Source organism: Sorangium sp. So ce381 (assembly GCF_051473845.1).
Classification (GTDB): domain Bacteria; phylum Myxococcota_A; class Polyangia; order Polyangiales; family Polyangiaceae; genus Sorangium; species Sorangium atrum.
Genome location: NZ_CP150336.1, coordinates 10,723,187 through 10,780,857 on the forward strand (window position 1 = coordinate 10,723,187; position 57,671 = coordinate 10,780,857).

The following is a 57,671-nucleotide window of genomic DNA, read 5'->3' on the forward strand; positions in this document are numbered from 1 at the left end:
GGGGCCCTGGTACACCACGAGGTCCGCGCCCGGCGCGAGGCCGCCCGACCACGCCACGTCGAGCGTCGACTCCACGTAGCGCGTCGAGGCCGGCTCCATGGTCTGGACGACCTCCGGGTTCGACCGCTCCACGCCGAGCGCCCGCCAGAACGACTGCAGGTCCTTGTACTTGAAGGCCGCGCCGATCGTGACCCCGAGCTTCACGCCCTCGCCGGTGAACCCGAGCTCGTAGAGGTCGTCGACGTCGTACGCCCCCGCGATCTGCGCGGGGGTCAGCCCCCTCTCGACCTCGGCCGGCGGATCCGGCTCGATCTCCCCGCCCTCGCCCGGGAGCGGCCTGGTGCTCGCCGCGAGATCCGCGGTGAGGATGCCGGTCGTGCGTTCCGACACCCACGTCGGCACGGTGAGCTGGCCGAGGGTGCCGTAGACGTCGAAGGGCGGATTCCCCGCCTGAGGGTTCTCGCGCTCGAAGACCCGGAGCTCCGTGCCGAAGGTCTCGTTGAACTGGCTCACCGTGCCGGTGAACTGGATCAGCAGCCGGTTCGTGGCCGTGAAGTTCACCTGCATCCCCTGCTCCTCGAGCCAGAGCTTCACGAGGTGCACGTCGCGCTCCCGCGGCGCGTACGCCGCGATCCACTCCTCCCGGGTGAGGTACTGGCGGAACCGCGGGCCCGTCGGGTCGTAGATCTCCGCGATCCTCTGCTCGAGCAGCCCCGAGTTGCGGATGGGGAAGCCCATCAGCGCGCGGACCACCTCGTCGCCCCCGGCCACGCCCTTGTCGGTGTACACGCCCGGCAGCGGGCTCGGGATGCCGTCCGTGGCCTCGGTGGGCTCACGCTCCTCCTCGGTGAAGTCGGGCAGCTCGTCCGGCAGCTCCTCCCCGCCGACGCCGCCAGCGCCACCGCCGCCGGCCTCGGCCGCGCCACCGCCGCCGCTCCCGGCCGCGCCGCCGCCGCTCCCGGTCTCGCCGCCGGCGCCCCCGCCGCCTGAGCCGCCGCCCGCGCCTCCGCTGCCCGAAGAGTCTGCGATCTGCACATCCGACTCGCAGCCACAGCTCGAGGCCGAGAAGGCCACGCTGCTGACCAAGCTGAGCAGGCCGAGGATGGGCGCGGCACGAAAGACAGGTGAAGCACGGCGCATACGCAGCAAGGATTCAAACCCCTTCCGACAGGCCGATCCAGCCGAATCGTCACAGGGCGCTGACGTCGCATCACACGTGCGCCGCCCGCAACACAACGCGCCTCGGCGGAGCGTTGGGAGCACCACGTCGCACCCTGGTGAACAGATTCGCCGCGGCGCCGTGGCCCGGGATTCACCGCGGCGCCGCGGCCCGGTCGGAGATCGCGGCGCACCGGAGGACGATAGAGGCGGGCGCAACGGCTGCGCCTGCGGCCCTAGGGAGCGGCCTTCTCGTCGCACAGCCGATGTTTTTGGCGCGGCGGCCCCGGGTGGACAATTGTATTGATTCGATCACGATGCGACGCTCAGGCTGCCCGGGGCGTCCCGCGCCCCCCTCGAGGGCCGCGGCCTTCAGCGACTATGGCGAAGACTTACCGTCCGCGGATCCCCAAGCCCTTTCGCATCCCGCGCCCGATGGGCGCGCAGGCGGATGCGGCGCGCTTCGGGTGGCTCAGGCCCGAGGTGCTCTCGATCGTCGCGGGGGCGCTGATCGCCGCCGTGGCGCCGCTCGATCGGCTCGACTACGTGGCGCGCGGCCTCACCGCGTCCGCGCTCGCCGACGCCGCGCCGTCCGCGCAGGTGCTGCTCGTCACGGCCTCGCCCGAGTCGCTGCGCGAAGGGCTCTGCGAGCGCTCGCTCCCCGGGCTGCTCGAGCGAGGGCGCGCGCGCGGCGCGCTGCTGATCCCCCCGGCGGACGCGTTCTGCGGCGGCGACGCCGCGAGCCACGCGGCCGCCACGAGCGCCACGAACGCCACGCGCGCCGCGGGCGCCGCGCCGGTCGTCCGGATGCCGCCCGAGCTGCTCCGCCTCAGCGCCGGCGATGTCGTCGGCTTCTTCCCGCTGGCGGCGGGGGAGCGGGCGCCGGAGCTCGGCGCGCTCGGCGTCTCGGCGGCGCCCTGGGTGCTCAAGAAGGCGCCGCAGAGCGTCCCGGCGGTCAGCCTGCGCGATCTCGCGGACGGCCAGGTCCCCGCGAGCGCGCTCGAGGGCCGCGTCGCCGTTGTCGCGGTGGGCGCCGGCGGCGTGGCGCCCCAGGCGGTCGCGACGTCGGCCCTGCCGCCGGCGAGGGGCGTCGCCGCGGTGCTCGGCGGGCTGCTCGACGGCGGCCGGCGCGCCTCGGCGCCGGCGTGGGTGCCGGCGCTGTTCGTGCTGCTCGCGGGCGGGCTCGTGTGGATCGCGCGCCGCCGCTACGGGAGCCTTGTCGCCACGGTCGCGCTGTTCCTCACCGTCTTCGCGCTCGCGGCGGGGCAGGGCGTGCTCGCCGCGCGGGCCGAGGCGAGCCTCATCGCGCTGCCGAGCGCGCTGTTCGGCCTCGCTGTCGCGTTCACGGGGGTCATGATCGTGCGCGGGCTCGTCGTCCAGCGCTCCGTCGATCGCGCCGCGGAGCTCATCCAGCGCGCCGCGCTGTTCCGCATGCAGGGGGTCCACACGCTGCCGGACGAGGAGTTCTGGCCGCGCGTGGCGCGCCTCGCGGAGCAGGCGCACCCGGCCGATCTCGTGCTCGTCGCGGAGCTGCCCGCGGGGAGCTGGCACCTCCGGTTCTGGAACGACAAGCAGGGCGGCGAGAGCTTCGTCGCCGAGCTCCGCCGCGACGTCCGCCGCCCCCCGTACAGCAGCGAGCAGGGCGTGCCGGCGATCCGCCTCTCGCGCCGGTTCCTGACGAAGCAGGACATGCCGGCGGTCGTGGTCCCGCTCATCGCGTTCGGCGAGATCGAGGGGTACGTGTTCTTCTGCGGCCCGGTCGCCGAGCAGACGTTCTCGCGCGAGCCGGAGCGGGCCGAGCACGTCGGCCGCGAGCTCGCGCTGCTCCTGCGCAGGAAGCGCCTCGCGCGCACGGCGCAGGCCGGCGCGGGCGAGGCGCGCGGCGGCGGCTCGCCGGAGGACGATCTTGTCGAGGGCGCGCGCGTCGCGCTCGACGACCTCCAGCTCTTCGGCTCGATGCTGCGCAGCGCGCCGGTCGGGCTGCTGTACGCCGACGCCTTCGGCGACGTCCGCTTCGTCGCGCCGGAGTTCGCGAAGTGGCTGCGGGCGCGCGACGTCACGGTGCCCGCGGAGAGCGCGAGCGCGGCGCTCCCACCGGGCTCGCTCACGCTGGGCGACGTCCTCGGCGCCACGTCCGCGAGCGACGCCGCCGTGTCGCTCTCCAGCGTGATGGCGAGCGACGACGGCATCGAGCTGAGCGTCAGCGCGCCCGAGCCGGCCGTGCTCTCGGTGCGCCCGCTGCGGCGCGAGTCCGACGGCTCCTCGTGGATCGCGGGCTACGTCGCCGCGCTCATCCCCGTCCAGCAGGCCGCCCCGGTGTCCGACAACGTGCGACCGCTCGCGGTGCGCGACGCCGCCGATCCGCTCTGCGCCTTCCAGCTCGGCGACGTCGTGGCCGATGCCGTCGCGAGCGCCGCCCGCGCGACGGGCCGGGCCGTGCGGCTCGAGCCCATCCGCGGCGCGACGCACGCCCTCGGGCACCGCGGCGAGCTCGAGCAGGTGCTCGAGGCGTTCCTGACCGACGTCGCGGGCCGCGGGCTCCCTGGCCACGGCCCGGTCGTGTCGGTGCGCGAGGCGCCCCAGGGCGTGCAGCTGTCGATCCTGGACGTCGGATTCGGCCTGGGGCTGCCCGAGTCGGCGCTCCAGCGCGTGCTCACCGCGCCTGGCTCCGCCCCGGCGGGTCTGGAGCCGCTCGGCCGGCTGATCGTGGCGGTCGAGGACAGCCACGGTCACGCGGAGCTCAAGACCAACGACGGCTGGGGCATCACGCTCACCGTGACGCTCCTCAGGGCGCACCCGCGCGCGTTCGTGTCCGCGAACGAGGGCGGCAAGCCGGCCGCGCAGCAGAACGTCATCGCGATCGGCAGGGCGGGACCGAAGTAGGGGCGTGCGCCGGGATGCGAGCGCACCGGGGCGGCTCGGCTGCACGCCGCCGGAGGCGGTGGAGCCGAGCCGACGCGATCGCTTGTCGCCTGGGACAACGCCGCCGTGGCGCCGGTCCGGCCGCGAGGAGAGGGCGTGAGGGCCCGGCGTGGCGTGCTCAGATCGCGGGCACGACGGTGATCTCGCCGGTGGTGTAGAGCGCCGAGGTGTCCCAGGCGAGGCCTGAGGCGAGCGGCACGGCGATGTTCACGGCGGCGAACGTCCCCTCGAGGTCACCGCCCCAGCCCAGCAGGGCGATGGTGTCCCCGACCTGAAACGACACGGAGCTGTCGGCCGGCACGACCTCCAGCCCCCCATCGACGAGGAGGTCCCCGTCGACCTGGAGGAGCGGCGAGGGGCTCGATCCCCCGACGACGATCCTCAGGGTGGCCCCCGGCCCCTGGCTGTAGCTGCCGACGATGTCCGTCGCCGGATGAGCCTCTCCGACCGAGAGCTCGCCGGACTGCACGTTGGCGAGATCTCCCACGAAGCTGCCGGTTTCGAGGCGCCCGCCGGCGAAGTCGAAGTCTCCCGCCTCGATCTCCATGGCGCCCGCGATGAGGTCGCCGTCCTCGATGCGCACGGAGGGCCCCAGGTAGGGATAGAGGCCGACGGCCTTCGGCGCGGTCCGGAGGAGGCCGTCGATGCTCACGAAGGCGTCCTTGCCGACCACCACCGACGGAGACCGATTGCCGCTGGCAAAGACGGTGACGTCGCCGCTGTTGAGCCATGACGCGTAGACGTCATTCACCTTGATGAAGGCCCCGCCAAGCTCGGAATGGATCTCGGTATCTTCCGTCACGAGGGTCCCGTACGCCCCGATGGTGAGCTCGCCATTCCCTTGCACCGTCCCCACGCGAAAGAGCCCCTCGTTGGTCCACGTACCACCCCAACCATGCACGCTGGCCTTGCTTATCAACAGGGTCTCCCTGCGACCGATCCTCGCATTGTTCGTGAAGACCTCGGCCCGGTCGATGTCCAGCGTGCCCTGGCTGTTCACGCCCAAGATGAACTCTCCCGTGCTCACCCACCTCGTCGCGGAGCCGGTCACGGTCACGTGGCCATTGCAGATCGAGCAGCCCGACGCGCCGCTGCCGCCGCCGATGTAGACATTGTTCGAGAAGAAGCTCCCCCCTTGCTTGATATCGACCTGACCGCGCGCTCTGAGGCCGATGTACGTATTCGCCTGGCTCGTCAGAGTGGCGTCATACCCTTCGATGAGCACGTTGCCACCATTGCTCTCGGAGCTTCGATTACCCACCACAAGATCATCGGTGAGCACCTCGGCGCCGTTCCGGACGACGAGCAGCCCCTGACCATTATAGCCCTTGACGCAGAGCTGGATGGATCCGCTGTTGGTCCACTTCGAGCCGTACCCGATGACCTGAACCGTGCCGCTGCGATCATTTCCTAACAATGCGCCCGCGCTGAACAGCTGCCCGCCGCTCGCGACGATCACCTCCCCGCTATTGAAGGTGGGCTCCCAGGGGTTGCTCGCGCCGCCCACGCGGAGGGTGCCCGACCCCAGATCCCACGGGTCGCTCGGGTTCCCGGGCGACACATCCCCCGTGATGGTCACGTAGGCATGCGCTGTTTCCGCCACGCCCAGCGACGTAGCCACGAGCAGGGTCGATAGAGCATATTGAATGTGCTTGTCCATGAATCGTACCCTCCGCCAATGGTTCAATGGTCATGAGAGCCCACCGTCGCCCTGATACCCCCGCGACGCGGGAGCGCCATGCGCGCGCAGTCCCCCACGATTGGATCTATAGATGAATCAGTCGACCACGACAACACAATTTAGTAAGTTAGCGCGACTTGGTCCGGCGCATTCTGGTCCGGACGAGATGGTCCAGGCCGCAGAGATCAGGCCGTGAGCCCCCGCGGTCCCCGTGGCCGGGAACCGCAGGATCCTGCGCGGTCGGACCGAGAGCGACTGGTCCAATGGTCATGAGAGTCCGCCGACGCCCTGATACCCCTGCGACGCGGGGGCGTCAGGGACGCGCGATCTCCCACGATCAACTCTGTACATGGGTCAGTCGACCATGGCAACACAATTTAGTAAATGAGTTGCATCTGGCGCATTTTGGTCCGGACGAGATGAGCCAGGCCGCAGAGATCAGGCCGTGAGCCCCCGCGGTCCCCATGGCCGGGCACCGCAGGGTCAAGCGCGGTCGGACTCCGAGCGACTGGTCCACTGGTCATGAGAGTCCGCCGTCGCCCTGATACCCCCGCGACGCGGGAGCGTCATGCACGCGCGGTCTCCCACGATTAACTCTGTAGTTGGGTCAGTCGACTATGGCAACACAATTTAGTAAGTCGACGGATTTTAGTCGGGACGGGATGGTCCAGGCCGCAGAGATCAGGCCGTGAGCCCCCGCGGTCCCCGTGGCCGGGCACCGCGGGATCGCCGGAATGAGGGAGCCGCCAAGGCGCCATAAGACGCCAAGATTTTTGTGTCTTTCTTGGCGTGCTTGGCGCGCTTGGCGGTTCCAAAGACCCCACCATCGGCCAAAGCCCCCACCACCCATCGCCGCGCAGCCGGGGCGAAGCCCCCCGGATGTCGCACCGCGCGCCGCGCGCGCCCCCGCCCTGCTCCTGTCTATCAACAGCGCTTCCAGCGCGAACCGGCCGGCCCGATCGATCGCGCTCCCAGCGGAATCGGCTGCGACCCATCGCGATCTCCTCGAACCCAGGCGATGCCCGAGGGTCCCCGCCGGGCACCACGAATCGATACGGTGCGTGTCCCTCCGATGCCGCGCGCAGCCGAGACATTCACGCCCTCGGGCACCGCGGCGAGCTCGGCCAGGTGCTCGAGGCGTTCCTGACCGACGTCGCGGGCCGCGGGCTCCCTGGCCACGGCCCGTGGTGGTGTCGGTGCGCGAGACGCCCCGGGGCGTGCAGCTGTCGATCCTGGACGTCGGCTTCGGCCTGGGGTTGCCCGAGTCGGCGCTCCAGCGCGTGCTCACCGCCCCTGGCTCCGCGCCGGCCGGCCTGGAGCTGCTCGGCCGGCTGATCCTGGCGGTCGAGGCGACCGCGCCTGAACCTGGTTCGCTAGGATGTTGGCGGGCCGGGGGGCGTCGGCAGCGCCAACCCCCTGGCGGCACCGCTCGGTGCAGACCTCCCCCGCGGAGATATACCTGGTTGAATGCACCACCTCTCACAGACAGGCGAGCGAGGTTAGGCTATCGATGTTCGTCGAAAGAGGCTACGCGCTCCTCGAGAAGATCGAGGAACACGCCGATTTCAGCTTGATCCGCGCGTACCGCGAGGGCGACGGTGTCCCCGTCTTGCTGAAAGTCCTGCGCGCGGAGCGAGCGACCCGCGCCGACATCGCGCGCTTCAAGCACCAGTGCGAGCGCATCGCGCAGCTCGCCTCACCCCGCCTCGTCGCCCTGCACGCCGTCGAGGAGCTCGCCGGCGCCCTGATTGTCGTCCTCGAGGACTTCCCGGGCCGCGCTCTCGCGCGGCTCCTCGCCGCGCGCCCGTCGCGCACAATGCCGCTCTGCGAGGCGCTCGATCTCACGGCCGCGCTCGCCGAAGGCCTCGCCGCCGTCCACGCCGCAGGGCTCATCCACCGCGATCTGCGCCCGCACAACGTGCTCGTCGGCGCAGGGGGCGCGGTCAAGATCACGAGCTTCGGCGTCGACGCCGAGATCACCCGCGCCCACGAGCGGCTCTACGCGCCGGCGGTGATCGCCGACGTGCTGCCCTATGTCTCCCCCGAGCAGACGGGCCGCATGAACCGCGGCGTCGACTACCGGACGGACCTCTACGCGCTCGGCGTCATCCTTTACCAGTTGCTCGCGGGGCAGCGCCCCTTCGAGGCCCTGGACCCGATGGAGCTCATCCACGCGCACCTCGCCCTCGCCCCCGCGCCGCCGTCCCGCGTCGATCCGACGATCCCCGACGCCGTCTCCGGCGTCGTGCTCAAGCTGCTCGCGAAGAACGCCGAGGACCGCTATCAGAGCGCCGAGGGCCTGCTCGCCGACCTCGAACGCTGCCGCGAGGCCCTGCGCGGCACGGGGACGATCGAGCCCTTCGTCGCGGGCCAGCACGATCGCCAGGACCTGTTCCGGATCCACCAGAAGCTCTACGGCCGCGAGCAGGACATCGAGGCGCTGACCGCCGCCTTCGAGCGCGCGCTCGAGGGCAGCCGCGAGAGCGTCCTCGTCTCCGGCTACTCGGGCATCGGAAAGTCCTCGCTCGTGCAGGAGATCTTGAAGCCCCTCGCGCGCCAGAAGGGCTATTTCACGAGCGGCAAGTACGACCAGTACAACCGCGACGCGCCCTACAGCGCGGTGATCCAGGCCTTCGACGGCCTCGTGCGGCAGCTCCTCACCGAGAGCGAGGCGCGCATCGAGCGCTGGCGCAGCGCGATCCTCGAGGCGCTCGGGCCGAACGCGCAGGTCGTCTGCGACGTCATCCCCTCGCTCTGCCATGTGATCGGCGCGCAGCCGCCCGTGCCGGCGCTCGGCCCGCTCGAGGCCCAGAGCCGCATGAGCCGGTGTTTCTTGCTGTTCGTCTCGGTGTTCGCGCGCGGTGCGCACCCGCTCGTCCTGTTCCTCGACGATCTTCAGTGGATCGACCCCGCGAGCCTGGGGCTGCTCCGCACGCTCCTCGCCGACGACTCGCTCGAAGCGCTCTTCTTCTGCGGCGCCTACCGCGACAACGAGGTGTCGCCCGGGCACCCGTTCGTCCGTGCCATCGAGGAGCTCAAGCACGCCGGGCTCGTCGTGCACGACATCGTCCTCGCCCCGCTCGCGCGCCCCCACCTGCTCCAGATGCTCTCGGACAGCCTCGCGTGCGACGACTGCGGGCCGCTCGCCGACGCGGTGCAGAAGAAGACGGGCGGCAACCCGTTCTTCGTCAAAGAGTTCGTCCGGTCGCTGCACGTTCACGACGTGCTCACGTTCGCTGCCGGGTCAGGCTGGCGCTGGGATCTCGCCAGGATCGATGCGCTCGCGTACACGGACAATGTCGTCGACCTCATGGTGCGCGCCATCGCGCGCCTGCCGCCGGAGGCGGTGGAGGCGCTCAAGCTCGCCGCGGCGATCGGCAGCCGGTTCGAGCTCGACATGCTCGCCACGGTGAGCGAGTGCTCGCCGGAAGAGGCGTACGGCCGCATCGATCCCGCCGTCGGCGAGGGGCTCGTGCTGGCCGTGCGCGACGGCTATCGCTTCGCCCATGACAAGGTCCAGGAGGGCGCCTACGCCATGATCCCGGAGGCGGACCGGCCCGCCTTCCACCTCCGGATCGGCCGGCTGCTCGCGGGCAAGCTCGACCTCTCCGAGAGCCAGAGCCTCTTCGATGTCGTCGGCCACCTGAACAGCGCGGGCGACCTCGTGTCGGACCCCGCGGAGCGCCTTTCCCTCGCCCGCATGAGCCTCGATGCCGCCCGCCGCGCCGAGGACGCGTCCGCCTTCGGCGCGGCCTTGCGCTACCTGAAGCTCGGTCTTCTGCGCCTTCCGGAGGACGCCTGGACGTCGCAGTACCCGCTTCGCCTCGAGTACGGGATGAAGACGGGCCTCATGCTCTCGCTCTGTGGTCGGCACGACGACGCCCTCGCGCTCCTGTCCGATTGCCTGGAGCGTGCCGTGGATCGGCTCGATCGCACCGAGGTGCTGCGGCATAAGATGAACGTGCAGGTGCTGAAGAGCGACCTGCCCGCCGCGCTCGCGGAAGGGCTCGCGGCCCTGCGCCCGTTCGGGCTCGACTTGCCCCCCTTCCCTGACGAAACCATGGTCGACGCCCAGATCCGTGCGACGATGGCCCTCGTCCGGGAAAAGACGCTGGAAGCGCTGCCCGACCTGCCGCCGCTCGCGGACCCGGAGTTCCGCGCCATGCAGGACGTGCTCCAGGAGCTCTCTTGTCCGTGCTGGTTCTTGAGCCCCAACAACCTCGTCATCACGGTCGCGAAGCTCGTCGAGAACACGCTCCGCCACGGGCGATCGGCGCACGCGATCTACGGCTGCATCACCTTCGGGGTGTTTCTCTGCGGTCGTGGCGACATCGAGCTCGGCTACCGCTTCGGCCGCGCCGCCATCGACCTTTCGGCGCGCTACCCGGACAAGAAGTCCGATGCGATGCTCTGGAACCAGTGGGGCGCCTGGTTGCAGCACTGGAAAGAGGGCTACCCTGTCTGCAGGGAGTCGCTGCTCGTCGCCATACACGCCGGGCTCGAGACGGGCCAGTACATCTGGGCGTTCTACAGCGCGAAGAACGGCATCACGAACAGCCTCCTGCGCGGCCTGCCGCTCTCCGAGCTCCTCGCCGAGGCGCAGAGCTATCAGTCGATACGGAAGCTCGACAGGTGCAACACCATCACCTGGATCGTCGCCGCGGCCGGACAGCTCGCGCACCAGCTCTCGGTCGAGACCGCGCACCCGGCCAGGCTCAAGGGCGCGTGGGTCGACATCGACGAGGTGCTCGAGGAGTGCCGCCGGATCGACAACCAGGGCTCGCTCTTCTTCGGCTACTTCTACGTCGTTCTCCTCGGCGTCTTTCAGGGCGCGTTCGAGGAAGCGGCGCGCAGCGCGCTCGCGCTGGATATCGAGATCCCGAACGTGGCGGCCTGGCACGGCATCCCCGCGTTCCATGGCTACGCCGGCGTCGCGCTCACGCAGGCGGCGGACGTGGTCTCCCCGGACGAGCGCGCGCTCTTCCTCGCCCGCGCGGAGATCTTCGCTGAAAAACTCTCCCGCTGGGCGGACCTCTGCCCGGAGAACCTGGCGCACCGCAGCGCCCTGCTCAGCGCCGAGCTCGAGCGCGTCCGCGGCGACGCGCGCGCCGCGGCCGGGGATCGCTACGACGAGGCGATCGCCCTCGCGCAGCGCGGCGGCTACCTCCACGACGAGGCGCTCGCCAACGAGCTCGCCGGCCTCTCCTTCCGCGCGCTCGGCAAGACCACCATCGCCCGCGCCTACCTCACCGAGGCGCACAGGGCCTACGGCCGATGGGGCGCGACCGAGGCGATGCGCCGCCTCGAGCGCGCGTACCCCGACCTCGTTCCGAGCGAGATCCTCCGCGGCGCGACGCCTCCGGAGGCCGCCGCGCCCGCCTCCACCGCCCTCGACCTCGGCTCGGTGCTCAAGGCCTCCCAGGCCATCTCGGGCGAGATCGTCCTCGACCGCCTGCTCGACGCACTCATGCGCATCCTGGTCGAGAACGCCGGCGCGAGGCGGGGTTGCCTTCTCCTCGCCCGCGGCGAGACCCTGTTCTTGACGGCCGAGGCGAGGGCGGAGGGCACCCGGATCGAGGTGCGTATTCCTCGTGAGCCCGAAGCCTCCCCATCGGATCTTCCGGTCCCCCTCCTCAACTACGTCCGGCGCAGTCGGGAGAAGGTGATCCTGGACGACGGGACGGCACGAAATACCCTCGTCGCCTACGACGACCTCTATCGGTACCCCAAATCTGCCCTCTGCCTGCCCATCCTGCGGCAGGCGGAGCTCGTGGGGCTGCTCTACATGGAAAACGACCTCATCGCCGGCGCGTTCACCCAGGAGCGGCTTTCGGTGCTGGAGATGCTCTCGGCCCAGGCCGCCATCTCCATCGCCAATGCCACGCTCTACGCCGACCTCCTCCAGGAGAACAGCGAACGTCGGCGAGCCGAGCAGGCCGTGCGCGACAGCAAAGAGCTGCTGCAGTCGATCATCGACAACTCGACAGCGGTCATCTCCCTCAAGGATCTTGAGGGTCGCTACCTGATGATCAACCGGCGCTACGCCGAGCTGTTCCACGTCAGTGAGCAAGCGATCGTCGGCCGGACCGACTACGATGTCTTTCCCACGGAGCGGGCCGATGCCTACCGCGCCGTCGACCAAGACGTGCTGGCCACCGGAGCGGCGCTGCAGGCCGAGGAAGAGGCCTCCCAGGACGATGGGCTGCACACCTACCTCTCTCTCAAGTATCCCCTGTGCAACGCGGCGGGCCAGCCTTATGCCGTCTGCGGCATCTCCACCGACATCACCGAGCGCAAGCAGGCCGAGGCGGAGCGCCAGGCCCGCAAGACGGCCGAAGCTAGAAGCCAAGCGAAGACCGAGTTTCTGAGGAACATGAGCCACGAGCTCCGCACGCCGCTCAACGCCATCCTCGGCTACGCCCAGCTCCTCAAGCGCTCACCGGATCTCGAAGACCGTCAGGCGGTGGGACTGAATACCATCCAGCAGAGCGGCCAGCACCTCTTGACCCTCATCAACGACCTTCTGGACCTCGCCAAGATCGAGGCGGGCAAGATCGAGCTCTACCCAGGACAGCTCGATCTCTCGGCCTTCCTGACGGCCGCCGCCGACATCATCCGCGTCAGGGCGGAGCAGAAGAGCCTTTACTTCGTTTACGAGGTCACGCCCCACCTGCCCCAGGCGGTGCTGGCCGACGAGAAGCGCCTGCGCCAGGTGCTGCTCAACCTCCTGGGCAACGCGGTGACATTCACCGATCGGGGGCGGGTGCGCTTCGGGGTGCAGGTGCTGGCCCAGGACGAGACCGGGGCGCGCCTGCGCTTCGAGGTGGAGGATACCGGCGTCGGAATGACGCCGGAGCAGCTGGGAAAGCTCTTCCAGCCTTTCGGGCGGGTGGGGAATGTGCGGCGCCGCCCGGGCACCGGCCTCGGGCTCATGATCAGCCGCCAGCTGGTGCACCTCATGGGCAGCGAGATCCAGGTGGAGAGCCGGCCCGATGAAGGCAGCCGGTTCTGGTTCGACGCGACCTTGCCGGTGGCCGAGCTCGCGAGACCCCTCCGGCCTTCCGAGCGGGTCACCGTCGGCTACGAGGGGCCGCGCCGGAAGGTGCTGGTCGCCGACGATGCGGCGGGCAATCGGGCGGTGCTTCTGGGCCTGATGAGCGGCCTGGGCTTCGAGGTCTACGAGGCGGCCAATGGCCAGGAGGCCATCGAGCAGGCGATCGCGGCGTCGCCGGATCTGGTGCTGATGGATCTGGTCATGCCGGTGATGGGCGGCCTGGAAGCCATCCATTGCATTCGTCGCGATCGCCACGCTCGGGGGCTCGCGCGGCTGCCGTTCATCGTCATCTCCGCGATCGCCAACGAGGGAGACCAGGCGGAGAGCGTCGCAGCCGGCGCCGACGCCTTCCTCACCAAGCCCATCGACCAGGAAAGCCTGCTGCGGATCCTCGGCGCCCAGCTCGGGCTCACCTGGGTCTATGCCAGACCGGCCGAGGAGCAAGCCGGGGACGGCGGCGCCGCGGAGCTCGTGGCCCCTCCCCGGGAGGAGATGGAAGTCCTGCATGCCCTGGCCCTGCAGGGCAACATGCGCGACATCCGAAATCGGGCGGCCTACCTCACCACCCTGGGCGAGTCCTACCGCCCGTTCGCAGACCGCCTGGATCGGCTGGCCCAGGACTACCAGTCCCAGGCGATCCTCACCCTCGTCGAGCAGCGCCTGCAGGGGGTCGAACCAAACGCGATGGTGGGGCCGGAGCTGCCGCGGTGCATGGAGGGCGGTCAGCGACCATGAGCAGCGTCACGGCCCCCGGTGACGGGCTCTATTGAATCGACAGGGTGACGGCGTCATCCGTCACGTCCGCCACATCGAGGGTTCCGGTGAAGATCGCATCGAACGTGAAGTTGCGGAGGACGAACGAATGGCGCCCCTCGCCGATCGCCGCCGTTGCATCCGAGAACGAGTGCTCCAGGCTGTCGATATGGATGTCCCCCTCGAACTCGCGCGACGCGATCCAATAGGGATCTCCCTCGACCAGCACGGGGACCAGGGCGCACGCGTCGTTGGTGGGCTCGCCGTCGATGAAGTCGGTCTCCCCGACGCCCCAGGCCCCGTCCACGAACGTCGCGCAGCCCGCCGTGGCGGCTTCGTCGGCAGCGATCGCGAGCTCCGTCGTATCGAGGCTGCTGCCGCCCGCCCCGCCGCCGCCTTCCGCAGTGCCGCCCGCACCTGCGCCGCCGCCGCCTTCCGCAGTGCCGCCCGCGCCCGCGCCGCCGCCGCCTTCCGCACTGCCGCCCGTGCCCGCGCCGCCGCCACCTTCGGCACTGCCGCCCGCGCCCGTGCCTGCGCCTCCGCCTTCCGCATTGCCGCCCGCGCCCGCGCCGCCGCCGCCTTCGGCACTGCCGCTCGTGCCCGCGCCGCCGCCACCTTCGGCGTGACCGCCCGCGCCAGCGCCGCCGCTACCAAAGCTGACCTCGTCATCCCCGCAGGCAACCAGCAAGCACCCAAGAAAGACGATCGATATCCACTTCATTCGCACCTCGGCTCTCTGTGACGCGCGGCAGCGTAACATGAGCCACAAGGACGCCCCAGATATCGGCCCGGACGGCTGAGCCCGCAATCTCGCGACACACGCCCGGCGGTCGCGCCGATGGGCGGGATGTCGCCCGCGCCGCTCCGTGATGGAGCCTTCGTCACCTGTCGAAGGAAGGATGCTCGCCGACGCGGAATGACGCTCGATGCATCGCCAGCGCCGCGGAGCGCGTCCGGCGAGGACGGCCGCCGCTCCCCGCCCCCTGCCGCGCTTCTTCTCGGCTCTCAGCCCCTCAGGACCCGATCCGGATCCGCTTCTTCAGCGCGGCGAGCTCGTCGTCGACCGCCGCCCCGCCCGGCTTGTCCGCGCTGCCGCCGCCGGCGCCGCCGCGGCCGTGCTCCAGCTGGGCGAACTTCGCCTCCAGCTCGGCCGCCGACAGCCCGCCGCCGGAGATCGCCTCCTCGATCTCGCGCGACGCCGCGACCTGCGCCACCTGCCCCTCGACCTGCTCCTCCATCCGCCGGAACTCGGAGAAAGCGCTCTGGCCGCCCCGCGCCCCGAGCCCCTCGGCGCCGCCGCCGGCGCGCTGCTGCTGGATCTGCGCCGCCAGCGTGCCCTTCCGCGCCTGGAACTCCTCCTGCTTGGCCTCCATGCGCTCGAGCTCGGTCTTCATCGAGAGCACCGCCGAGCGCTGCTCCGCGCGCATCGCCTCGGCGCGGTCGCGCTCGCCCACCACGCGCTTCTTCTGCACGAGCGCCTCGCGGGCGAGCTTCTCGTCGTTCGCCTTCAGCGCGAGCTCGGCGCGCTTCTCCCACTTCTCCGCCTCGGCGTCGAGCTCGTCGACCTTCTTGCGCAGCACCTTCTCGGCCGCCACCGCGTCGACCAGCTCCTTCCGCGCCGCGCGGACCTGGTCCTTCATCTCCTCGACGATGAGATCCAGCGACTTTTTCGGATCTTCCGCCTTGTCGAGGAGCGCGTTGACGTTGCTCGAGATGACCTTTCCCATCCGGTCGAAGATGCCCATGCCGCTAGCGTGCACCGCCCCGCCGCGCCTGTAAAGCGCCCGCGCGCGGGGCCGCAGGCGCCCCCGCGGCCCCGGGGAGACCGGCGATCAGGGCGGCGGCGGGTACGCCGGACCGAAGCTCGACTCCACCGACGACCGCGTCGTCAGCAGCGGCGTCTTCAGCGTCTCGTCCTCGTACAGCGGCCTCACCACGCAGGTGTCCTCCCCGCACTCCCCCCCGTCGACGAACGCGACGTCGGCGACCAGCCAGTACCGGGTGCTCCCGTCGGCCGGCGCGAACGTGACGGGCGCCTCCGGGTCGTAGAACCCGGTCGGGCCGAGATCCGCCCCGAGGGAGCCATTGCAGAAGATCTTGATCCGCGGATGGACCGCGTAGTTCCGGCCATGAGCCGAGTAGTAATGGACGCCGATCCGCGTCCACTGGCCGAACGGCGGAAAATCCACGTTGATGTTCTCGGGCGCGCAAAAATCATCGCTGTCCGGGTTCGTGACGTCGGGGTCGCACGTGATGTTGTCGATGTCGAGCCGCGGGTTGTAGCAACCCTGATCGAGATCGCGCCACGCCTGCCCGGCGCCGCGAGGGGCGTAATAACACGTGTTCTTGGCCTCCTCCGGGTCCGCATACCAGCTCACCGGCTCCGGCGGAGACGCGCCGTCGCTGAACCACCGGAGCTCCGGATCCGACCCCAGCGTGTCCACGGTGCAGTTGTTGTAGCCGCAGTCGTTCGGCGAGCCGGAGACCGCCCACGGCTGCGTGTCGCCCGGCTTGTGCAGGTGCAGATCGAGATCCACCCCCTGGCCGCCGAGGTCGTGCTCCCACTCGAGCTCGACCCGCAGGCCGGGCGCGCCGACGTAAAGGGCATACTCGCAGGAGTCGGTCGCGCCGTCCGCGAGGCGCTTCGTGTAGACGACCTTGTACTCCCCCGACTGGAGCGGCTTGTAATCATCCGCCGGGCTCGCTCCGGACACCGCCGGACAGGGATCGATGCCCGCGGGGCAAACGACGCTCCAGGTCTCCGAGCCAGGCTCGGCGTCCACGCTGAACGTGCCTGTCCCCTCCTTCAGATCCACGTTCGCGAACGGAGGCACCCTCAGCGCGTGGCACCCCGCGGGGTTCTCGCTGAAGCAGGCCTCGGTCGCGTGGCTGCCGCCGACGCACGGCCCCCAGACCCCCACCTCGTTGCAAAGCTCGGTGCCAGGAAAACACCCCTCCGCCGCGCGGTACGAAGGATCGCCCATGAAGCACGCGTGCGCCTGCCCCGCGACGCAGGAGCACGTCTCGTCGACCTGACCGTCGCAGTCGTCGTCGAGGCCGAGGTGGTTGAGATCGCAGAGCTCCTCGGGACCGCACTGGGTCCCGCACGGGTTCACGGCGGCATCGCCGCCGCCGCCGTCGTCTCCGCCAGGGGCAGCCCCGCCAAGGCCGTCATCCGGAACGAAATCGCCGCTGCCGCTGCTGCCCTCGGGCGCGCCGCCGCCGCCCGCGCCGCCTCCGCCGTCCCCGGGCGCGCCGCCGCTCGCGCCGAGCTCGGGGCGCGGGCCCGAGGCGTGGCAGCCGACCGCGACGAACACACCCGATGTCGCGGCCCCGAGAAATGCGAGGAGCGCAGAGGAGACGCCGAGATGACGCATGAAACCTCCATGTCTCGCCAGCGCGCGGTGGTGCGGCTCGGGCAGGCAGGCGCGCCCGGCGAGACACCGGCGATGAACAGCGAGGTTCCTGGTTTAGCAGACTTGGCGAGATACCAAAGCTCGCACGAGCGTAATCAAAGCACGCTCGTGAGAACGGATGTCCCGACGCCCTCTCCGGGCATATGTCGCCGGACGGTGGGTGTCAGTCCGTCGCGCGCGGACCCCTCGCGGCCTCGGCGGCGAGCGCCGCCTGCGCCGCGGCGAGGCGGGCGATGGGGACGCGGAACGGGGAGCAAGACACGTAGTCGAGCCCTGCCCTCTCGAAGAACGCAATCGAGCTCGGATCGCCGCCGTGCTCGCCGCAGATGCCGAGCTTCAGCCCGGGCCGCGCCGCGCGCCCTCGATCCCGCCCGATCTCGACGAGCTCTCCGACGCCGGGCACGTCCAGCGACTGGAACGGATCCTTCGCGAAGATGCCGGCCTCGACGTACGCGCCGAGGAACCGGCCCGCGTCGTCGCGCGAGATGCCCAGGGTCGTCTGCGTGAGGTCGTTCGTGCCGAAGCTGAAGAACTCGGCCTCCTCGGCCAGCTCGCCGGCCCTGAGCGCGGCGCGCGGGAGCTCGATCATCGTCCCGAACCGGACGTCGATCCGCCGCCCCTTCTCGGCGAAGACCTTCTCCGCGACCCCCTCGACGAGCGCGCGCGTGAGGGCGAGCTCGCGCCGGGTCATGCTGAGCGGGATCATGATCTCCGGCTCCACCTCGATGCCCGCCGCCGCGACCTCGCACGCCGCCTCTAGGATGGCGCGCGCCTGCATCTCGTAGATCTCGGGCGACGTGATCGCCAGCCGGCAGCCGCGGTGGCCGAGCATGGGGTTGTACTCGGCGAGCTCCGCGCTCTTGCGCTGGAGATCCTCCGCGGAGACGCCCGTCGCCCTCGAGAGCTGCTGGAGCTGCGCCTCGTCCTGCGGCAAGAACTCGTGCAGCGGCGGATCGAGCAGCCGGATCGTCACCGGCAGCCCGGCCATCTCCCGGAAGACGCCCACGAAATCGCTGCGCTGGAACGGGAGCAGCTTCGCGAGCGCGCGCCGCCGCCCGAGCTCGCCGTCCGCGAGGATCATCTCCCGCACCGCCTGGATGCGCTCCTCGTCGAAGAACATGTGCTCGGTGCGGCAGAGCCCGATGCCCTCCGCGCCGAAGTTGCGCGCCGTCCTCGCGTCGTGCGGCGTGTCGGCGTTCGACCGCACCCTGAGGCGCCGGACCGCGTCGGCCCAGGCCATGAGCTCCTCGAACTCGCCGCTCAGCGCCGCCGGGATGGTCGGCACCGCCCCGAGGTAAACGGTGCCGGTGCCGCCGTCGAGCGTGATCAGGTCGCCGTCCTTCACCGTGATCGTGCCGGTCGCGCGCCCGTGATCGTCGTAGATCGTCACCGCCATCCGGCCCTGGCTCACGCTGATGGCCGAGCAGCCGGCGACGCAGCTCTTGCCCATCCCCCGCGCCACCACGGCCGCGTGGCTCGTCATGCCGCCGCGGGCCGTCAGGATGCCGCGCGCCGCCTTCATGCCGTGGATGTCCTCCGGCGACGTCTCGGAGCGCACGAGGATCACCGCCCTGCCCTGGCCGGCGCGCCGCTCCGCCTCGTCCGCGCTGAACACCACCTGCCCCGTCGCCGCCCCGGGGCTCGCCGGCAGGCCGCGCGCGAGCAGCTGCTTCGGCGCGCTCGGGTCGATGCTCGGGTGCAGCAGCTGATCGATCGAGCCCGGATCCACCCGCAGGATCGCCTCCCGCTGGCTGATCAGGCCCTCCTTGGCCATCTCGACCGCGATGCGCACGGCCGCGCGGCCCGTGCGCTTGGCGGTGCGGCACTGGAGCAGGAAGAGCTCGCCCTGCTGGATCGTGAACTCCAGGTCCTGCACGTCGCGGAAGTGCTGCTCGAGCTTGCCCTGCACCTCGACGAGCGCCGCGTACGCCGCGGGCATCCGCGCCTCGAGCGAGCTCTCGTCGTCTACACCGCCGCCCTCGCCCGTGCCCGCGCCCGTGATCGACAGCGGGTGCGGCGTGCGCACCCCCGCGACGACGTCCTCGCCCTGCGCGTTGGGGAGCCACTCGCCATAGAAGCGCCGCTCTCCGGTCGACGGATCGCGCGTGAACGCGACCCCCGTGCCGGAGTCGTCACCCAGGTTGCCGAACACCATCACCTGGACGGTGCAAGCCGTCCCCCAGGCCTCCGGGATATCGTGCATCTTCCGGTATACCTGGGCCCGGTGGTTCTTCCAGCTATCGAATACGGCGCCGATCGCCCCCCAGAGCTGCGCGTAGGGCTCGTCGGGGAACGGGCGGCCCGTCGCCCCGAGGACGATATCCTTCTGCCGCTGGATCAAGGCCGCGAGCGACTCCGGATCGAGCTGGGAGTCGGGCACCTTGCGCTCGAGCTCGGCCGAGTTCAGGCGCGTCGCGTCGACGCCGAGCTTCGCGGCGGCCTGCCTGCGCGCGCGGCCGAGCGCCTCCTCGAAGCGGTCGCGGGGCACGCCGAGCACGATATCGGCATACGCCAGGATGAACCGCCGATAGGCGTCGAGCGCGAATCGCTCGCTGCCCGTTCGCCGCGCGAGCCCCCGCGCGATCTCGTCGTTCAGGCCGAGGTTCAGGATGGTATCCATCATTCCCGGCATGGACGCGCGCGCGCCCGAGCGGACCGACACGAGCAGCGGCGCCTCGGGGCTGCCGAACCCCGCGCCGCGCAGCGACTCCAGCCGGCCGATCGCCGCCTTGATCTCGTCCTCGACGCCGGCGGGGAGCGCCTTCCCTGAAGCGTAGTAGGCGTTGCAGACCTCGGTGGTGACCGTGAAGCCCGGCGGCACGGGGATGCCGAGGCGGGTCATCTCCGCGAGCCCCGCGCCCTTTCCGCCGAGCAGATCCTTCTGCTGAGCGTCCCCGTCCGCCTGCCCTGCGCCGAAGAAGTATATCGATCTCCCCATGGCGGGCGCACGCTAGACCGTCCTCGCAGTCAGGTCGAGAGCCCTCGAACCGCGGAATGGAGGCCCGACGGACGGCCGGCCGCCGACGTCCCCTGTCGGATCCAGAGCCGTCGGAACCGCGGCGTGCACCTCACAAAAATACCGGCCCTCGACGGCAGACGAGCTATGAAGCCGCGCATGAAGCGCTTTTCCCTCGTCCTCGTTGCGATGCTCGCCGTCCCCCTCACCGCGTGCGACCAGAAGCCCGCCTCACAGGCGACCGCCGACGCGCCGGTGAGCGTCTCGGTCAACCAGGCCCCGCCGCCGCCGCCCACCCCCGAGCCCCCCGCCGCGCCGCAGCAGCCCGAAGAGCCCGCCGGCCTGCCCGCGCCGCCGGACGTCGCGGCGCCGCCCGCCGACGCGCAGAAGACCGCATCGGGCCTCGCGTTCAAGGTGCTGGCGCCGAGCAAGGAGAAGGCGCATCCCGGCCCGGACGACAAGGTGACGGTCCACTACACGGGGTGGACCACGGACGGGAAGATGTTCGACAGCTCCATCGTCCGCAACGAGCCGGCCACCTTCCCGGTGGGCGGCGTGATCAAGGGGTGGACGGAAGCGCTCCAGCTCATGAGCAAGGGCGAGAAGCGCCGCCTCTGGATCCCTGGGGACCTCGCCTATGGCGACAAGCCGACCCGCCCGGGCGCCCCGGCCGGAATGCTGGTGTTCGACGTCGAGCTGCTCGACTTCGCCCCCGCGCCGAAGCCGCCGCCCGCGCCGAAGGACGTGAAGGCGGCGCCGAAGACCGCCACGAAGACCGCCTCCGGGCTCGCCTACCAGGTCCTGCAGAAGGGCACGGGCACCGAGCACCCGAAGCCGACGAGCCGCGCCACCGTCCACTACACGGGCTGGACGACCGACGGGAAGATGTTCGACAGCTCGATCGTCCGCGACGAACCGGCCACCTTCCCGGTGGGTGGCGTGATCAAGGGGTGGACCGAGGGCTTACAGCTGATGGTGAAAGGCGAGAAGGCGCGATTCTGGATACCGGCCGACCTCGCTTACGGCGACAAGCCCACACGCCCCGGCGCGCCCGCCGGCATGCTGGTATTCGACGTCGAGCTGATCGACTTTCGCTGAGCCGTCGGCCGGCGCTTTACAACCGGCCGACTGCCTGGTCACATGATCGCTGCGAGCGGCCAGGCATGCTGACATCCATCCGACTCAGGAACTTCAAGAGCTTCGCCGATCAAACGGTGGAGCTGGCCCCCTTCACGCTGCTGCTCGGGGCCAACGGCTCCGGGAAGAGCAACTTCCTCGACGCCCTGCGTTTCCTGCAGGGCGTCGGGCTGGATCTACCCCTGTGCGACATCTTCCGCGGCCGCGTCGACGGCAAGCGCGAGGTGTGGCCGGGCCTGCGCGGCGGCACGCACGGGGCCACGCACAGGGGCGCCAAATCGTTCACCATCGAGAGCCGATGGGCGATCGGGAAGGAGGAGCTCACACACAAGATCACGTGTCAGGTCGAGCCTGACGTGATCGTGGAGCACGAGTCGCTCGAGGCGAAGTCGGCCGGGGGCACGCTCTTCGACACGCCGGCGTCGGCGCTGAAGGGGCTGGAGGGGTTCGCCTCGGGCGGAGCGATGAAGGCGGCGTCGAAGAAGGGCCGCTCGATGCGGATCGCGTCGATGGATCGCAACCCCGCGCGGCGCAGCCTGCTCGGCCAGATAGAGCACCACCGCGGGCGCGGCGACGACGTGAGCCTCGCGGACGTCATCGCGCTCTGCAACGCGCTCCAGGTCGCGATGCGGAGCACGCTGTCGCTCGACATCGATCCTTCGCGGATGAGGGGTTACGTGCCGCACGAGATAGAGAACCTCGGCGCCGGCGGGCAGAACCTCTCCGCCGTGCTCCGCTGGCTCTGCCAGGAGGCCGAGCACAAGGCCGATGTGCTCGGCTGGGTGCGCTCGATCTTCGCGCCCGAGATAGAAGATATCGAGTTCGCGGAGACGGGCCTCGGCGACGTCATGATGGTGCTCGTCGAGAAGGGCGGCGCCCGCGTCCCGGCGCCGAGCCTCCCGGACGGCGCGCTGCGCGCGCTCGGCAAGATCGCCGGCGTGCTCACCGCGCCGGAGGGCTCGCTCCTCCTCGTGGAGGACCCGGACGCCGGCATGCACCCCGAGCGCGCCGGCCTGCTCGCGCAGCTCTTCGAGGGGGCGGCGCGGCCCTCCGTCTGCCAGATCGTGGCGACGACGCACTCGCCAGCGCTGCTCCGGGGGGTGTCGAAGCAGGGCCTCAGCCGCGCGATCGCGTTCCAGCGCGACCCCGAGACCTCCGCCACGACGACGCGCCGCCTCGCCGACCTCCCGCGCTTCGAGGACATGGCCGAGCGCGACCCGGGAGAGCTGCTCTCCTCGAAGGCGCTCTCCGCGTAGACGCGACGAACCAAGCCCCGTACAGCTCTATCATTGCATTGCAGTGTCGCGAGCTCGCGATAACGATAAGCATTTTCATTTTCTGAAATGCGTTGTGGATGGTAACGATGCCATCTAGGGTCCTCCGCGAGTTGACGGCGCGGCGCTCGCCGCGCGAACACAGCGTCAAAGAGGTCCTCACATGCTTTCCCAGAAAACTGCACTTCAACTGGTCCTCTGTCTGACCATCGGGTTCTCGGCGGCTGCCTGCTCTGACGACGGTGGCGAGACGGGCAACAGCACAAGCACCTCGAGCAGCAGCTCGACCAGCGGCTCGACCAGCAGCAGCTCGGGCCAGGGCGGCGGCACCGGCGGGACCGACGGACAGGGCGGCGCCGGCGGCGCGGATGTCGGCACGGGCGGCCAGGGCGGCGGCACCGGCGGCGCGGATGTCGGCACGGGCGGCCAGGGCGGCGGCACCGGCGGCGCTGGCACCGGCGGCGAAGGCGGCTCCGCCACCCCCGGCGATCCCGCGTGCGGCGCGGACACCGCGACCTTCGCCGATGTGCGGCCGATCCTGCAGACGAACTGCGCGGGGTGCCACGGCAATAACGGCCCTGCGTCCGGCGGCCTCGATCTCCGCGCGAACGCGGCCCACGACGGGCTCGTCGAGCACGACAGCGCGACCTGCGCCGGCAGGGTGCTCGTCGTGCCGGGCAAGCCGAGCGAGAGCTACATCATCAACCTGCTGAACGGCAAGGACCTCTGCGCCGACGGCAAGCGCATGCCCCCGCCCCCGAACCAGGCCCTGTCCGCGGCCAATATCAAGAAGATCAACGACTGGATCTGCGCCGGCGCTCCCGAGTGAGCCGCTCTGCCCAGCTCAGCGCATCTCCCGACAGCGCAGGCTCTCAGTAGACCTTGCAGCGCGCGCCGCCCGCGGCGCGCGCATACGGGATCTTCGCGCTTCTCCCCTTCACGTAGATCGCCCCGCCCGGAGCGGGCCTCGGGATCACGGCGCCTGTCGCGAGCGGCCGCCCGGTGGGCAGCTCCTCGACCTCGATGACGATATCGTTCCCTTCCTGATCGACCGCCGAGATCGAGGGCCGCCGGCTCTCCTCGTCGGCGGCGCCGCCCGGGCAGGGCACCCCGCGCGCGCTCAGGGCGATGGCCAGCGTATTTGCCGAGGTCTCCGGCGCGCCGGCCGCCCACTGGAACCTGGGGTCGCGCGCCTCCCCCACCTCCACGGCCAGGCAGCTGCAGCGCTCCTTGCGCGACTCGGCGCGCGCGAGCGAGAGATCGTGCCGCACGCCCACCCACGACGAGGGCGCCCGCTCCTCGGGCGTGGACGGGGCGCCGCCGAAATCGTCGGGCTCGCCGAAAGCCCTGCGCGGCGCCTTCTTCTTCGCGCCCGCCTGATCCTCCGGCGCGGCGGGATCGACGGCGTTGCCTTCCCAGAACGCCGCGGCGCCCGCGTGCTGGTTGCCGCCGCAGGCGGCGAGGAGGAAGACTCCGGAGAGGAGCGCAGCGAAGCGTGCAATCTGGACGCCCGAGGGGAGCATGCAGTGCGATCTTCGCACCGGCGCCGCCGGCGGCCAAGGTTTGTGCTGAGTCGGAGGGAGAAGAGAGAGAAGCGCTGCTAGGCGGGGACACACACGCTGCGCGCCGGAAGCCCGGCGCGCAGCGCAGGAGCCTTCACTTCGGCTTGATCTCGGTCAGGACGAGCAGGTAGTCCGGCGAGTTGTTCGGCGACAGCTTCGCGTACGGGTTCTCCTTGCTGGGCCACCCGACGAAGCGCTTCGTGCTGTACTCGCCCCAGGACGGGTTCTTGAACAGCGGGATGACCGGCACCTGCTGGGCGTAGATCATCTGGAGATCGTCGACGATGGCCTTCTGCTCCGCCGGATCCGTCGCGGCCGCGAACTTCTTGAACAGCGGCTCGGCCTCCTTGGCGGCGAAGCGGTGCCAGTTGCGGTTCGAGACCTCGTTGACGGGCTTCACGAACTCCGGGGCCATGAGATCGCGGTAGTAGTTGAACGGCGTGGGCTCGGTGTTGGTCCAGCCCATCGACATGTCGAACGTGCCCTTCTGGAGCGCCTCGAAGAACGCGCTGAAGTCGTAGGTCTTCAGCGTGGCGTCGATGCCAACGGCCTTCAGGCTCTGCGCGGTGATCTGGACGGCGCGCACCCAGTCGGACCAGCCGGTCACGACGTTGATGTCGAACTTCAGCGGCTTGCCGTCCTTCGCGCGGATCCCGTCGGCGCCCTTGGCGTAGCCGGCCTCGTCGAGGAGGGCGTTCGCCTTGGCCACGTCGAAGGTCGTCCAGTCGCCGGCCGCGGCAGCCTTGTCGCTGCGCCAGCGCCCGTAGGCGTCGTCGAGCCCGGTCCCGTCCGCGCCGACCGTGTAGCCGTTGACCGCGACCTTCGCGATCTGGGCGCGGTCGATGGCCATGCTGATGGCCTTGCGCAGCTTGATGTCGTCGAACGGCTTCTTCGTGGCGTTCGGGTAGAGCGTCACGGTGCCGCCGACGAGCGGGAACCAGTAGTGGTTGTTCTCCGGGTCCTTGGCGACGTAGGTCTTGTCGATGTCGGGCACGAAGTTGCCGGCCCAGTCGACCTCGCCGTTGATGAGCGCCAGGTTCGCCTGGTCGTTGCCCGGGTACGCCGGGAAGCGGAGCCCCTCGACCGCCGGCTTGCCCTTCTGCCAGTAGTTCGGGTTCTTGCCGAGCTCGTAGATCTGGTTCTGGAAGGTCTTCACCTCGGTGAAGGGGCCCGTCGCGACCGGGTTCTCGTTCGTGAACGTGACCGGGTCGGCGACGTCCTTCCACTTGTGCTCCGGCACGATCGGCTGATGGCCGATGTAGGTGAGGCCGGGGACGAACGCCTCCTTGAAGACGAACTCGACCGAGGTGTCGCTCTTGGCCTCGACCGATTCGATGAGCTTCCACACGCCCGTGAGATCGAGCGCCGGGAACTTCTTGAGGAGGCCGAACGTGAACGCGACGTCCTTCGCCGAGAAGGGTTGTCCGTCAGACCACTTGACTTCGGAGCGGGTCGTGAAGGTGAGCTTCTTGTTCGAGTCGCTCCACTCGTACTTCGTGGCGAGCCACGGGACGTACTCGCCCTTCATCGTGTTGTACACGATCATGGGCTCGTAGATGCCCGCGACGGTGGGGAAGCGCGTGGCCCCCTCGCCGAGCAGGGGGTTGAAGTTACGAACCCAGGACGCCTGCTGCTCCCTGGAGATGGTGACGAACTTCGCGCCGCCCTTCGCATCGCCCTTCGCGCCCGCAGCGCCGGCAGCGGGCCCGGCCGAGCCCGCGGGCCCCGCGGCACCGGACTCGGGCCCCTTGTTGTCGCAGGCCGCCGTGGCGCCGACAGATAGGACGAGCGCCGAAAGGGCAAAAATGCGGCGCGACATGGATCGACTCTTCATAAGCTTGCTCCCTACGCGGCGACCTCGGTCGCCCACGACGATCCTCTTTCTCGACCGACAGCTCGCAGCGCCGCAGCGCAGCGACAACAGCAGACCGTACGGCGGCGCCACGGATGAGCCGCGACTGCGGCAACCTGACGCCGGCGCACTCTACCGGCCGACGTAGAGAAGTGTCAACCTGACGAATCGAGGGATTCCCCGGCCCCCGCGCCGCCCGCGACCTGATCGGATGCGCACGCCGGGGCCCGCGGCGCACCGCAGCAAGCGGCGCGCGCTCCTTCCTGTGCGCTCCTACCCGAGCGATCCCGCACGTTCCCGCGCGCGCTCAGAACTCGGCCGGATCGCTGTAGGTCCCCAGGACGTCGCGCAGCACGTCGCAGATCTCCTGCTCGGTCGCGTAGGCGCTGGCCGCCGCGATGAGGGGCGGCATCAGGTTATCGGGGCCCCGCGCGGCGCTCCGCACGTCGGCCAGGGCGCTCCGCACCCGGTCCTGGTCGCGTTGGGCCTTGACCCGGGCCAGGTTCTCGCACTGCACGCGCTGCACCTCCTCGTCGATGCGGAGGAGGGGGATCGTCTTCTCGCCCGCCGCGGCGTAGCGGTTGACCCCCACCATGATCCGCTCGTTCGATTCCAGCTCTCGTTGAAATCTGTAGGCCGAGGCGGCGATCTCGCGCTGCGGATACCCCTTCTCGATGGCGGCCACCATCCCGCCCATCTCGTCGATCCGCTGGATGTAAGCGAGGGCCTCCTTCTCCAGGCGGTCTGTGAGCCACTCCACGTAGTAGCTGCCGCCGAGCGGATCGATGGTGTTCGCGACCCCGCTCTCGTGGGCGATGATCTGCTGGGTCCGGAGGGCGATGGTCACGCTCTCCTCGGTCGGGAGCGCGTACGTCTCGTCGAGCGAGTTCGTGTGGAGCGACTGGGTGCCGCCGAGCACGGCGGCGAGCGCCTGGAGCGAGACGCGGACCACGTTGTTGTACGGCTGCTGCGCAGTCAGCGACACGCCTGCTGTCTGCGCGTGCGTCCGCAGCTTCATGCTCTCGGCCTTCTTCGCCCCGTACCGCACCTTGAGGAACCGCGCCCACATGCGGCGCGCGGCGCGGAACTTGGCGATCTCCTCGAAGAAGTCGCTGTGGACGTCGAAGAAGAACGACAGGCGCGGCGCGAAGGCGTCCACGTCGAGGCCGCGCGCGACGCAGCTCTCGACGTAGGCGAGCCCGTCCGCGAGCGTGAACGCGAGCTCCTGCGCGGCGGTCGAGCCCGCCTCCCGGATGTGGTATCCGCTGATCGACACCGAGTTCCACCGCGGCACCTCGCGCGCGCAGAACTCGATCATGTCGGTCACGATGCGCATCGCCGGGCGCGGGGGGACGAGCCAGGCGTGCTGAGCGATGAACTCCTTGAGGCAGTCGTTCTGCACGGTCCCGCCGATGCGGCTCCGCGGGATCCCGCGCTTGTCGGCGAGCGCGATATAGAACGCGAGCAGCACGGCGGCGGGGCCGTTGATGGTCATCGACGTCGTCACCTGGTCGAGCGGGATGCCGTCGAAGAGCACCTCCATGTCGCGGAGCGTGTCGACCGCGACACCGCACATCCCCACCTCGCCGAGCGACCGCGGAGAGTCGGAGTCGTAGCCCATGAGGGTCGGGAAATCGAAGGCGGTCGACAGGCCCGTCTGGCCCTCTGCGAGCAGGTATTTGAACCGCGCGTTCGTCTGCTCCGGCGTGCCGAAGCCCGCGAACATCCGCATCGTCCAGAGCCTGCCGCGGTACATCGTCGGCTGGACGCCCCGCGTGAACGGGTACTCCCCGGGCAGCCCTAGATCCGCCGCGTGGTCGACCGGCGCGTCGGCCGGGGTCGCGAGGTCGGGCACGTCGATGCCGCTCCACGTCGTGAACCGCTCGCTCCTCGGCGGGAAGCGCGCCGACGCCTCGGCGACCGGGCCCGCGCGCCACGCGGCCACCGCGCGCCGGAGCGCCGCGAGCCCTGCCTCGTCGAGCCCGAGCCCCTCTCCGCCCCCGCCGTTCGTGGAGCGGAGCGCGTCGCCGCCGCGCTCGCCGGCGTTTTCCGGGGACCCGACCGCGCGATCCGCCGCCGTCTCCGGAGGGGGTGTGAGCTCTCGAGGCGCCATGGCCGGCATTTTAGCGCGGCGGGCGCGCGATGGCGCCGACCAACGCGCTGGCGAACGCGCCGGTGCGGCGCATCACGGGCAGTCCGCGTGGAACACCGCGGAGGCGACCGGCGTCGCCCCGTCCTCCAGCGAGTCCTCGATCGCGCCCGTGATGCGGATCCCCTCCGCGGCGCAGAGCGCCGCCGCGGCGTCGGCCGGGAGCGTCCCGCCCTGAGCGCCGGTATCGACGGTGAACGCCACGGTGACATCGCTGTCCGGAGCGACCTCGACCGGAAGCGCCGCCGTGGTCTCGGCGGGGAGCGGCTCGACGATCGAGGTCTTCTGATCGGCGCTCGTGATCGCGAAGGTGCGCACCGCGACGCGGCTGGGCCCGCTGGCCCGCGCGCTCAGGTGGAGCTCCAGCGCGAAGCTCGCGGTCAGGCCGGTCCCCAGCGCGCTCGAGGAGACGGTCGCCTCGGGCGCCGCGATGGACGGCTCGACGAACACGGCAGCGTCGGTGTTGATGCAGCCGCTCGCCGTCATGGCGAGCGCCGCGGCGGCGAGCGTGGTGGCGGCGGAGCGGCTGGCTCGGGCCTTCATGGGCCCACTCTCTCCCGGCCCGACCCGTCCTGTCCAGATCGGCGGCGCCGCCCTTTCGCTCAGGGCGGCGCCGCACCTCCGCTCAGGGAGGCGGCGGGTTGACGCCCTTGGATCGGGCCAGGGCGCAGCCGAGCTCCACGTTGGTCGGCCCCTTGTCGGTCCGCACGACCTTGAACTCGACGCGCCGGTTCTTCTCCCAGGCGGCCGCGTTGTGGGCCGGATCGATCGGGCAGTACTCGCCGTAGCCCATCGAGCGGACGCTGTCCTTGTTGACGCCGCGCTGCGCGAGCGCCGCGGCGACAGCGTCCGCGCGCGCCTGGGTCAGCTTGAGGTTGTACGCGTCGGCCGAGCGCTCGTCGGCGTGCCCCTGCACCTCGATCATCGTGAACTCCGGGTGGTGCTTCAGCGTCTCGGCCACCGCCTGCACGATGCCGAACGACTCCGGGAGGATCTCGGCGCTGCCGGTCGCGAACTGGATCTTCTCGAGGATGACGATGTTGTTCTCCTCGATCACGACGCTGCCCTTGTCCGGGCAGCCGTCCTCGTCCTCGAGGCCGTTGAACGTCTCCGGATCGTTCGGGCACTTGTCGACAACGTCCGGGATGCCGTCCCTGTCGTTGTCGGGCTCCGGGCACCCGTCCTCGTCCTCGAAGTCGTCCTTGTCCTCGGGGTCGTTCGGGCACTGGTCGGACTTGTCCGGGATGCCGTCCTTGTCGTTGTCCGGATCCGGGCAGCCGTCCTTGTCCTGGAAGCCGTCGCGGTCCTCCGGGTCGTCCGGGCACTTGTCGCGCGAGTCGAGGATGCCGTCGCCGTCGCGATCGCCGTCGCTCCCCTCCGGGCAGCCGTCGTCGTCCTCGTCGCCGTCGCGGTCCTCCGGGTTGTTCGGGCAGCGGTCGTCGACATCGAGGATGCCGTCCTCGTCGTTGTCCGGATCCGGGCAGCCGTACTTCCCGGGGGGCGAGTCCGCCTTCGTGTCCTGGAAGCCGTCGTAGTCCTCGGGCTCGTCGGGGCAGTCGTCCTGATCGTCCTTGATGCCGTCGCCGTCCCGATCGCCGATCGACGGCTCGAAGACGAACCCGATGGTCCCGCGCTGCGCCGCGGCCTGGAACCCGGGCGTGTACCCGACCCCGAAGCCGAGCATGAGGAAGCTGTTCCGCTCGATGAAGAGCTTGATGCCCCCCATCGCCTCGGCCGACAGCTTCTGCTCGGCGCTGTCGCCGCCGCCGACCTGCTGGGTCAGGTAGGTCTCGACCACGAGGTCGAGCGGCGTGAGGACGCGGTAGCTCATGCCGGCCCCGGCGGTGATCAGGTCGGAGTACTCGAGGTCCCCGTGCTTGAGCTGGAAGGTCGTGCCGTCCTGGCGCAGGCCGAACACGGGGTTCTTCCCGGCGTGGCCGCGGTAGCCGACGTTCGCCGCGATCCGGAACGGGTTGGTCGTGCCGAGCCGCTTCTCCAGCACGAGCTGCGGCCAGAAGAAGAACCCCGGATCCGACGCGAAGTCCTGGGTCCCGCCGACCCCGATCCCGGCCTGGGCGATCACCGCGAGCCCGATCACGTCCTGATCGGGGCGGAGGATGCGCGCCTTCGCGTGGATCGCCAGGTTGCCGAGCGCCTGCGCGTCGAGCGAGTCGTCGTTGTAGTTGGCGCCGCCGCCCGGGCCGATGTCGTCGACCGGCTTGCCCCCGTTGAGCACCACCGGGACCGAGAGCCCGACGACCAGGAAGTTGGCGATGCCGTAATCGAACTGGAACGTCCCCTGGAACGCGTGATTGAGCATCACGTCCGTTCCGCGGTCGTTCTCGGTGAGCGGCAGGATGTTGTGCCCGTAGTCGAGCACGAGCCCCAGGCTGATGTCGTTCGCGCCGAGGATGTCTGCCCCGTTGACGGAGAAGAGCCCCTTGGAGTCGATCGCCGGCCGGAACAGGTGCAGGTCCATGCCGTCGCCGTTGGCGCCGTCTCCCGTGCGTGTCTGGGCCGCGGCGTCGCCCGCGGTGGCGGCGGTCATCGCGGCGCCGAGGACGAGGGAGAGCAGCCCGGCGCCCAGGCGGGAGGCTCGGCCGGGGCGCGCCTGGGCCGGGAGCGCCGGGAGCCGGGCGTCGTTCGCCCCAGGGGCGCCTGGGAGCGGTTCGGCGGGGAGCAACGGGGAACGAGGCGTCATGGGAGGGTCCTCGGGATCGTGTGAGGTCGCTATCGGGCCAGCGCGTGGGGCGCCCGGCGCCACGTACCATCGCGCGAATTCCGGTGTCAAACAGACGGCGCGGCGAGCTCGCGGCGCGAGCGACGGCGGCGCCCCGCCGGACCTGCCACACGCCCGGCGCCGGGCGACTCGCCCGGGAGCGGCGCGCGCCCGCCGCGCCCTTACGGGAGGCCCGTGATTCGCCGGGAATCATGAGTTGATGCGCGTCGATGCGCGTCGATGCGCGCTGACGTGCTGCGCGGCCGAACGCCGGGACGTCCGGGTAGGGCGAAGTTGTCCGGACGATCGGAGCGGAGTATTCCGTGGAAGGTTGGGCAACAGGTGCTCGGCGCGCGCTCGGGGGTCGAGGGGAGGCCCCCGTCGCCCGCGGACCTCGCTCGTGGAGGAACAGATGTTGTTAACGAGGTGGACTGGGGCGGCCGCGGTGATCGCGGCCACGGCGCTGCTCGCGTGCGAACGGGAAGGTGCGAGCGACGGCGACGGCGGGGGCGGCGGGTCCGGATCGAGCACGAACGGGTCGAGCGCCGTGTCGAGCACGACGACGGCGGGCTCCGGCGGGGTTTCGGGCGCGGGTGGCGCAGGCGACGGCGGCGACGGCGGCGAGGGCGGCGGCGGCGCCGGGGGCGACGGGGGCGACGGGGGCGGCGAGTGCGGCGACGGCGCGGTGGGCGGCGCGGAGGCCTGCGACGACGGCGGCACCGCGGCAGGAGACGGCTGCGACGCGGGCTGCGCCGTCGAGCCCGGCTACACCTGCGCCGGCGCGCCGAGCAGCTGCTCGACGATGTGCGGCGACCGCCTGGTGCGCGGCGCCGAGGCCTGCGACGACGGCAACGTCCGGAACGAGGACGGCTGCAACGCGGTCTGCGTGATCGAGGCGGGCTACGAGTGCAACGGCGAGCCCAGCGCCTGCGGCCCGCTCTGCGGCGACGGCCTGCTCATCGGCAACGAGGGCTGCGACGACGGCAACACCGTCGACGGCGACGGCTGCAGCCCCGATTGCGACGTCGATCACGGCTACCTCTGCACCGGCGAGCCAAGCGCCTGCGCCCCCGTCTGCGGTGACAACGTCGAGGCGGGCCCGGAGGAGTGCGACGACGGCAACACCGCCAACGGCGACGGCTGCAGCAGCACGTGCCACGTCGAGGGCGACTGACGTCACGCCCCTGCTGATTCGCCGAGCGGGTGCGCCCCGCTCGCTCAGGGGGTTTTGGTCTTGAGGCTGTCGATCGCGTGGACGGGCGCCTGGTCGCCGGCCATCAGGTGGGCGATCGCCCCGTAGACCAGCCGCTGGCTCTCCAGCATGCTCTTGCCGGCGAACACCGGCGACGTCACGACCAGGTTGAAGTGGCCCCCGCCGCCGGTCACCTCGGCGGTGGAGCTCTCGATCTTCGCTTCGATGGCCTGCTTCAGGGCCTCGGGGATCGACCCCTGAAAGGTCGTCAGGTGGCTCGGCATGGGCGATCTATAGGCCATCGCCCCGCCGCGGGAAAGCCGGAGCGCTGGGCTCGGGCCGCGGCGGGGCGCGCTGTCGACGGGATCGACGCGACGGGAGGGGAGAGGCGGGATCGGCGCTGTGGGATCAGGCGCGCGCGGCCGCGCCGGCCAGCTCGATCAGGCCGGCCGCGCCCATGCCGCCGCCGATGCACATCGTCACGACGGCGTACCGGCCGCCGCGCCGGCGCAGCTCGTAGAGCGCGGTCGCGGTGAGCTTCGCGCCGGTGCACCCGAGCGGGTGGCCGAGCGCGATCGCGCCGCCGTTCACGTTGAGCTTCTCCTCGGGGATCTCGAGCGTCCGCTGCACGTAGACGGCCTGCGAGGCGAACGCCTCGTTGACCTCGAAGAGGTCGATGTCGGCCATCTTCAGCCCCGTCCTCGCGAGCAGCTTGCGCACCGCGGGCACCGGGCCGATGCCCATGATGGCGGGGTCGACGCCGACGGTCACGAACGCCCGGAAGTACCCGAGCGGCTTCACGCCGAGCGCGTCCGCCTTCGCCTTGCTCATCACGAGCGCCGCGGCGGCGCCGTCCGACAGCGGCGAGCTGTTGCCCGGCGTGACGCTCCCCTTCGCCGAGAACGCCGGCTTCAGCCCCGCGAGCGCCTCCGCCGTCGTCTCCTTGCGGATCAGCTCATCGGTGCGGAAGTCGAAGGTCGCGCGCTTGCCGTTCTCGAAGCGCACCCCCTTCACGGTGACGATCTCGTCCTCGAAGCGCCCGGCCGCGCGCGCCGCCGCCGCCTTCTGGTGGCTCTTCAGCGCGAACGCGTCCTGGTCGGCGCGGCTCACCTGGAAGCGGTTCGCCACGTTCTCCGCGGTGATGCCCATCGGCGTGTACACCGTCGGACACCGCTCCATCGCCTCCGGCGACGCGCTCAGCTTGTTGCCGGTCATCGGCACCATCGTCATCGACTCGACGCCGCCGGCGACGGCGATGTCGAGCGATCCCATCGCGATGCTGCCCGCGGCGCTCGCGATCGCCTGGAGCCCGCTCGAGCAGAAGCGGTTGATGGTGATCGCGGACCCTTCCTGCGCCATCCCGCCGAGGAGCGAGACGACGCGCGCGACGTTGAGCCCCTGCTCGCCTTCCGGCATGGCGCAGCCGAGGACGAGGTCCTCGACGTCCTCCGGCTTCACCTGGGGGACGCGCTGGAACAGCGCGGCGACGACCTCGCCGGCGAGCTCGTCGGGGCGCTTCAGCGCGAGCGACCCTTTGTGGGCCCGGCCAACGGCCGAGCGGACGGCCTCTGCAATTACGACGTCGACCATGGCGTTCACCTAGTTCCGGAGGGGCTTGTTGTTCATCAGCATGTACTGCATTCGCTCGGCGCTCTTGGGCTCGCCGCACAGGCTGACGAACGCCTCGCGCTCGAGCTCGAGGATCTCGTCCTCGGTCACCTCGCGCGCCCCGCCGCCCGCGCCGCCGCAGAGCACCTCGGCGAGCTTGCGCGCGATCTTCGCGTCGTGCTCGCTGGCGTGGCCGCCGGCGACGAGCGTGTCGATCATCATCTGCAGCGTCGCGATCCCGCTCTCGCCCGGCAGCTTGTAGGCGCGCGGCACGGGCGCGTGGTACCCGGCCTCGGCCAGCCCGATCGCGCGCGCCTTCACCTCGTACAGCTGGCGCGCGCGGTCGAGCGAGACGCCGTCCGTCTTGCGGAAGAAGCCGAGCGCCTTCGCCTCGTCCGCGCTGGTCGCCACCTTGGCGAGGGCGATGTTCTTGAAGACCTGCGTCACGATGTCGTACGTCGGCACCGTCACGCCCTCGGGGATCCCCTCCAGCGCGCGCCAGAGCATGTTGAGCGTCCCCGCGCCGCCCGGGATCAGGCCGACGCCGACCTCGACGAGCCCCGCGTACGTCTCGGCCGCGGCCTGCACCGCGTCGCAGGCGAAGCAGAGCTCGAGGCCGCCGCCGAGGGTCATCCCGTAGGGCGCGGCCACGACCGGCACGCTCGCGTACTTCAGCCGCTGGGTCGCGTCCTGGTACGCCTTCACCATCTTGCGGATCGCGTCCCAGTCCTTGTTGCCCGCGGCCATGGCCACGAGGAACAGGTTGGCGCCCACGCAGAAGTGCTCGCCCTGGTTGAAGACCACGAGCGCGCGGAAGTCCTGCTCGGCCTTCTCGGCGGCGAGCGAGAGCATCCCGATCGAGTCTGGATCGAGGCTGTTCGCCTTGGTCTTGAAGGTGACGCCGAGCACCCCGTCGCCGAGGTCCCAGGCCTCCGCGCCGTCGTTGGCGAGCACGGCCTTCGCGCCCCTCGCGGTCGCCCGCGCGCCGGCCAGCGTCACGTTGCGCGGATCGACCTTCTGGGCGACGTACTCCCCCTTGAGCAGATCGAACACCGCCCCATCGGCGCGGTAGAACGACGTCGCGCCGCTCTGCTTCATGCGGAGGATCGACTCGGGCAGCTTGATGCCGTCCTTCTGCATGCGCTCGACGGTCTCGGCGAAGCCGAGCGCGTCCCAGGTCTGGAACGGCCCGAGCTCCCAGTTGTACCCCCAGCGCATGGCGTCATCGATCGCCACGATGCTGTCGGCGATCTCGCCGACGCGCCGCGCCGTGTACGCGAGCGAGCGGGAGAGCACCTTCCAGGCGAACTGCCCGGCCTTGCCGGTGTCGCTGGCGAGCTTCTTCACGCGCGCGGCGGGGTCCTCGATCTTCTCGCACGACCTCGTGGCCTTCTTGATCGCCTCGTCGCCGCCGTGGGGGCGGTACTCGAGCTTGGCCGGGTCGAGCGTCTCCAGGCCTTCCTTGGCCTTGCGGTAGAAGCCGCCCTTGGTCTTGTCGCCGAGGAGCTTCGCCTCGATCATCTTCCGGATGTAGGCGGGCACCTTGAAGACGTCGCGGTCCTCGTCGCGCTCGAGCGCCGAGTAACAGTTGTCGGCGACGTGGGCGAAGGTGTCGAGCCCGACGATATCGCCTGTCCTGAAGCTCGCGCTCTTCGGGTGGGCCATGGCGATGCCGGTGATGGCGTCCACGTCTTCGGGCGCGAGGCCGTCCTCGATCATGAGGTGGATGGCGGTCAGCATCGCGTGGGTGCCGATGCGATTGCCGACGAAGTTCGGCGTGTCCTTGCCGAAGACGAGGCCCTTTCCGAGCACGTCCTCGCCGAGCTTCCGCACGCGGGCGACGACGGCGGGATCGGTGTCGGGCCCGACCACGAGCTCGAGGAGCTTCATGTACCGGACGGGGTTGAAGAAGTGCATGACGAGGAATCGCTTGCGGAAGTCCGCGGAGCGCCCTTGCATCATCTCCTCGATGCGCAGCCCGGACGTATTCGACGCCACGACCGCGTCAGGCCGCAAGACCTCTTCGAGCCGCGCGAAGAGGGCGCGCTTCGGCTCCATCTTCTCGATGATGGCCTCGATAACGAGGTCGCATTGGGCGAGCTCGGCGAAGTGGTCTTCGGTGTTGCCGGTGCGCACGAGGCGGGCGTTCGACGGGTGGAAGAACGCGGCGGGCTTGGCCTTGAGGGCCTTCTCGAGCCCGCCTGCGGCGAACCTGCTGCGGGCGGCCGGGTCCTTCTTTTCGGCGTCGGTGAGGTTCGGGGGCACGATATCGAGGAGCAGGACCTCGATGCCGGCGTTCGCGAAGTGGGCGGCGATGCCGCTGCCCATGACGCCCGCGCCGATGACGCCTGCGCGGCGGATTGGTTTCGTCATGCAGATCCTCCGGAGAGATGAATGGGGCGCAAACCATTGACGGAAAGGGCCCCGAGCGCAAGCGTATCCGAGGTGGACGGCCGCGCGGGAGAGCGAGCAAGGTCACGCATCGCTGTCGAGGGCGCGCGCTGATCGGCGGGGCGCGGCGGGGCGCCGCGGGACGCCGGGCGGACCAGCGCGGGTGTGCGATACCGAGCGACAGCTGCAATGAGAGGCGGCGTACGTGGGACACCGCACGGGCCAGCGCGGGTTTGTGGTGCGAGCGGAAGCTGCGATGAGGGGCGGCGCACCGGAATGAGGGGTGGCGCATCCAGGGCGGACGGGGGGGAGCGTCCCCTGGACTACCGACGACCCGTGCGTTCCACAGATTGGTTATCTTCGGTGACTTCCGTTTCCGGGCGAGCGGGGGAGATGGGGAGTTGGCTGCTGGGACGACCTGTCCAGGGCGCCCGCCTGCAGCGAGGGCGCGCTCAGGTGAGGCCGCGCGAGCGTGCTCAGGTGAGGCCGCGCGGGCGCGTCGGCTGGTGTCGGCCGCTCAGTGCCATGCTTGAGCGGACTGAACCGGCTGTCCGGTGCGGTCGTGCTCGGCGAGGAGGCGCTTCGAGATCTCGACGCACTCGATGCAGGTGGCGAAGCGCGACTTGTGCAGGCACTGGATCCAGGTCGCCGATCCTTGCGCCAGGAACTCCTCCGGATCGAGGTGCTTGCCGCAGGCGACGCAGTGGATGTGCTTGTGCTCGTGGGGCTGCGCCGGGCGCGCGGGCGCGAGCGCCTTCCGCTCGCGCTTGGTCAGTCGCTTCTCTCGCTTCATGGTCTCCTCGATGACGGGTGGCCGCACGGCCTCGTGCGGGCGCGGGTGAAGCTACCACGCGCCGCTGGGCGAGGGTTCCGGACGGCGGCGCGGAGGGCGGCGGCGCGGCGGTGCTGGACGGACCTGCGCGGCGCCGCCTGCGGACGGCGGCGACGTGCGGGCGTGTGGGTTGACTTCGTCCAGGGGGTGTGCGTACCGGGCGAGGCGGCAGCGCCCCGGAGTTCGCGCTGCGCTCGGACGGCGCTGCGAGTGCGGCGCGGACTGCGGGAGTGGCGTGGGCGCTGGGCCGGCGGATGCGCGGTGCCGCGCGCATCGACGGTGTGAAGGACGGCGGCCAGCGCGGCATCGATCGCGGAGGGGGTTCGACGCGGGGCCGTCAGGCTGAGTGGCAAGAACAAGGGAGGGAGCGATCGCGGCGATCACTTCCAGAACTCCCACCATCGCCTGGCGGCTGCCGCCATACGAGCCGCCTCCGCGAAGATGACGGAGGGGACACGCTCGATATCCGGCCCCTCCTCGAAGACCAGCTGTTCGTCGTCCAGACGGTACAGCTGAAATACGTTGTATGACTCCCCCGACACGAGCTCGACTACGACCTGAATCGCGTCGACGTCCTCGAGTGCGCCACGGGGCCGCACGCGCACGTCCCGGTAGACGGCGGCCGCTCGGAGCTGTTCTGCCACAGCCTTTTGCCTCAACCGGGTGATGAGCAGGTTCGATCCATCGGCGCCGCCCTGCGCCGCGACCCCGATATCGTACATCCCGTTGGGCTGGACAGCGATGAATCCGGGAAGAAACGAGCCCTCTTGAAGAAGCGCACACCTCGCCAAATCGAGCGATCGCTCGACGAGCCGCTGGATCTCGAATCGCTTGGCGTGAGGATCTTTGCTCATAAGACTCGCTTCCCGCTGGGGGCTAGCCTTGGCCGGGGAGGTCCACAGGACCTCCATGGGTTCCATCGCAAGGTCTCAGCTTTCTACATGAGCTTCCTCCTCGCCCAGGCTTTGCCTGGCGCACCAAAGGCGCAAAACAGATGCTCTCACCCATCGCGCCCTACTCCCGGGAGTGTCGTGTTCAGGGTAGAGCGCTCTGCTTCCTCCCAATCGGACGCACTGGCAGCGCTCGTCCCCCCTTCGTCGGGCTGTAGCGGGAAGCTCGTCAGGGGGGCAGCGCGATGGGCGAGCTCTTCCCCCGTGACGGCGCGGACTGGGCGCGGTGGCCGGAGCTGCGGCGCTGGAGGCGGCGGGAGCTTCGCCTGCGGGCTTCTGGCCGCGAGTTCGGGAGACGGCACCACGGGCGGAGGAGTGTCGAGCGCGCGGGGAGGTACCGTCAGCGGAGCCGGCGACGCCGCGCTCTCGCGCCTGGTGACGGGCTCGCCGACCTGGACCACCACGGTATCCTCCGCGTCAGTCCGGCGGTCGTCGTGCAGCCGCCAGAGGCGCTCCCAGTACCGCGCCGGCGTGCCGGTGAAGGTCTCCAGCTGCCGCGCGAGGCCGGGCGTCATGGGCAGGTCGCTCCTCAGCAACCGTTCCACCTCCCTCGGTTCCAACCCCGTGCTCTCGCCCAGCTTTCTCCTCCACGAAGGCGTCGTCGCACAGAACGACTCGAGGACCCTTCCCGGCCAGGGGACGGGGCGCCCTCGGGCATCTCTCAGCTCGGCAAGCGTCGCATCGACGTGACAGTCGAGGAGGCGCCGGTATCGATCTCGCTCGCCCGCTGCCTGCTCCTTCGCATCGGTGAGGGCTGCCTCCTCCTCATCGTGCGCGTGCTCGCGCGCCTCACGAAGCCCGCGCTCTCGTCCCAGCGCTTCGCGCGCGGTGACCGCGAAGCCGATCGCCACGCATGCGATCATCGCGAGGCCGATCGGCGAGACGAGCCACATTGCACCCAGCATGTACTCCATGTTCCCTCCTCGACCGTGAGCTTTCTCGTCCGCTGTACGGCGGAGCCAGGCCTCGTGCTGCCCGACACGAGGCATCCCCTCGAGTCCGCCCTTCGTCGCGCCTGCCACGGCGCGCACGTCACCCGCCTCCCAGCCGCGCCAGCACACACGTCACGTTGTTCGGCCCGCCGTGCTCGTTCGCGAGGTCGATGAGCAGCTCCGCCGCAAAGCCCAGATCGCGGTGCGCCCCGAGGATCCCGGCGATGCGCCGCTCGGGCACCGGGCCCCACAGCCCATCCGAGCAGACGAGGAAGATATCGCCCGGCGCCGTCGCCTCCACGCGCGACTCGATGTCAACGTTCTCGTCGGCCCCCAGCGCGCGGGTGATCGTCCTCGCCCGGTTGCTCAGCGCCTCGACCGCCTCCCGCGCTCCGTCGCCGTCACCGAGCAGCTCTTCCACCAGCGTGTGATCCCGGGTCAGCCGCTCCAGTCGGCCCCCGCGCATCCGGTAGACCCGCGAGTCGCCCACGTGCGCGATGTACGCCATGCCGCGCCCGAGCAGCACGCCCGCGAAGGTCGTCGCCATGCCACGCAGCGCCTCCTGCTGCTGGCTGGCCTCGTAGATCGCGCGGTTGGCCCGCCGCACGCTCAGCACAAGCCGCACCTCGTCGCGGTCCTGCGCGCTGCCCATGCCGTACGGCCATGTCTCCTCGAGCTCTTCGCCCTCCTCGAAGCAGCTCTTGACGAGCTCGATGGCCATGCGCGACGCGACCTCGCCGGCCGCGTTGCCGCCGAGCCCATCGGCCACCATGAACAGCCCCACGCACGGCAGCGTAGCGAAGCTGTCCTCGTTGTGGCTGCGCCGCGGCCCACGTCGGAATGCGCCGCCGCCTCGATGGCGAGCTGTGGATACACCTTCGTCCTCCTCGCGCGCTCGTCGCCAAGACGAGCCGAGCCATGGCGCGCCGCAGACGGCGGCGCGCGTTTCCCTGCATGTCCTCGAGCCGCGCTGCGCGCGGCCTTGCTACGTCGCTACCTCAGCGCAGCCGCAGCGCCGCCAGCATCACGCCGCACAAGACCCCCAGCACGAAGAGCACCGCGCCGAGCAACGCCAGGCGCGAGCCGCGCCGCTCGGTCTCGCCCTTGTCCGGCACCGCGCTCACCCACGCCTCGTCGTCCGCCTCCTGCGTGGTGGCTCGCTCCTCCGCGGCCCACTGCTCCACCTGGCTCGCCAGCCGCACGAGCAGCGCCTCCATGCGGGGGTCATCGACCCCATAGATCTCCATGACCCGTCGGGCACGCTTCTCCGCGAGCCGCTTCTTCTCCGCCTCCGGCGTCGTCGCGCACCACACCGGATCGAGCCACCGGTCGAGAGAGGCATCGGGGGCCTTCAGCGCGGCGCGGATGTGCTCGGACGTAGTCATGGCGTTTCTCCTCCACACGGTGATTGAGCGGCGAAGTTCCAGCAGCTTCCGCCGCTCCCCGGCGCGCCGGCGCTCTCGGGCGGACCGCCCGGCGCGGCGCTGCCGCCGTCGCCGGCCGTGCCGGGGGTGAAAGTGACCGCCGGCGCTTCGAGCGGCGCCGCCGCATACGCGATGCCCACGGCGTGGCCGCCTCGGCCGCCAGCGCCGAAGCCTCCGCGACCGCCGTCGCCGCCAGTTCCTCCCTGACAGCCGCGCCTCGAATCGCCTTGTCCGGAGCTTTCCCCACCGGCCGCGCCGGCACCACCAGCCGCGCCAGCCTTGCCCGCAGATCCATCACCACCCTTGCCGGCTTTTCCGACCGCGACGGTGACATCGGTCAGCACCAGCTTCGTGCCCAGGCTGAGGATCCCGATGCTCGAACCGCCGGCCTTGCCGCCGCCGCCGCCCTTGCCGCCGCACCCACCGGCGCCGCCGCCTCCGCCGCTGGCGCCCACGCCGTCGACGAGGGTCGTATCGCGCGAGCAGAACGTCCCCGATTTCGCGCCGCCGCCGCCACCTCCCCCTTGACCACGACCGCCCGTCATGCCTTGGCCGCCGTCTCCGCCGCTGACCCCGGCGAGCGACAGCGTCGCGCCGCTGCCCACTGCGCCCGGGTCGCCAGGAGCGCCCGGAGCACCGGGCGCACCCTCCCGACAGGTTCCCAGCGGATCGATCTGCCCGCGCCCTCCGAGCCCGTACTCCTCAGGATTCGGCTCCGGCATCGGCTCGCCACCTCGCCCTGCCTGCCCGTTGCCCTCCTCCGTCCCCGTGATCCCTCCGGCCCCGCCGTCTCCGCCGCTCGTCTCGCCGTCCTCGCACGTCGTCGCGCCCGCAGTCCCGCCGATCACCAGGTTCGGCGCCACGCACGCGTTCGACGCTTTCATCGCGGGAGCGCTCGCGCCCGTCACGGGCGCCTCCGTCGGCGTCTCGCCGTTCGCGCCGTCCATCCCGTCGCCCGCGGTCACGTCCACCTGCGCCAGCTCCGCCTCGACGTCCGCGACCGCCACGCCGATCGACGAGCCGCCCGCCTCCGTCGCGCTCGCCGCGCGTACTGCGAAGCTCCTCACCTTCGCACCGTTCGCGCCCTCCGTCAGCGTCAGCGAGATCTCGTTCGCGGGCCCCTCGATCGCGCTCCGCGCCTGCGCGCTCCACGTCCACTCCGCGCCGCAGTCGAAGCCCCCGATCACCTCGACCTCCGCTTCGATCGTTACGCTCTCCGTGAATGCCTCGCCGGCGCACGCGAGCACCCGCTTGCCGTTCGCGTTGGCGATCGCCTCCGCGAGCGACGCGTACGGCTTCGCTTTCGTCCCGTCGCCGCCTGGCCTTGCGCTCGCGCTCGCGAACACCGCGCACGCCTCCGTCACCGTGCTCGCGTCCTCTGTCGGGTCCGCTTCGCACACGGCGTCGCTGCCGCCGCCCCCGTCACCGGGTGGCAGCGCATCCAGGCACATCCCGAGCGTGCAGTCTGGCGCAACGAAGAAGCAACCCGCAGCGTGGGGTCCGAACGTCGCACCCGCCGCAATCAGCACCGCAGAGGTCCACCACTTGCGCCGCATCGTATCTCTCTCCCAGGACGAACAACCCCCGGCCGTTACCACGTACCCACCACCACGATCCCGCCCTCTTGGGCGCCAACCACAGGGCTCACACGAAGCGTTGCTCTCTCCTCGGCGCGTGAATCGACCGCCCACACGATCGCGGTTGTCACCCCCGCCACGCCCGCGCCGATGAAACTCCATGCCGAGACATTTCCGAACGTTGCCGCATTCTTCTCGAGCCTGCGGAGCGAGCTGCACTCAGCGACGCTCCGCCCAGCCGCACACGCGTTCGGTCCACCCATGGCCCCGAGAGAGGCCTCTTTCTCGTCGGCATCCTCTGCGTTCGTCGATGACAACACCGCGAACACGACGCCCGCGATCGCCGCCGCCCCCGCCGTTGCCGCACCACCGATCAGCAGCGCCCTCCTGGGACCGCTCCCGGGCTGCTCCTCATCGCCCCCCGTCGCGGGCGCAGGCGCGGGCGCCAGCACCGGCGATCTCTCCGCAGGCTTTCTCAGCGTCACCTCCCGCGTGATCTCTCCACCCGCGGCCGCCTCGACGGTGAACTCGTCCGTCGCGTACCCCTCGCACTCCACCGTCACGGCGTGCTTTCCCGGCTCCACGAACACCGGATCCGGCAGCGGCGTCCGGCCCACCTGCACCCCATCCACGAGCACCGCGGCCCGCTCCACGTTCGCCTGCACCAGCAGCGCACCGACCTGCGCCCGAGCCTTCGCGTAGCCCGCTTCACCTCGGATGCGCTCCTCCGCGGTGCTCGTCGCGTCTTGCTTCAGCCCGCGCACATACCGCGCCAGGTTCTCTGCAGCATCGCGGTACCGGCCCAGCTGCAGCTGGCAGGCGCCGAGGTTGCCGTCGATCGTGTAGTGCGGGTGCAGCGCGCGCGCCGCCAGGAACATGGCATGCGCGGCTTCCCAGCGCGACTCCGAGGCCGCCTGTACGCCGTTCAGATAGAGCTTCCGCGACTCTTCGGTCATCGCGTCGGTGATGGCAGCTCGCGGCTGCTCGGGCGGCCTCGCAAGGCTCGAGGACGTCCACGCGAGGACAACGAAGAGGCTGGCGACGGTTGCTGAGCGGCGAAGGGGCATGGTCAGTACTTGAGCTCGGGTTGAAAGACATTCGGCTCGGATGTGGCGGGAGGTTCGTTGCCTCCCGCGGCACGAGTCGGGAGCGGCGCTGGCGACGGTATAGCGGTCGCGACCGGCGCTTCCCTCTCTTCCTGGGGTGAAGGCGGCCGCTTCGGCGGCTGCCTTGCGGGCGCTCTCGGCGCCGGTGTGTTCTTCTCGGACGTGGGCCTCCGCGGCGCAGCGGGCGCTGCATCATCTCGATCGGAGATCACCGCAGGCGCCGCGCGTTCGGCGGACGCCTCGGGCGGCGCTCCCTCGGCCGCGCTCTCCGCGACGGCCGCCGGCGCGCTCGTCGCGCGCTCGCCACTCGCTGTCGCGGCTGCGCCGCTCACCGCCACGCCGCTCGCCGCCGCCTCGCGCATCGCGCGCTCGCCGCTCGTCGCGCCCCGCGCGACCGCGCTCCCCGCCGGCGCCCCCTCCTTCGCTCCGCACATCGCCGCGGCCCCGATCCCCGCCGCCAGCGCCAGCATCGCCGCCAGCGTCCCCGCGCGACGCGCCTTCCCCGGCCTGGCGTCGGTCTCGCCGCCGTCCTTCTCCTCCGCCCCCTCGCTCCTCGGCCGGTGCGCCGACGGCAGCGCGCTTTTGTCGATCACCGCCGCCCCGGCCGCCGCGTCCCCCGCCCACGGGCTCCCGCCTGCGCTCTTCTCCGCCCCGCTCTTGCTCTTCCCCCCGCCCCGCTTCGCCCCGCCCTCGCGCTGCGCCATCGTCTCCCGCAGCCGCGCCGCCGTGCTCGGCTTTCCCTCGTGGTCCACCCGCACGTTCACCCGCGGCTCCCGCGGCGGCGGCCCTTCCTTCGTCCTCTCCCACGCCGCGTACGCGCGCCAGTACGCCTCCACCTCGTCCCGCAGATCCGGCTCCACGTACACCACGCCCGTCTGGAACGCGGGGTGCGACACAAGCTGGCTCGGCGCTCGCGCTGGGCTCGCAGGCGCGCTCGCGCTCGGCTCGCTCGCTGCGCCTCCCTCCCCCTCGCGCTCCCCGCGCTCCTTCCGGTCCTCGTCCTTCACCGCCTCGCCTCCTGTCCGTGCCGCCGATCTCTCACCGCGATCCATCGGCCCCGCGCGCGCGAATTCTCATCTTTCTCATCGCCCATCGCCCCGCCCGCCGCCCGCTCACAGCTCGTCCTCGCGCGGCGGCGGCTCGGTCACCCCGGCCGCGCGCAGCAGCTTGCCGAGCCGCACGATCGCCCGGTCGTGGACCCGGTACGCGCCCGGGTGCGGGATCCCGAGCGCGCCGCCGACCTCGCTGAGCGGCCGCCCCTCCACGTAGTGCATCGACAGCACCTCGGCCTCGCGCGGCGTCAGCCTGGCCAGGGTGCGCCGCAGCAGCGCGTGGGCCCGGCCGTGGCGCTCGCGCCGCGACAGCGTCTCCTCCCCGGTCTCCGGCTTCGCCACGCCGGCGGCCGTCGCGAAGACGCTCGCCGCGAGCCCGTCGACATGGTCGAGGAGCCGCTCCTCCGCCTTGCCGTCGGCGTCCGTCATCACGTCGCCGTACCGCCGCTGCCGCGCGATGTAGTCGTACCCGCCCTGCAGGCAGAGCGCGACCACCCGGTCCTGCTCCCGCGCCTCCTGGAGGTACCCGTCGAGCATCGCGCCCCGGACGCGGTGCCGCGCGAAGCGCGGGAAGCTGTCGTCCCGCGCCGGATCGTAGGCGAGCGCCGCCTCGATGAGCCCCGCCCTGCCGAGCGACATCAGCTCATCGAACGAGAGATGCCTGCGCAGCCTCGGCGAAAGCCGGCGCGCCGCGCCGCTCACCTCGTGCAGCGCCGACGCCGCGAGCGCCTGTTGCGCCGGCGTGAGCCTCGCCTCGGGCTCAGCCACCCTCGCCGCCCCCCGCCTTGCGCCGGGGCTCCCCGGCGCCGTCACGGGCCTCGACGCCGCTGCCGAGCGGCGCCGCGCGAGGCCGCGCGCGCTCCAAGAGATCCCGCCCGACCTCGTCCTCGGTGAGCGCCTCCACGAGCAGCTCGCGCATGGTCTCGATCAGCTCGGGCGGCGCGACCCCGCGGTAAGACGCGAGCGCCCGCTCGACGACCTCGTCGAGGAAGCGATCATCGGTCGCGCTGGGTTCGTCGTTCGACATGTCCTCGCTCCTTGCTCGCTGCTCCGCGCGCACCCTCAAAACTCGGGCTTGTCGCCGAACGGAAGCTGCTCGTGTCGTTTCTCCCGGGGCGCAGCCGGCCTGGCGGGCGCGGGGGCACGCCCGCGCGAGGGCATCGGGTAGATGTCCTCCTCCTCGCTCGGGTCGGTGTTCTTCTTCTCGTCGCGCCCCCTCGACGTCTTCAGCCAGTCCCACGGGCGCCGCGCGGGCGCTCGTGCCGCCCCCGCGGCCGGACGCGCCCGTGTCGCCGGCGCGCTCGCCTGCGCCGGCGTGTTCGCCTGCGCCGGCGTGTTCGCCTGCGCCGGCGTGCTGGCCTTCACGGGCGCGCTCGGTCTGGCCGCCATCCCCCTGGATTCGGCGGGCGGTGACGGCGCGGCCTCGGTCACCTCGACCCCGAGGGGTTCGGCAGCGCTCTCCGGCGCGCGCGCGTCCGGCGGTGCCCCGATCTCGCGCGCGCCGGAGAGCGCGGCGTGCGGGAGGTCAGGACGCGACAGCGCCGCCTGCGCGCTCGGGACGGCCCCGCCGGTAGGCGCGGCCAGCACGGCTCCGCTCTCGGAGGCGGACATCGCGGGGCGCTCGCGGCGCACATGGATGTACAGCGCGGTCGCGGCGCCCGAGATCGGGATCGCCAGCACCGCCGCGACGGCGCACCGGCGCAGGAGCTGCGCTCGCCAGCGCCGGTCGGCGACGCGGTCCGTCGCCGGCAGGTCGGGTCCCACGAGGCTTGCTCCCTGGCCTCCCGGTGACGATCGCACCGTGACCGGCCCGGGGGTCACGAGCAGCGGCCAGCCCGGGTCGGCCGCCGGCGGCGCGCTCGACGGCGGGTGCCACGGAGGAGCCAAAGACTGCACCGCCCACGCCTCCGGCCCAGCGTCCTCCTCGCGCGCCGCCGGCCCAGCGTCCTCCTCGTGCGCCTCGCTCTCGCCGGGCTCGGCCGAGGCTGCCGGCCCAGGGACGATCACCCGGCTCTCATCGGACCGCGGCGCCGCGATCAGCCGCACGGGCGATCCCGGACCGTGGTGCTCCCGCCGGGCCCCCGGCGTTCCTGGGTCCGGCACCGCGGCGAGCCGGCCGGCGCGCACGTCCGAAAGGTAGCGCTCCCGGAGCTCGCGCAGCGCGCTCGCCGCCGCGCCGGCGTGCCTGAAGCGCTCGGCCGGCCGCTTCGACAGGCCGGTCTGGAGCACCGGCCAGACGTACTCCGGGATCGACGGCACGAGCTCGTGCACCGGCACCGGCATCCGCAGCATGTGCGCCGCGACGAGCTGGCCCTCGCTCGGCATCCCCGAGAGCCCCCGGCCCGTGGCAAACACGTAACGACCGGCCAGGAGCTCGTAGATCACCAGCGACAGCGCATAGACGTCGCTCGCCGGTGAGCACGGCTCTCCCCAGCATTCCTCCGGCGCCATGTACGCGGTCGTGCCGAACCGCTGGCCCGGGCGGGTGCTCGGCAGACCGTCGACCCGGATCTTCGCGATGTTCAGGTCGAGCAGCTTCACCTCGCCGTGCCGATCGACGAACACGTTCTCCGGCTTCACGTCCCGGTGCACGATCCCGAGGTCGTGCGCCGCCGCGAGGCCGTCGGCGATCTCGATCCCGACGTGGAGCGCCCGCGCGATCGGCAGCGGCGACTCCACCTGGCAGATCCGGCGGAGCGGCTGGCCCTCCAGGAGCTCCATGGCGATCCAGACCGTGCCGTCGGACAGCATATCGGCGCTGTGCACGGCGACGATGTTCTTGTGCCGCAGCCGGCAGAGCGCGATGGCCTCCTTGCGGGCGCGCTCGCGCACCTCTTCGGTGCTCGCGTAACACGGGAGCAGCAGCTTGAGCGCGACCCGCCGCTGCGTGAACTCGTGGACCGCCTCGTAGACGACGCCGACGCCGCCCGCGCCGATCATCCGCACGAGCCTGTGGCCCGCGACGACGCTCCCCGGAACGTAGGTCGCGGGGGGCGAAGGCGTCCCGGCCTCGTCGTCTCGTGCGCTGTGCTCACCCTGACTCATCCCACCCACCACCTCATCAGGAGCGCGCCGACCATACCAAAGAACGCCGCGGTCGCGGCGACGGCGAGCCAGCTCGCCACCCGCGCGGGCGGACGCGCAGCGAGCCCCTGCGCGGAGGGCGCGCGCCCCTCCGTCGGACCGGAGCGCGGCGCCCGGCGGACCGGAGGACAGGGCACCTCGATCACGAGAGGTCGCGTTGTGACAGGTCGCGTGACGACCGCCGGTGCGGCCGGCACGAACGGCGCGAATGGCAACGGCACCGTAGCCATGGAAGCGGGCGGCGCCTGGGACGGCTGCCAGGGAAGAGGCGAATCCGGGCGAAACGACACAGGAAGCGGCGCGGTCATCAGCGGGGCCGGAGGGGGCTCGACGCGACCCGGCGACCCGGCGGCGCCCTCGCCGGCGCGAAGGGCCTGGTCCAGGGGCACGGTCGCGAGCAGGCATTCGATCGAGCTGCGGGCGGTCACGGCCATGTTCCTCTCCGGCGAGTGCGGGCATGAGAGCGTGGGGTCGAGACGGCGGCGACGGACCCCCCGGCGCGAACTCCGAAGGGGTCTTCGCTCCTGCCTTCGACGGGTACTATCGACGCTGCGCGGCGGATTTCTCAGAAAAGTGATCGGTCCCGGGAAAACCATGGGCGCCTCCGGGTGCGGCTGCGCTCCCCGAGGGCATGGCTGCGCAGGCGGGAGCCGTGGCTGCGCGCTCGGGGGCCATGGCTGCATGGGTGGCTTTTTCCGGCTTGGTCCGACGCGTGTTATCGCGTGTTATCGCGTGTTATCACGTGTCGTGTTATCGAGACCATGCCGAGCCGGTAGAGCAAAAAAAAAAAAAAACTGACGGTCGCTCAGCTGCGAGCGCTCAACAATGCTCTTGCGATCACCGAAACTACCACCGTAACTTCCCTTCTCATTGCCGCCGTCCGGATCCCCCGGTCGGCAGGGAGGAACTCAGCATGGATTATTCGGACGAAGTCCTCGAGACCACGCCGGAGCGCGTCACCAAGTTCTTGACGGGGCTCGGCGCTGTCGCCGCGATTCGCACGTCGATGGCCGCGGCGGGGATGACCGATGACGATATCGTGGAGGGCCGCACGCTGCTCCTCGATGTCCTCGCCGCTCCCCGCAAGATCGGCGCGCCGCCCGATACCGACGATGCCAGGGCGCAGCGCGCCGCCACAGGGGAGCTCGATCAGTGGGACGAGCCCAACTTCACCCGTCATGGCGCCGCGCTCCGCCGGCGTTTCCCCGATGTGAACGCCTATGTCTTCAAGGACCTCGCGCCCTCCACCGGCACCGCCGCCGTCCAGGGAGTGGCCACCTTCCTCGCGCGGCTCGATGCCCTCGAGAATGGCACCGACCCGGGCCGCGCCGGAACGAAGCAGAGCGACAAGAAGGCAGTCGCTTTCCTCGCGACTCGCAGCCTCGACAAGGCCGAGCGCAAGCGCCTCCAGGGGCTAGTCGACGTCGCGCTCGGCCCGACATCCCCGCTGCCCGAGCAGGCCGAGCTCCCGGAGACCGCGCGCCGGCGCGATGCGCTCGCGAAGCTGCGCTCCTGGTTCGACGAGTGGTCGACGACGGCCCGCGCCGTCATCAAGAAGCGCGGCTACCTCATCCGCCTCGGCCTCGCGAGCCGCAAGGTGCGCCAGCGCAAGCCCACCGCCGCGCCGCCCAAGCCGGGCAAGCCCACGGCCACGCCATCCCAGCCGACATCGCCGGGGGAAGAGACCCACGAGACCGACGTCGAGTAGCTCGACTCACAAACCAACGCCTCCGGCGCGCCCATGAGACCTTCCGATGCGCTCCGGAAGCTTCCGACGCATTCTGAAAGCTTCCGACGCGCTCCGGAGCACGAAATTTCGCCTACTTGGCAGCGTCCGCTGCGCCCCAGGCGCCGTTCGACACGCGCCAGGGCACGAGTTTCCCGGCAAATTCCGCGTCGCGCCTCCGCGCCGGAAGCCTCCGGAGCGCGTCGGAGACCTGTGGAGCGCGTCGGAAGCTTTCGACCCGCGTCCTCAGCGCCCCGCCGCCGACTCGAACCTCGGCGCCGCGTCGAACGTCTCCGCCAGCGTCCTCCGGTACTCGTCGGCCATCTGCACGAGCCCATCGATGAGCAGCGCCACGTCGTGGTCCGCGCAGCCCTCCAGCGACGCCACGCACGACGCCGACACCTCGTCGCCCGTGAGCGACACGCGGAACTCCCCCGTCGTCTGGTCGTTCATCGTGAGCAGGAACCGGTAGAACGGCTCGTGGTTCGCCGCTGGCAGCCCCACGACCGGCGCGCGCAGCGTGAGCAGGCGCCCCGCCTCGTCGATCTCGATGTCCACCTGCGTCGCCGTCTCCGCCGTGGGGTACGGCCGCTGCGCGATGCGCCACGCCCTCGGACCGACGCGCACCCGGTTGGCGATGAGCCCGAGCGCCGTCAGCCCCTGCCGGATCACCCGCTCGACGCCCGCGCGCGCCGGGCACGGCGGGTACGCGTGCGGCAGCAGGCGGCCGCAGCCCAGGCACCGGTCGCACTCGACGTCGAACGGCTCCTCGCACGCCGGGCATCGATACACAGGCGCCCGGTCCCTGAGCTCCGCGAGCGGCCGGTCCCCCAGGGCGAGCAGCGGCTGGAACGCGCCCGCCGGGACCACCACGCAGTGACCCGCGAGCTCCCCGGCCGCGCCGGACGGCGCCGCGACCACGCCGATGACCCGCCCCTCCGGATCGAGCACCGGCGCGCCGAGGGGCGCAGCCACGTCGAGCTCGAACGCCGGGAGCTGCCCGTCGACCTTGCGCGCCACGTGGCAGACCCGCGCGACCGCGAGGCGCAGGCTCTGCCCCGGGAGGCAGCTCAGCACCGCGGCGCGCTCGCCGAGCCGCGGCTCGGCCGCCGCGCGGGCGGCGAGCGCCGCGACGCCGGGCGGCTCGGCCGGCGCGACGAGCGCCACGTCGCGGCCCACGTCCGCGGCGATCACCCGCCCCGCCATGCCCCGCCCGTCCTCGAACGTCAGCGCGACCTCCGTCGGGTAGCCGAGCCCGCGCCGGCTCGCCACCACGACGCCGTTGCCGAGCGCCACCCAGCCGGTCGTCACGAGCGCGCCGGCGCGGATCGCCACCACCGAGCGGCGGGCGCGGGCGACGCGCTCGTGGAGCAGCGCGAGATCGCCGTCGCCGTGCGCCGCCAGCTGCGACGTCATTGCGCGACGATCCTCGAGAGCGCCGTCATCAGGAGCTCGATCGTGCCGGGCTTGGCGCCGTCCCGCTGCGCGTAGGCGACGATGTCGCGCAGCCGCTGCTCGGTCTTGGCGGGCAGCTTCGTGCGCACCAGGAGCTCGGACAGGGCCCCGATCGCGAGGAAGTGGCGGAGCATCGGGTCGGCCGGCGCGCGCTCGATCTCGCGCAGGTAGCGGCCGAGGTGCTCGCGCGCGAGCGCCGCCGTGGTGAGCGGATCGATGTGCAGCGGCTTCTCCTCGGGCACCTGGCCGCGCATCGCCACGAGCCGCTCCATCGCGAGGAGCGCCGGCTCCGCGACGCCGGCGGTGTTCCCGCGGCGCGACCCGCCCTCGGCCTGGATGAGCTCGCGGGTCGCGGCCGCCGTGCAGCGGTAGAGGTGCGCGACCGCGTCGGGCATCGCCTCGCCGTGCTCGTAGATCGCCCGGAAGACAGTGCACCGGATGAGGAGCACCATGACGCCCGGCCGCTCCTGGAAGCTGAGCGCCGCGCCGAGCACCTGCGCGTCCCGGAGCAGCTGGCAGAACCGATCGGCCGCCGCGTTCGCCGACTCCGGGCGGGACGGGATGCTCCGGCGCGACGGAGGCTCGATCTCGACCTCCGGCAGCGCGGGCGGGCGCACCGACAGCGGCGTCGCCGCCATGGAGGGCGAGCGACGAAAGGGCACGGTGCGCGCGCTGCGGCGATCGCCGACCTGCGCCGGCGTGTCCCCGGACGGCGCCGGCTCGCCCGACAGCGGCGCCGCCGCGCTCGCCGAGACCGGCTTCGCAGCGCCGCCCTCCGACCCCGGCGTCGCGGCGCCGCCGCTCGCCTTCGACGCCGCGCCGGCGTCGTGCGCCGGCGGGAGGATGCCGGCCTTGGGCGCGGGCGCGCCGCCGTTCTTCGACGACGCGACGCTCGCCGCCGGCACCGGCGCCGACGCCAGCGACGGGGACAGGATGTCGGGGATCGCGTCCGCGTCGCGGATGGGGCGCGCGACCGACTCGGGCAGGCGCGGCAAGGGGGGCGCCGCCCACGCCGCCAGCTCCTCGAGCGGCGTCCGCGCCCCCGAGACCGGCGCCGCCAGCGCACCGGCCCGCACCGAGGGAGCGCTCTGCGGGCGGGCAGGCGCGGGCGGGACGGTGAGGTTCTTGAGCGGCCGGGCGCGGCCGGCGGAGGCCCACGTGAGGCTCGCCCGCTGCTCCTCGGAGAACGGCGGCCGCGCGTCGAACCACGCGCCCAGCGTCTCGCCGAGCCGTTGCGCCGCCTCGCCGCTCTCGCGCAGCGCCTGGCGCAGCGCCTCCGGCGTGAAGGCAGCGACGCGGCCGACGCGGCGGAGCAGCAGCAGATCCTCCCGCATGCAGAGCCGGAACGGCTCGGGGCCGCCCGACAGCTCCAGCGCCGTCCTGAGCAGCGGCACCCTGTGCCGCTCCGCGACGCGCACGACCGGGACGTCGATCGACACCCGCTCGTTCGCCGCGTCGAGCGAGACGAAGAGCGTCATCGTCCCGAGCGGAACGATCCACCCCACGCCCTCCTGCAGCGTCGTCGCCTGGAGGCTCGCCCCCGCCTCCGCGGAGGCGCAGTGCGCGACGAAGCGCACCGGGTCGCGCGTGCGCCAGGCGTCGATCGAGCTCCCGTCCCAGTCGGCGTCCGCGGGCGGCGGCTTGCGCGAGACGGAGAGCGCCGGCGACCGGTCCACCCCGCACGCCTCGCACCGCGGCCCACGCAGCGGGAACCCGCACGCGGAGCAGAAGTCGGAGGCCGGGCTCGAGGGGACCGCCACGCCGACAGCATACCTCAGCGCAAGGCCGAGGTGGCACCGCGGTTTGCGCTCAGAGGAACGGATTCAGGTGGAGCGCGACCTTGGCCTCCCGCAGGTTGTGCTGGACCCTGCGGATGAAGTGGATGAACAGGTACGCCCAGGCGGCGAAGGTGACGACGCTGATGACGAGCTGGACCGTCTTGCTGACGCCGATCACCATCCAGAGCGCCGTCAGGAGGAAGGCAACGAACGACAGCGGGACGAACCACTTCCAGCAGAGGTTCATCATCTGGTCGATGCGGACGCGCGGCAGCGTCCAGCGGATCCAGATGACCACGAAGACGAGCGCCCAGCTCTTCAGCAGGAAGAGGAAGACGCCGACGAGCTGGAGCCCGAAGCTCGCCTCCTGCTGGGCCGGCGAGACGCCGGGGATCTGCCAGCCCCCTAGGAAGAGCGCGCTCGCGATGCCGCACATCACGAAGACGTTCGCCCACTCGGCGAAGAAGAAGAAGAGGTACCGCATGCCGGAGTACTCGGTCGAGTAGCCGGCCACGAGCTCGCTCTCCGCCTCGGGCAGGTCGAACGGCGCGCGGTTGCCCTCCGCGAGCGCCGTCGTGAAATAGAGGAAGAACAGCGCGAACGTGATCGGGTTGCGGAAGACGAACCAGTGCCAGGGCCAGCCGCCCACGTCGAGGAGCGAGGGCCCGACGCCGCCCTGCGCGCCGATGATGTCCTGGAGCCGCAGCGAGCCCGTCATCATCACGATGCACACGATCGCGACCGCGCCGGGGATCTCGTAGCTGATGATCTGGGCCGCCGAGCGGATGCCGCCGAGGAGCGACCACTTGTTGTTCGACGCCCAGCCGCCGGTCATGAGGCCGATGGTGACCAGCGACGTCACGGCGATGACGAAGAGGATCCCGATGTCGAGGTCGGCCGCGATGAGGTACTGGCCGAACGGCATGACGACGAACGTGGCCGACACGCCGACGAACACGAGGTAGGGCGCGAGCCGGAACAGCGCCTTGTCGCTCTCGGCCGGGATGACGTCCTCCTTCATGATCGACTTGATCCCGTCGGCGACCCACACGAGGAAGCCCTGCGGCCCGGCGCGGTTCGGCCCGATGCGGGACTGCATGCGCGCAGAGACGCGGCGCTCGACCCAGGTGATGATCCCCGCGGTCGGCGCCATGAAGAGCAGGATGATCGCGGCGGCCACGCCGAGGATGATCCCGGCGCCGAGCAGATCGGTCGGGGCGCTCGCCTGGAACCCCTCGGTCGAGAGCTCGATCTCGGACAGGGTCGCTCCGCCGCCCCGCCGGATCCCGACCGCGGACCGCCGCTCGTGGCCGCTCGGGATCACGTCGGCCTTCGAGAGGACCTTCACGCCCTCGAAGCGCGTGATCACGTCGCCGGGCTGGAGCCCTGCCTGGCCCGCCGGGCTTCCGTCGCGCACGCCCGTCACGACGAGCCCGCCGGCGGGCGGCGCCTCGGCCGCGACCTCGACGCCGAAGAACGCGAGCGCGCGCGCCCCCTCCTTCACGCGCGCCTCGATGACGGCGCGGCGCGGGGTCGGCGGGAGGAAGTCCATGGTGACGCCCCTCACCGTGCCGTTCACGGGGAGCGCGCCCTGCGCGGTCGCGGGGATCTCGACGACGACGTCGCCGTGGAAGGTCGTGTGCACCGCGTCGTCGCCGCGGCCGGCGAAGCGGGATTGCAGGCCCTCGGAGAAGACCAGCGAGATCTTCGTGCTGCTGACCTGCGCGCCCTCGATCTCGATGCTCTGGCCGGTGAGCGGCGCCTGGCCGGGGCGGCGGAGGGTGCCGCGGAACGTGACGACCGCCTCCTTCGCCTCGGCGGTGGGCAGGTTGGTCCCGAGGATCTCGATGCGGTCGCCGAGGTCAACCTCGCGCGGCACGACGTCGACGACGCTCAGGAGCTCGGGCGCCGTCCTGCTCTCGGCGCAGCCGGCCGCGCCGAGCAGCGCGAGGAGGGCCAGGAGGCACGGCAAGAAGCCTCGAGAGAGAGCTCTCCAGGGTGGAGATCCGCGCATGGCGCCGCTTATAAACCGCGCCGCTCGCGTGGTCGAGAATGCGGAGAAAAGCGCTCGCGCCGTCTACCCACCGGCTGACCTACCCGCCTTCGTGCCGGCCCTCGTGCGCGCCCCGGACGGGGAGGAAGTAACGGCTGCCGTCGAGCTCGTTCACGCCCACGTAGAGCTCTGCCTCGAACACGTCCTTGAGCCGGCGGTAGGTCATCACCTCCTCGACGGTGCCGTGGGCGACCAGCCGCCCGGCCTTGAGGAGCGCCACGCGGTCGGCGTACTGGGCGGCCGCGTTGAGGTCGTGCAGCACCGCGACGCAGGCGAGGCGCCGCTCGGCCACCTCCCTGCGCACGACCTCGTGGACCTCGATCGAGTGGCGGATGTCGAGGTGCGCCCCGGGCTCGTCGAGGATCAGCACCTGCGCCTCCTGCGCGAGCGCGCGGGCGATGGCCACCCGCTTCTGCTCGCCGCCGGAGAGCTCGGCCACCGACCTCCCCGCGAGCCCCACGAGATCGCAGGCGTCGAGGGCGCGGGCGACCGCCTCCTCGTCCCGGCCGGCGGCGAGCATCCACGCGCCCTGGTGGGGCGCGCGGCCCATCATGACGACCTCGCGCACCGTGAAGCCGGGCGCCGAGGCGATCCCCTGCGGCACGACCGCCACGCGCCGCGCGATCGCCCGCCGGTCCATGCCGGCGAGCGGCCTCCCCAGCAGGGTCGCCTCGCCCCGCGCCGGCCGCAGGGCCCCCGAGAGGACCCGGACCAGCGTCGATTTTCCCGCGCCGTTCGGCCCCAGGACGGCGCAGAGCTCGCCCGCGCGCACCTCCAGGCTGATCCCCTCCAGCGCCAGCCTCCCGGTGGGATAGCTCGCGGCCACGTCACGCAGATCGATCGCCGGCCCCTGCACGCGGTCTCTTTTGTCGAATGATTCGAGTGATATCGAGTGATCTTCCCTTGCGCGAGGTTTCTCGCGGTGGTCCAATCGACTCGAGGCGTAGAGGAGATGGAAACGGCGAAGGAGACTCTGGGAGGCGGCGAGGTACCGCGTCGCGTTATTAAGCGCTACTCCAATCGGAAGCTCTACGACACGAAGGACAGTCGTTACGTCACCCTGCAGCAGATAGGGGAGATGGTCCGGGCTGGCGAAGAGGTCCAGATCATCGACAACGCGACCAAGGAGGACAAGACCGAGGTCACGCTGGCGCTGATCATCTCGGAGGATCTCAAATCGCAGCCGCGCTCGGTACCGCTCGGCACGCTGCGAGATCTGATCCAGGAGCGCGGCGAGCGGCTGCTCTCGCAGCTGCGCGAGGGCCCGATCGGCCGGCTCATCCCCGGCGCGGTCCCCGGCGAGGGCGGCGTGGCGGCGCCTGGAACGGCGCCCGCCCCGGGGACGGAGCAGGCGACGCCCGTGTCGCCATCGTCCCATCCGCCCCCGCCGCTCGACACGGACAGGTCGAGCCACGCGAAGGGGCGCCTGAGCGGGATCGTCGAGAGCTCGAAGCAGACGCTCGATCAGTGGCAGCAGGCCGTCGACGAGCGCATCCGCGCCATCCTCCCGGGCCTCGGGCTGGTCCGCGATCTCCAGGCCGATGTCAAGCGCCTGTCGCAGCGCATTGACGAGCTGGAGGCGAAGCTCCAGGGACGCGCGGGTGAACCCATCGAGGACGCGGCTCCGCTCCAGGCGGGCTCCGGCGCGGACGAACCCGCGGGCGAGGGTCGCGAGGGTCAAGGGAGCGAGAGCAGGCTGGAATAGCCCTGGGCGCTCCTCTGTTCCCCCAGGCGAGCCCATGCCGTTCTTCTTCAGCAAGAAACCTGCGTCCGTAGCGCAGGACCTGTCGTTGGCCAGCGCCGACGGTGGCCGCGCCGACGCCTTCGAGATCGAGCTGCTGGGTCATCTGGACACGCTCTATGGCGTGAGCTGCCGGATGACGAAGAGCTCGACGGAGGCGGAGGATCTGGTCCAGGACACCATCGTCAAGGCGATGCGCGCCCGGGGTCAGTTCGAGCCGGGCACCAACCTCAAGGCCTGGCTGCTTCGGATCCTGACGAACACGTTCATCAACCGGTACCGTCGCGGGGGCCTCGAGCGAGGCATCTTCGACGGCCCCGACGCCGAGCCGCTCACCGATGCGTGGGTCGGCGCGACGACGATGCGCGCGATGCGCGATCCGGAGACCCAGGCGCTCACGCCGCTCGTGGAGGCGGAGGTGCAGCGCGCCCTCGACGCGCTGCCCGAGGAGTTCCGGCTGGCCGTGGTGCTGTCGGACATCGAGGAGCTCTCCTACAAGGAGATCGCCGAGGCGATGGGCTGCCCGATCGGGACGGTGATGTCGCGCCTGCACAGGGGCCGCAAGCTCCTCCAGAAGACGCTGCGCGAGCACGCGGTCCTGATGGGCATCGTCAGCGAAGAGGCGGCGAAGGACGCGCCCGCCGACCTGGACGCGTACCGCAAGCGGAAGCGGGGTGCCGCATGAGCGCTGCGAAATCGATCGAGAGCTGTTCGCGGTTCGACTACGCGCTGTCCGCCTACGTCGACGGCGAGCTGGATCCGGATCACGCCGTCGATCTCGAGTCCCACCTCGTCCAGTGCCCTCCGTGCTTCGAGCAGGTGAGGCTCTTGCGCTCGCTGCGGACGAGCCTGAAGCGGGCGCGGCCGTCGGGGTGCCCGGACGCGCTGCGGGCGCGCGTCGCCGCGGCGGTGGCGCACGAGCAGGCGCGCGGGGCGGCGCGCGACGCGGCGCAGTCGGTCGAGGCGAGGCCGCGCCTCGTGCACAAGGGGTACGCGATCGCGCTGGCCGCGGCGGCGGGCGTCGTCTTCATCGTGGGCGTGGCGCGGCGGCCGGACGCGCCGGCGGACGCCGCGAAGGCGAGCCCCTCGAGGGCGGCGGTCGATCTCGCGGGCGCGGAGAGCGTCGAGGTCCTGCTCGACGATCTCGTCACCCAGCACGCGCAGCCGCTGCCGCCGGAGACGACCAACCCGGAGGACCTGCCGCGCTTCGATCCGTTCGTCGGCGTCCCGGTCCGCAGGCCGCAGTTCCAGTCGATTCCGGCGAACTTCATGGGCGCCCGCGTGCACACGATGCGCGATCGGCGCGCCGCGCTGCTCCAGTTCGTGGTGCGGGGCAACCACCGCGTGACGGTCTACCTGTTCAACTCGCGCGCGGTCCCGGTGCAGAAGGCGCAGCCGATCCTGCAGCCTCGCGTCGTGCGCGAGCGCCCCGTCTACGTGGGCAACATCAACGGCTACTCGGTCGCCGCCGCCGAGCGCAGCGGCGTCGGCTACGCGCTCGCCTCGGATCTCGGCGACGACCTCAGCACGCAGCTCGTCCTCGCTGCGATGCAGTGAGCGTCCCCGCCCCGCTCCGTGGCGGGGTGCAGTCCTCCCCCTTCCTCGATCACCCCGACCAACCCCTACCGCGAGAGACCGCATGCGCTTCGTCTTCGTCATGGATCCGCTGAGCCGCGTGACGCACGACAAGGACACGTCGTTCGCCTTCATCCGAGCGGCGCAGGCGCGCGGCCACGAGAGCTACCACTGCTTGCCGCGCGACCTCTCGATCGAGGGCGGCGAGGCGCACGCCTCGGCCTCGCCGCTGCACATCGGCGACGCGCCCCCGTTCATCTCGCTCGCGGCGGGCCCCGAGCGGCTCCGGCTCGCGGACGTGGACGCCATCTTCATCCGCAAGGACCCGCCGTTCGATCGCAGCTACCTGTACGCGACGCTGATCCTGGAGCGCGCGCGGCGCTGCCCGCTCATCGTGAACGACCCCCGCGGGCTGCGCGACGCCAACGAGAAGCTCTACGCGCTGAACTTCCCCGAGTGGACGCCGAGGACGCTGGTGACCGCCGACCGCGAGCAGATCCACGCGTTCGTGCGCGCCCTCGGCGGCGCGGCGGTGATCAAGCCGCTCGACGGCGCGGGCGGC

At 71.3% G+C, this 57,671-nt stretch carries 40 protein-coding genes (2 of these 40 running past the window's edge); 11 read left to right on the plus strand and 29 right to left on the minus strand.

Annotation, left to right across the window (positions count from 1 at the left end; genetic code table 11):
• Nucleotides 1-1,035, minus strand: partial view of a S53 family peptidase gene (locus tag WMF29_RS40230; protein WP_437325381.1) — the 5' portion only. The gene continues 705 nt to the left of window position 1, outside the view; the window shows 1,035 of its 1,740 coding nt (coding positions 1-1,035); the start codon lies at nt 1,033-1,035; its stop codon lies beyond the left edge, outside the window.
• Nucleotides 1,036-1,593: 558 nt separating this feature from the next.
• On the opposite strand from WMF29_RS40230, the gene WMF29_RS40235 reads away from it, so the two are divergent.
• Complete coding sequence (locus WMF29_RS40235) at nt 1,594-4,041, plus strand: hypothetical protein (protein WP_437325382.1); 2,448 nt, start codon at nt 1,594-1,596, stop codon at nt 4,039-4,041.
• Between the two features lie 157 nt (nt 4,042-4,198).
• Here WMF29_RS40235 and WMF29_RS40240 read toward each other — a convergent pair whose 3' ends face one another.
• Nucleotides 4,199-5,740: a hypothetical protein gene (locus tag WMF29_RS40240; protein WP_437325383.1), complete on the minus strand. Its 1,542-nt coding sequence runs from the start codon at nt 5,738-5,740 to the stop codon at nt 4,199-4,201.
• A gap of 1,531 nt (nt 5,741-7,271) precedes the next feature.
• Here WMF29_RS40240 and WMF29_RS40245 point away from each other — a divergent pair.
• Entirely contained in the window at nt 7,272-13,550 is a 6,279-nt protein-coding gene (locus tag WMF29_RS40245) for an AAA family ATPase (RefSeq protein ID WP_437325384.1), read from the plus strand.
• Nucleotides 13,551-13,578: 28 nt separating this feature from the next.
• On the opposite strand, the gene WMF29_RS40250 is transcribed toward WMF29_RS40245, so the two are convergent.
• The 4 genes from WMF29_RS40250 to ppdK form a co-directional block, all read right to left on the minus strand.
• The gene (locus tag WMF29_RS40250; protein WP_437325385.1) at nt 13,579-14,289 is read right to left on the minus strand and encodes a hypothetical protein; all 711 of its coding nucleotides are present in this window, start codon (nt 14,287-14,289) and stop codon (nt 13,579-13,581) included.
• Nucleotides 14,290-14,581: 292 nt separating this feature from the next.
• Nucleotides 14,582-15,313 (minus strand): PspA/IM30 family protein, encoded by a 732-nt coding sequence (locus tag WMF29_RS40255; protein WP_272102502.1) that lies wholly within the window; start codon nt 15,311-15,313, stop codon nt 14,582-14,584.
• Nucleotides 15,314-15,400: 87 nt separating this feature from the next.
• Entirely contained in the window at nt 15,401-16,945 is a 1,545-nt protein-coding gene (locus WMF29_RS40260; protein WP_437325386.1) for a hypothetical protein, read from the minus strand.
• Nucleotides 16,946-17,147: 202 nt separating this feature from the next.
• Nucleotides 17,148-19,922, minus strand: a complete 2,775-nt coding sequence (gene ppdK, locus WMF29_RS40265; protein ID WP_437325387.1) for a pyruvate, phosphate dikinase — start codon at nt 19,920-19,922, stop codon at nt 17,148-17,150.
• Between the two features lie 177 nt (nt 19,923-20,099).
• Between ppdK and WMF29_RS40270 the strand changes: the two genes are divergently transcribed.
• From WMF29_RS40270 to WMF29_RS40280, 3 genes are all read left to right on the plus strand, one after another.
• Nucleotides 20,100-21,038: an FKBP-type peptidyl-prolyl cis-trans isomerase gene (locus WMF29_RS40270; RefSeq protein ID WP_437325388.1), complete on the plus strand. Its 939-nt coding sequence runs from the start codon at nt 20,100-20,102 to the stop codon at nt 21,036-21,038.
• Between the two features lie 65 nt (nt 21,039-21,103).
• On the plus strand, nt 21,104-22,333 hold the full coding sequence (locus WMF29_RS40275; protein WP_437325389.1) for an AAA family ATPase: 1,230 nt from the start codon (nt 21,104-21,106) through the stop codon (nt 22,331-22,333).
• 181 nt (nt 22,334-22,514) lie between these two features.
• Nucleotides 22,515-23,180, plus strand: a complete 666-nt coding sequence (locus WMF29_RS40280) for a PE-PGRS family protein (RefSeq protein ID WP_437325390.1) — start codon at nt 22,515-22,517, stop codon at nt 23,178-23,180.
• Between the two features lie 43 nt (nt 23,181-23,223).
• Here the strand turns inward: WMF29_RS40280 and WMF29_RS40285 are convergent, their stop codons facing one another.
• The 5 genes from WMF29_RS40285 to WMF29_RS40305 all read right to left on the minus strand — a co-directional run bounded on the left by WMF29_RS40285 (nt 23,224) and on the right by WMF29_RS40305 (nt 30,615).
• Nucleotides 23,224-23,874 (minus strand): hypothetical protein, encoded by a 651-nt coding sequence (locus WMF29_RS40285; RefSeq protein WP_272102496.1) that lies wholly within the window; start codon nt 23,872-23,874, stop codon nt 23,224-23,226.
• 133 nt (nt 23,875-24,007) lie between these two features.
• Nucleotides 24,008-25,747 (minus strand): ABC transporter substrate-binding protein, encoded by a 1,740-nt coding sequence (locus WMF29_RS40290; RefSeq protein WP_437325391.1) that lies wholly within the window; start codon nt 25,745-25,747, stop codon nt 24,008-24,010.
• A gap of 325 nt (nt 25,748-26,072) precedes the next feature.
• Nucleotides 26,073-27,878 carry an acyl-CoA mutase large subunit family protein gene (locus WMF29_RS40295; RefSeq protein ID WP_437325392.1) on the minus strand — a complete coding sequence of 602 codons (1,806 nt, stop codon included), beginning with the start codon at nt 27,876-27,878 and terminating at the stop codon, nt 26,073-26,075.
• Nucleotides 27,879-27,950: 72 nt separating this feature from the next.
• Entirely contained in the window at nt 27,951-28,457 is a 507-nt protein-coding gene (locus WMF29_RS40300; protein ID WP_437325393.1) for a hypothetical protein, read from the minus strand.
• A gap of 82 nt (nt 28,458-28,539) precedes the next feature.
• The gene (locus tag WMF29_RS40305) at nt 28,540-30,615 is read right to left on the minus strand and encodes an OmpA family protein (RefSeq protein ID WP_437325394.1); all 2,076 of its coding nucleotides are present in this window, start codon (nt 30,613-30,615) and stop codon (nt 28,540-28,542) included.
• 430 nt (nt 30,616-31,045) lie between these two features.
• Between WMF29_RS40305 and WMF29_RS40310 the strand changes: the two genes are divergently transcribed.
• Entirely contained in the window at nt 31,046-31,807 is a 762-nt protein-coding gene (locus WMF29_RS40310) for a DUF4215 domain-containing protein (protein ID WP_437325395.1), read from the plus strand.
• A gap of 44 nt (nt 31,808-31,851) precedes the next feature.
• Here the strand turns inward: WMF29_RS40310 and WMF29_RS40315 are convergent, their stop codons facing one another.
• The 14 genes from WMF29_RS40315 to WMF29_RS40380 all read right to left on the minus strand — a co-directional run bounded on the left by WMF29_RS40315 (nt 31,852) and on the right by WMF29_RS40380 (nt 46,742).
• A complete protein-coding gene (locus tag WMF29_RS40315) occupies nt 31,852-32,109 on the minus strand; it encodes a BolA/IbaG family iron-sulfur metabolism protein (protein WP_437325396.1) in 258 nt (85 codons plus the stop codon).
• 124 nt (nt 32,110-32,233) lie between these two features.
• The gene (locus WMF29_RS40320; RefSeq protein ID WP_437325397.1) at nt 32,234-33,415 is read right to left on the minus strand and encodes a thiolase family protein; all 1,182 of its coding nucleotides are present in this window, start codon (nt 33,413-33,415) and stop codon (nt 32,234-32,236) included.
• A 9-nt stretch (nt 33,416-33,424) separates the two neighbouring features.
• Complete coding sequence (locus tag WMF29_RS40325; RefSeq protein ID WP_437325398.1) at nt 33,425-35,806, minus strand: 3-hydroxyacyl-CoA dehydrogenase/enoyl-CoA hydratase family protein; 2,382 nt, start codon at nt 35,804-35,806, stop codon at nt 33,425-33,427.
• 535 nt (nt 35,807-36,341) lie between these two features.
• Nucleotides 36,342-36,617 carry a hypothetical protein gene (locus WMF29_RS40330; protein ID WP_437325399.1) on the minus strand — a complete coding sequence of 92 codons (276 nt, stop codon included), beginning with the start codon at nt 36,615-36,617 and terminating at the stop codon, nt 36,342-36,344.
• Between the two features lie 419 nt (nt 36,618-37,036).
• Nucleotides 37,037-37,510 carry a hypothetical protein gene (locus tag WMF29_RS40335; protein ID WP_437325400.1) on the minus strand — a complete coding sequence of 158 codons (474 nt, stop codon included), beginning with the start codon at nt 37,508-37,510 and terminating at the stop codon, nt 37,037-37,039.
• Between the two features lie 146 nt (nt 37,511-37,656).
• The gene (locus tag WMF29_RS40340; RefSeq protein WP_437325401.1) at nt 37,657-38,520 is read right to left on the minus strand and encodes a helix-turn-helix transcriptional regulator; all 864 of its coding nucleotides are present in this window, start codon (nt 38,518-38,520) and stop codon (nt 37,657-37,659) included.
• 118 nt (nt 38,521-38,638) lie between these two features.
• Nucleotides 38,639-39,322: a PP2C family protein-serine/threonine phosphatase gene (locus tag WMF29_RS40345; RefSeq protein ID WP_437325402.1), complete on the minus strand. Its 684-nt coding sequence runs from the start codon at nt 39,320-39,322 to the stop codon at nt 38,639-38,641.
• 214 nt (nt 39,323-39,536) lie between these two features.
• Complete coding sequence (locus WMF29_RS40350) at nt 39,537-39,923, minus strand: hypothetical protein (RefSeq protein WP_437325403.1); 387 nt, start codon at nt 39,921-39,923, stop codon at nt 39,537-39,539.
• Nucleotides 39,920-41,518, minus strand: coding sequence for a hypothetical protein (locus tag WMF29_RS40355; protein WP_437325404.1), 1,599 nt, complete (start codon nt 41,516-41,518; stop codon nt 39,920-39,922). Before WMF29_RS40355 ends, WMF29_RS40350 begins: the two co-directional genes overlap by 4 nt.
• A gap of 35 nt (nt 41,519-41,553) precedes the next feature.
• Nucleotides 41,554-42,495, minus strand: a complete 942-nt coding sequence (locus WMF29_RS40360) for a PEGA domain-containing protein (protein ID WP_437325405.1) — start codon at nt 42,493-42,495, stop codon at nt 41,554-41,556.
• A gap of 113 nt (nt 42,496-42,608) precedes the next feature.
• Nucleotides 42,609-43,652: a hypothetical protein gene (locus WMF29_RS40365; protein ID WP_437325406.1), complete on the minus strand. Its 1,044-nt coding sequence runs from the start codon at nt 43,650-43,652 to the stop codon at nt 42,609-42,611.
• A 105-nt stretch (nt 43,653-43,757) separates the two neighbouring features.
• Nucleotides 43,758-44,465 carry a sigma-70 family RNA polymerase sigma factor gene (locus WMF29_RS40370; RefSeq protein ID WP_437325407.1) on the minus strand — a complete coding sequence of 236 codons (708 nt, stop codon included), beginning with the start codon at nt 44,463-44,465 and terminating at the stop codon, nt 43,758-43,760.
• Nucleotides 44,458-44,724: a hypothetical protein gene (locus WMF29_RS40375; protein WP_437325408.1), complete on the minus strand. Its 267-nt coding sequence runs from the start codon at nt 44,722-44,724 to the stop codon at nt 44,458-44,460. The genes WMF29_RS40370 and WMF29_RS40375 overlap by 8 nt, the downstream gene beginning before the upstream one ends.
• A 35-nt stretch (nt 44,725-44,759) precedes the next feature.
• Entirely contained in the window at nt 44,760-46,742 is a 1,983-nt protein-coding gene (locus WMF29_RS40380; protein WP_437325409.1) for a protein kinase domain-containing protein, read from the minus strand.
• Nucleotides 46,743-47,694: 952 nt separating this feature from the next.
• On the opposite strand from WMF29_RS40380, the gene WMF29_RS40385 reads away from it, so the two are divergent.
• Nucleotides 47,695-48,489, plus strand: coding sequence for a hypothetical protein (locus WMF29_RS40385; protein WP_437325410.1), 795 nt, complete (start codon nt 47,695-47,697; stop codon nt 48,487-48,489).
• Between the two features lie 264 nt (nt 48,490-48,753).
• On the opposite strand, the gene WMF29_RS40390 is transcribed toward WMF29_RS40385, so the two are convergent.
• The 4 genes from WMF29_RS40390 to WMF29_RS40405 all read right to left on the minus strand — a co-directional run bounded on the left by WMF29_RS40390 (nt 48,754) and on the right by WMF29_RS40405 (nt 54,649).
• The gene (locus WMF29_RS40390; RefSeq protein ID WP_437325411.1) at nt 48,754-49,923 is read right to left on the minus strand and encodes a trypsin-like peptidase domain-containing protein; all 1,170 of its coding nucleotides are present in this window, start codon (nt 49,921-49,923) and stop codon (nt 48,754-48,756) included.
• Nucleotides 49,920-51,722 (minus strand): hypothetical protein, encoded by a 1,803-nt coding sequence (locus WMF29_RS40395; protein WP_437325412.1) that lies wholly within the window; start codon nt 51,720-51,722, stop codon nt 49,920-49,922. Before WMF29_RS40395 ends, WMF29_RS40390 begins: the two co-directional genes overlap by 4 nt.
• 49 nt (nt 51,723-51,771) lie before the next feature.
• A complete protein-coding gene (gene nuoH / locus WMF29_RS40400) occupies nt 51,772-53,712 on the minus strand; it encodes an NADH-quinone oxidoreductase subunit NuoH (protein WP_437325413.1) in 1,941 nt (646 codons plus the stop codon).
• Nucleotides 53,713-53,833: 121 nt separating this feature from the next.
• Nucleotides 53,834-54,649, minus strand: a complete 816-nt coding sequence (locus WMF29_RS40405; RefSeq protein WP_437325414.1) for an ABC transporter ATP-binding protein — start codon at nt 54,647-54,649, stop codon at nt 53,834-53,836.
• Between the two features lie 96 nt (nt 54,650-54,745).
• On the opposite strand from WMF29_RS40405, the gene WMF29_RS40410 reads away from it, so the two are divergent.
• The 4 genes from WMF29_RS40410 to gshB all read left to right on the plus strand — a co-directional run.
• Nucleotides 54,746-55,498 (plus strand): polyhydroxyalkanoate synthesis regulator DNA-binding domain-containing protein, encoded by a 753-nt coding sequence (locus WMF29_RS40410; RefSeq protein ID WP_437325415.1) that lies wholly within the window; start codon nt 54,746-54,748, stop codon nt 55,496-55,498.
• Between the two features lie 34 nt (nt 55,499-55,532).
• Entirely contained in the window at nt 55,533-56,219 is a 687-nt protein-coding gene (locus tag WMF29_RS40415) for a sigma-70 family RNA polymerase sigma factor (RefSeq protein ID WP_437325416.1), read from the plus strand.
• Nucleotides 56,216-57,091 (plus strand): anti-sigma factor family protein, encoded by an 876-nt coding sequence (locus tag WMF29_RS40420; protein ID WP_437325417.1) that lies wholly within the window; start codon nt 56,216-56,218, stop codon nt 57,089-57,091. Before WMF29_RS40415 ends, WMF29_RS40420 begins: the two co-directional genes overlap by 4 nt.
• Before the next feature lie 82 nt (nt 57,092-57,173).
• Nucleotides 57,174-57,671, plus strand: the 5' portion of a protein-coding gene (gshB, locus tag WMF29_RS40425; RefSeq protein ID WP_437325418.1) for a glutathione synthase. The gene runs 459 nt beyond the window's last position; 498 of the gene's 957 nt are visible here — the first part of the coding sequence; its start codon is at nt 57,174-57,176; its stop codon lies beyond the right edge, outside the window.

Bases quoted from the DNA above. Each gene is read 5' to 3' on its own strand.
- WMF29_RS40235 (WP_437325382.1), top strand. From the start codon at position 1,594: ATGGGCGCGCAGGCGGATGCGGCGCGCTTCGGGTGGCTCAGGCCCGAG.
- WMF29_RS40240 (WP_437325383.1), bottom strand. From the start codon at position 5,740: ATGGACAAGCACATTCAATATGCTCTATCGACCCTGCTCGTGGCTACG.
- WMF29_RS40245 (WP_437325384.1), top strand. From the start codon at position 7,272: ATGTTCGTCGAAAGAGGCTACGCGCTCCTCGAGAAGATCGAGGAACAC.
- WMF29_RS40250 (WP_437325385.1), bottom strand. From the start codon at position 14,289: ATGAAGTGGATATCGATCGTCTTTCTTGGGTGCTTGCTGGTTGCCTGC.
- WMF29_RS40255 (WP_272102502.1), bottom strand. From the start codon at position 15,313: ATGGGCATCTTCGACCGGATGGGAAAGGTCATCTCGAGCAACGTCAAC.
- WMF29_RS40260 (WP_437325386.1), bottom strand. From the start codon at position 16,945: ATGCGTCATCTCGGCGTCTCCTCTGCGCTCCTCGCATTTCTCGGGGCC.
- ppdK (WP_437325387.1), bottom strand. From the start codon at position 19,922: ATGGGGAGATCGATATACTTCTTCGGCGCAGGGCAGGCGGACGGGGAC.
- WMF29_RS40270 (WP_437325388.1), top strand. From the start codon at position 20,100: ATGAAGCGCTTTTCCCTCGTCCTCGTTGCGATGCTCGCCGTCCCCCTC.
- WMF29_RS40275 (WP_437325389.1), top strand. From the start codon at position 21,104: ATGCTGACATCCATCCGACTCAGGAACTTCAAGAGCTTCGCCGATCAA.
- WMF29_RS40280 (WP_437325390.1), top strand. From the start codon at position 22,515: ATGCTTTCCCAGAAAACTGCACTTCAACTGGTCCTCTGTCTGACCATC.
- WMF29_RS40285 (WP_272102496.1), bottom strand. From the start codon at position 23,874: ATGCTCCCCTCGGGCGTCCAGATTGCACGCTTCGCTGCGCTCCTCTCC.
- WMF29_RS40290 (WP_437325391.1), bottom strand. From the start codon at position 25,747: ATGAAGAGTCGATCCATGTCGCGCCGCATTTTTGCCCTTTCGGCGCTC.
- WMF29_RS40295 (WP_437325392.1), bottom strand. From the start codon at position 27,878: ATGGCGCCTCGAGAGCTCACACCCCCTCCGGAGACGGCGGCGGATCGC.
- WMF29_RS40300 (WP_437325393.1), bottom strand. From the start codon at position 28,457: ATGAAGGCCCGAGCCAGCCGCTCCGCCGCCACCACGCTCGCCGCCGCG.
- WMF29_RS40305 (WP_437325394.1), bottom strand. From the start codon at position 30,615: ATGACGCCTCGTTCCCCGTTGCTCCCCGCCGAACCGCTCCCAGGCGCC.
- WMF29_RS40310 (WP_437325395.1), top strand. From the start codon at position 31,046: ATGTTGTTAACGAGGTGGACTGGGGCGGCCGCGGTGATCGCGGCCACG.
- WMF29_RS40315 (WP_437325396.1), bottom strand. From the start codon at position 32,109: ATGCCGAGCCACCTGACGACCTTTCAGGGGTCGATCCCCGAGGCCCTG.
- WMF29_RS40320 (WP_437325397.1), bottom strand. From the start codon at position 33,415: ATGGTCGACGTCGTAATTGCAGAGGCCGTCCGCTCGGCCGTTGGCCGG.
- WMF29_RS40325 (WP_437325398.1), bottom strand. From the start codon at position 35,806: ATGACGAAACCAATCCGCCGCGCAGGCGTCATCGGCGCGGGCGTCATG.
- WMF29_RS40330 (WP_437325399.1), bottom strand. From the start codon at position 36,617: ATGAAGCGAGAGAAGCGACTGACCAAGCGCGAGCGGAAGGCGCTCGCG.
- WMF29_RS40335 (WP_437325400.1), bottom strand. From the start codon at position 37,510: ATGAGCAAAGATCCTCACGCCAAGCGATTCGAGATCCAGCGGCTCGTC.
- WMF29_RS40340 (WP_437325401.1), bottom strand. From the start codon at position 38,520: ATGGAGTACATGCTGGGTGCAATGTGGCTCGTCTCGCCGATCGGCCTC.
- WMF29_RS40350 (WP_437325403.1), bottom strand. From the start codon at position 39,923: ATGACTACGTCCGAGCACATCCGCGCCGCGCTGAAGGCCCCCGATGCC.
- WMF29_RS40355 (WP_437325404.1), bottom strand. From the start codon at position 41,518: ATGCGGCGCAAGTGGTGGACCTCTGCGGTGCTGATTGCGGCGGGTGCG.
- WMF29_RS40360 (WP_437325405.1), bottom strand. From the start codon at position 42,495: ATGACCGAAGAGTCGCGGAAGCTCTATCTGAACGGCGTACAGGCGGCC.
- WMF29_RS40375 (WP_437325408.1), bottom strand. From the start codon at position 44,724: ATGTCGAACGACGAACCCAGCGCGACCGATGATCGCTTCCTCGACGAG.
- WMF29_RS40380 (WP_437325409.1), bottom strand. From the start codon at position 46,742: ATGAGTCAGGGTGAGCACAGCGCACGAGACGACGAGGCCGGGACGCCT.
- WMF29_RS40385 (WP_437325410.1), top strand. From the start codon at position 47,695: ATGGATTATTCGGACGAAGTCCTCGAGACCACGCCGGAGCGCGTCACC.
- WMF29_RS40390 (WP_437325411.1), bottom strand. From the start codon at position 49,923: ATGACGTCGCAGCTGGCGGCGCACGGCGACGGCGATCTCGCGCTGCTC.
- WMF29_RS40410 (WP_437325415.1), top strand. From the start codon at position 54,746: ATGGAAACGGCGAAGGAGACTCTGGGAGGCGGCGAGGTACCGCGTCGC.
- WMF29_RS40415 (WP_437325416.1), top strand. From the start codon at position 55,533: ATGCCGTTCTTCTTCAGCAAGAAACCTGCGTCCGTAGCGCAGGACCTG.
- WMF29_RS40420 (WP_437325417.1), top strand. From the start codon at position 56,216: ATGAGCGCTGCGAAATCGATCGAGAGCTGTTCGCGGTTCGACTACGCG.